A 57,153-nucleotide genomic window follows, 5' to 3' on the forward strand; every position below is an offset into this window, starting at 1 on the left:
CCGCAGCTTCGTGTTAAAATGTTGCCGGACAAAAAGAGGCGGAAACGGAGAGCGGAAGCGGCGTTCGGTCGGGTTGCTCATAATTCCTCCCCCGCCAGGGGGAGGTGGCGCCGCGCAGCGGTGACGGAGGGGGAGGTAAGCGACGCTCCTCGTAATGATCCGTGCCGCCGTCCTCCCCCTCCACCATTCGGCTGACGCCGAACGGTCCCCCTCCCCCTGGCGGGGGAGGAATGGCGTTACGCCGGCAGTTCGATCGCCGCCCGCAGGCCCCCCTCGTCGCGGTTCGACAGCGTGAGCGTGCCGCCCTCCGTCTCGACGATGCGGGCGACGATCGGCAGGCCAAGGCCGAAGCCGACGGTGTCGCGCGGCCGCGCCGAATCGAGCCGGACGAAGGGCTCCAGCACGCGGCGCAGCTGGTCTTCGGGAATCCCTGCGCCGTCATCCTCCACCGCGATGCAGACGCGCCCCGGCGCGCTCGACAGGCGGATCGCGACGTTGCCGGCATAATGGAGTGCGTTTTCGACGAGGTTGCCGAGCGCGCGCTTCAGTGCCGTCGGGCGCACCGTCACCTCGCAATGCGCCGGGCCGTCGTAGATGCCGGGCAGGTCGCGATCCTCGACGTCGTCGATCAACGTCGCACACAGCACCGCGACGTCGACCAGCACCGGCGTTTCGGGATCGCTGTCGCCGCCCAGAAACGCGAGCAGCGACGTCACCATCGCCTCCATCTCGCCGATATCGCGCTCGATCGCCTCGCGTACCGGCGCATCGTCGACGCCCTCGGCGCGCAGCTTCAGGCGGGCGAGCGGCGTGCGCAGGTCGTGGCCGACCGCGGCCAGCGCCTGCGTCCGGTCGGCGATCAGCCGCTGGATGCGCGCGGCCATGCGGTTGAACGCGGCGACGACGTGGCGTACCTCGCGCGGGCCGGTTTCGGGGATAGGATCGTGCTCGGCATCGCCGAACGTATCGGCGGCAAAGGCGAGCTGGCGCATCGGGCGGAGCATGCGGCGGATCAGCAGCCCGCCGATCACCATCAGCGCCAGCGCCGGGATCAGCGCGAGCAGGATGCGTTCGGCGGCGAGGTTTAGGTTCTGGAGCGGCTCCAGCGTGCGGAAATACAGCCAGCTGCCATCGGACAACTTCAGGCCGCCGGTGACGACCGAGCTGCGCCCCGGCGACGTCAGCTTCAGACGCAGATCGGCGGTGGCGAGCGTCGGCTCCCAGTCGACCACCTGGTGCCGCATGCTGTCGAGCGCGGGGGCGATCGGCGGGGGCGGCGGCAGGTCGCGCTGCCAGTGCAGGGCATAGCGTTCGGTGGTGAGGTCGTTCGCCATGTCGCCTCGGCGCGCCGGCGGCTGTTCGGCGACGAGGCGGCGGGCGATGACGAGATGTTCGGCAAGGCGCCGCGCCTCGTCGTCGCGCACCGAAAACTGGCTCGCGCGTTCGTACAGAAGCGTGCTGATCCCGAACTCGATCACCATGGTGAGGAGCAGGATCGCGACGATCTGGCCGATCAGGCCGATCGAGGGCTGAACGAAACGTTTCATCGGGTGATGTGCGGCAAACCGCCCCACTCACGCTTCGTCAACCCGGACTCGTTCCGGGGTCCACTCTGCGGCGAGAGGGACGGCAGGAGGCTCTGGTCACTCCCCTGCGGATCAGTGGACCCCGGAACGAGTCCGGGGTGACGGAGGGAATTGGCAGGCGTCACGCGTCCCTCAACGCCGCGTCACCTCGGTGTTCAGCATATAGCCCACGCCGCGCACGGTGATGATCGGGGCATCCTTGCCCGCGCTCGACAGCTTGCGGCGCAGGCGGCTGATCAGCACGTCGATGCTGCGGTCGGAGCTGTCGCCCAGCCGCGTGCGCGATAGCTCGATCAGGCGTTCGCGGGCGATGACGCGACCGGCATGTTCGGCCAGGCTGACGAGCAGGTCGAACTCCGCGCCGGTCAGGTCGACGACCGCACCGGTGGGCGAGGTCAGCTCGCGGCGCGGCAGCGTTACCTGCCAGCCGTCGAAGGTCAGCACGCCCTCTTCGCGTTCGCCGGGATTGCGCTCCAGCGAGCCGCGACGCAGCACCGCACGGATGCGGGCGATCAGCTCGCGCGTGCCGAACGGCTTGGCGATATAATCATCCGCGCCCAGCTCCAGCCCGACGACGCGGTCGGTCTCGCTGCCCTTGGCGCTGATGAAGATGATCGGGACTTCGCTTTTCTGGCGCAGCGTGCGGCACAGATCGATGCCGCTGGTGCCGGGCAGCATGATGTCGAGCAGGATCAGGTCGACGGGCCCCGCCTCCAGCGCCAGCCACATTTCGGGCGCGGCGGAGGCGGGCCGCACGAGATAGCCGTTTTCCTGCAACGCGCGGGTGGTGAGGGTGCGAAGGGCGGGATCGTCCTCGACCAGGAGGATGGTGGGGGCGGTCATGATCGAAAGTTAGGCACCGGTGCCGGGGCGGTCAACCGCGCCGGACCTATGTTCAAGCTTTGGACACGACCCCGCAACGGGCCCGCAACATTGCGCGAGGTCAGTCCGCCGCGACGTGCCCGCCGCCGCCCTGCGGCCGACGCGTGAACCAGACGATAACGACCATCGCCGCGCACAGCCATGCCGATACGCGGAACAGGTCGGTCGACGCGAGCAGATACGCCTGTCCCACCATCTGGCGGGTGATCGCCGCGGCGGCCTGCGTCGATGTCGCGCCCAGTTTCTGCAACTGCTCGCTGGCCATCTGATACGGCATGCCCTGCCCGATCGCCTCGGCAAGCCGGCTCTGGTGCAGCGCCTCGCGCCGGTCCCACGCGGTGGTGATGATCGATGCGGCGAACGACCCCGCCACGATGCGCGCGAAGTTGGAGATGCCGGTCGCCGACGGGATCCGCTGCGGCGGAATGCCGTCGAGCAGGATCGTCACCATCGCGAGGAAGAAGACGCTCATCGCCACCCCCTGCACCAGCAGCGGCGCCATGAAATCGAAGACGGCGGCCCCGGTCACGAGGTTGGAGCGCATCCAATAGGATGTGGCGAAGGCGAGGAACGCCACCGTCGCGAGCAACCGCGCGTCGATCTTGCCCGACAGGCGCGCGGCCAGCGGTGAGATGATCACCGCGACCACCCCGCTGGGTGCGGCGATCAGGCCCGCCCAGGTCGCCGTGTAGCCGAGCTGCGTCTGCAGCCATAGCGGCAGGATCAGGGTGTTGGCGAAGAACACCGCATAGCCAAGGCAGAAGGCGAGCGTGCCGATCGCGAAGTTGCGGTTCAGGAACAGCGTCAGATCGACCGCCGGATTGGCATCGGTCAGTTCCCAGATGATCCACGCGATAAAGCCCACCGCCGCGATGATCGCGAGCACGCAGATCGTCGGATCGTTGAACCAGTCCGCGTTCTTGCCGAGATCGAGCATGATCTGCAGCGACCCCACCCAGACGACCAGCAGCATCAAACCGACCGTGTCGATCGGCAGCTTCCGCGTCGGCGTCTCGCGGCTTTTCAGGCCGTTCCAGCACGTCAGCGTCACGAAGATGCCGAAGGGGATGTTGATCAGGAAGATCCAGCTCCAATGATAATTGTCGCTGATATAGCCGCCCAGGATCGGGCCCATGACCGGACCGACCAGCGTCGTCATCGACCAGACGCCGAGCGCCGTGGACCGCTTGTCGGACGGGAAGATCGAAATGAGCAGCGCCTGGCTGCCCGGCATCATCGGCCCAGAACACGCGCCCTGCAGGATACGGAACACGATCAGCGAGGGCAGATCCCAGGCAATGCCGCACAGGAACGACGACAGGGTGAACGCCGCCACCGCCGTGCAGAAGGTGCGCACCACGCCGAACCGCCCCATCAGCCAGCCGGTCAGCGGCACCGCGACACCGTTCGCCACCGCGAAGGCGGTGATCACCCAGGTCGAATTGTCGCTCGACACGCCGAGGTTGCCGGCGATCGTCGGCAACGACACGTTCGCGATCGTACTGTCGAGCACCATCATGAACGTGCCGAGCGCCAGCGCGAAGGCGATCAGCGCGAGCTTGCCGCCGGTCAGGGGGGCGGGTTGCGATGCCATTAGACGCGTCCTGTCCGGCCCTCACCCTTCCGGCGCTGCGCGCCTCCCTCCCTCTCCCACCGGGAGAGGGAAGAGCCGCCTAAGGCGGCGAAGGGTGAGGGCAGCTTGCTCACTTAGCGATTCGCAGCGATGATCTGGCGGATGCGCGCCTCGACCGCGGGGTCGCGCGCGTCGGTGGGCTTGTCGCCATAGACCTGCGTCGCGGGTCGGCCGAGCCGTGCGCCGGACTGGTCGGCGGTGTCGACGGTCGTCTTCACCGACAGGCCGATGCGCAGTGGGTTCTGCGCCAGTTCCTTGGGCTCCAGCGCGATGCGCACCGGTACGCGCTGGACGATCTTGATCCAGTTGCCGCTGGCATTCTGCGGCGGCAGCAGCGCGAAGGCGTTGCCCGATCCCGCGCCGACGCCGACGACACGGCCATGGAACACCACGTCGCCGCCATACATGTCGGCGGTGACGGTGGCGGGCTGGCCGATGCGCAGGTCCTTCAGCTGCGTTTCGCGGAAGTTGGCATCGACCCACACCTTGCCGAGCGGCACCACCGCCATCAGCGGCGTGCCCGCGGCGACCTGCTGGCCGATCTGCACGGTGCGCTGCGCGACGACGCCGTCGATCGGCGCGACGATGTGCATGTGGCTGCGGGTAATCGCGGCGCGGCGATAGGCGGCGATGGCGGCGAGCACGGCGGGGTTGGTGCTCGTGTCGGTGCCCTGCACCGCCGAGCGCGCCTGCGCCTGCTGGCTCTGCGCGAGGGCGAGGTTGGCGCGCGCGACCTTCACCGCATCGGCGGCATGCGCCAGTTCCTCGCCCGAGATCGCGCCCTGCGCGGCGGCGCCCTGGCGGCGTGCGTAGTCGGCCTGCGCCGCGCTGAGCTGCGCGCGGGCCTGCACGATCGCCGCGCCGCTTTCGGAGACCTTGGAGAAGTCGGCGCGCGTCGCCCGCACCGCCCGCGCCAGCTCCGCCGCGGCGGAGGCGAGCTGGACGTCCGCGGTCGCCGGATCGAGGTCGAGCAGCGGCTGCCCGGCCTTCACCGTCTGCGTATTGTCGGCGTGGATCGCGGTGATCTGCCCCGGATCGCGCGCGGTGATCGCGACGACGTCACCCGCGACATAGGCGTCGTCGGTCTCTTCCTCGGGCTTTGCGAGCAGGAAGTGGAACACCGCCCACACGATCGCGGCGATCACCACCACTGCGGCGAGGATCAGCAGGCCGGTGCGGCGCGCCTTGGGCTTGCCGCTGGGCGCAGGGTCGGCGGCTTGTGCGCCGTCGTCGGTGTCGGTCTTGGAATCGGGCGCGTCGGTCATCGGGCGGGTTCCTGGGAGGAAAAGCCACCGCCAAGCGCCAGCACCAGCGCAACGCGCTGGCGGGCCGCATCGGCGGCAAGGTTGGTCTGGGCGCGTTCGGCGTCGAGCAGCCGGACGTCGGTGTCGATCAGCGACAGCTGGCTATCGAGGCCGCTCGCGACGCGCACCGCATTGAGGCGATTGGTTTCGGCAAAGCCGCGCACCACCTCGGCGGTGCGGGCGCGTTCCTGCGCCAGCGCGGTGATGCCGGCGATCGCATCCGCCGCTTCGCGCACCGCGCCGACGACGCGCTGGTTATAGTCAGCGGTGGCGAGGTCGACACCTGCGGTCGCGCCGGCGAGATCCGCCTTCAGCCGGCCGTTGTCGAAGATCGGCAAATGGATCGCCGGTCCCGCGCCCGCCGTGCCGGCATCGAGGCTGAAGAGGTTGCCGAGGCCGACCGCCTGGAAGCCGGCGAGCGCGGCGAGGTTGATGTTGGGATAGAAAGCGCGGCGCGCGACCTGGCGGCCGGCGGCGGCGGCCTCGATCCGTGCCTGCGCGGCGGCGATGTCCGGGCGGCGCGCGATCAGGTCGGCAGGGACGCGTGCGGGCAGCGGCAAGGCGGTGTCGAGGCGCAGCGTCGCCGGGCGGATCGCGGCGGCATAGTCCGGGCCGCGGCCGGCGAGTGCGGCTAGCGCATTCACCGCACGGGCGCGGGCGCCGTCCGCCTCCGCCAGCGCGACGCGCGCCTGCGACAGGAGCGTCTGCGCGGCGGTCGCCTGCAGATTGCTCGCCAGCCGGTTGCGGATGCGCACGTCGACCAGCTGAACAGAGCGTTCGCGCGTCGCGATCGTGCGGCGGGCGAGCGTCGCCTGCGCTTCGGCGCGCGCCAGGTCGATATAGGTCTGCACCACCGACCCCGCGATCGCGAGGCGGGCGGCGGCGACGTCGAGTGCGGCGGCACGGGCGGAGGCGCGCGCGCCCTCGATCGCGGCCTTCTGGCGGCCGAACAGGTCGAGGTTCCAGTTGAGGTTCGCCTGTGCACTGCCGAGGAAGCGCACCGATCCGGCATAGGGCGGCGGGATGGTGTAGCGGCCCGACAGGCGCGCAACCTGTGCCGATCCGTCGAACGTCACGTCGGGGCCGCGCTCCGCATCACGCGCCGCCAGCATCGCCTGCGCCTGCGCGACACGGGCGAGCGCGGCGTCGAGATTGGGATTCCCCTTCGTCGCATCGGCGACGAGGCGGTCGAGCTGCGGATCGCCAAACGCGGTCCACCAATCGTCCGCGATGGCGGGCGACGCTTCGGCGGCAAGCCCCAGCGACGCGGGCGCGACCGGTGCGACCGCAGGCGGGCTGTGCGGCACCGCGCACGCGCTCGCCAGCAAAGCGAGCAGCAGGGCGGATTTCGGCTTAAAGAGATAGGGGGTCATGCACTGGCCCTTTCGTCGGCCGCGCGTTGCAGCGTGTCGCGCAGCCGCTGGAGCAGATGGATCGCCTGGTCGATGTCGCCGTCCGGCCAATCGGCCAGCCATTCATTCCACAGGCCAATGACGGTGTTGCGGACGTCCGTGGCGATCGCTTCGCCCGCGGGCGTCAGCGTCAGGCGCACGACGCGGCGATCCTCGTCGTTGCGGGTGCGCACGATCCAGCCGCGCTCTTCCAGCGTATCGACCAGCCGCGTCGTCGCGCCCTTGTCGTGGCCAAGGTCGCGGGCGATTTCGGCACAGGTCGTCGCTTGGGTGAAGCGGAGCGCCGCCAGCGCGCTCCATTGCGTCTTGGTGATGTCGGCGGCGGCGAACACCGGATCCATCGCCTGCGTGCCGAGCTGTTCGGCGCGGCGGATCAGATACCCGATCGAGCGCTCCGGCGCGAAATCCGACTCGGTGTAGAAGGGCATTTGGTTGCCATGGCAACCGTTGCCTAGGCAGTCAATCATGTTTCTGTATGTTGCTGATCCAACGGCCGGAAAGGCGGGCGCGTTCCATCGCTAACCGCTTCTTAGGGACGCGCGGGTAGACGGATGCGCTCCGTTGTCCGGGACACGCCACGCATGGAATTTCCGCTGATCGCCCCCCGGCCGCCCCGGCTCAGCACGCTGACCGACGGGCTGTTGCGCGTCGAGGCGTCGGGCGTGTTCAGCAACAATGGGCCCGAGGTGCAGGCGTTCGAGCGCGAGGCGACGGCGCAGCTGTTCGGTGGGGTGGGCGATTGCCTGGCGGTCGGTAATGCGACGCTGGGGCTGATGCTCGCGATTCGGCAGGCGGTGCCCGCGCGGTGCGGCGGAGCGATGCCGCGGGCCGGCACGCTCGCGCTGATGCCCGCACTGACCTTCGCCGCGACCGCGCAGGCGGCGCTGTGGGCTGGGCTGACGCCGCTGCTCGGCGATATCGAGCCGTCGCGCTGGATAGCCGACCCTGCGCAGGAGGAAGCGCTGCTCGCGCGCCATGGCGATCGGGTAGGCGTGATCGTGCCCTATGCGACCTTCGGCACCGATCTGGACCTCGATCGCTATGCGTGGCTGGCGCGCCGCTGCGATGTCGGCGTCGTTGTGGATGCGGCGGCGTCGCTGGGGACGATCGATGCGGCGGGACGCGGCTTCGGTACGGGTGCGCCCTTCGCCATCGTCTATTCGATGCATGCGACCAAGACCTTCGCGGTGGCGGAGGGGGGGCTGATCCATTGCGGTGACGCGGACCGGATCGCGTCGTTGCGCGCCATGGCCAATTTCGGGTTCGACCCGTCCGGATCGAGCGGCGCCCGCAGCGCGACGCTGCCCGGCATCAACGCGAAGCTGCCCGAAGTGATCGCGCTGATGGCGCGCGCCAAGCTGACCGAGATCGATGCTTTGTGCGAGGCGCGGGCTGCGATCGATGCCGCCTATCGCGCCGCCTTGCCCGGGTTCACGATGCAGGCGCCCGCCGCGCGGCGGCAGGCGACGCAGTTCATGCCGCTGCTGCTGCCGCCCGCACTCGTCGGCCATCGCGCCGCGATCGTCGCCGCGCTGGCGGCGGACGGCGTCGGCGTCGGACAGTATTTCAGCCCGCATATCGGCGAGCAGCCGCTGTTCCGTGACGTGGCGGTGATCGAGCCGACGCCGGTCGCCGACGATGTCGCCGCGCGCATGCTCAGCCTGCCGATCACCGATGCGATGACGCCCGCCGATGCGACCGAGATCGCGCACCGGCTGGTCCGCGCGATCGAACGGGTGGTGGACGCGGAAATGGCGCGGATGCTGGTGCCGCACGGGACGGAGCATGCGGTGACGCAGGGTGCGGGGGATGACGTGAGGACCGTGGTGATCGGCGGCGGACCGGCCGGCACGGCGATGCTGACCGCGGCGAGCAAGCAGAACCGCCTAGTGCCGCTGGTCGAGGCCGGTTTGGCGATCGTCGAGCGGGGGCCGCGCCTCGGCGCCGGGGCGCTGGGCGGTTATGCGATCCGATCGGATACGACCGCCGAAACCTTCCTGTCGGCGGTGAAGGACAATCCCCACCCCGAACTCGCGGCGCTGGCGCAGCATCCCGCGGCGCGGCTGATGGAGCGCTATATCGGCGAGCTCGGCGCGCCGCTGGCGGACACCGCGCCGCTGCTGGAGGCGACGGGCGAGCGGCTGGGCACCATCGTCCGCGCGCATGGCGGCAGCGTGCTGACCGGTCATGCGGCGCAGGAGGTGCGACGGACCGCCGACGGGCGCTGGGCGACGCGCGTCGCCGACGGCCATGGCGCGGTGCGCACGATCCTGTCCGACCGAATCGTCGTGGCGACCGGCGGCTATCAGACCGACGAACAGGTCGCCGCGAAACGCGTCGTCGGCATGCCGCTCGGCGTGATGGCGGGCCGGCGGCTGATGCGTTCCGATATCGTGTTGCGCCAGGGCGGCATCGCGGCGGTGCAGGAACGGTTGCGGGCGTGCAGGGCGCCGCGCATCGCGATCGTCGGTGCCTCGACCAGCGCGATCGCGGCGGCGGTGCTGCTCCTAAAGAGCCAGCCCGGCTTCGCCTTCGGCGCCGGCGCGATCACCATCGTGCATCGCCAGCCGCTCAAGCCCTTTTACGCGACGATCGCCGCGGCGCATGCCGAGGGCTTCCACGATTTCGACGAAAACGACATCTGCCCGGTCAGCGGTTTCGTGCTGCGCCTTGCCGGATTGCGGCTCGAATCGCGCGAATTGGTGCTGCGGATGCTGTCGCTGGGCGGTCGCACGCCCGATCCGCGCGTGACGACGCATCGCATCACCGGCGATCACGATGCCGCCGCGCGCGCGATCATCGAAGGCGCGGATCTGGTGATCGGCGCGCTCGGCTATCGGCCGCGCTGCGTGCCGCTGATCGGCGTCGACGGCACGCCGCTGTCGCTGGCGCATCACGTCGGGCGGCCGATGGTCGACCGGCATTGCCGCCTGCTCGACGCCACGGACCGGCCGGTGCCGGGCGCCTATGGCATCGGCCTGTCGGCAGGCTTCGTGCCCTGGGGGCGTCTGGGCGGCGAAGCGAGCTTCCGCGGGCAGGCGAACGGCCTGTGGCTGTGGCAGAATGACGTCGGCCAGATGATCGTCGACCAATTGTTGGAACCGGAGGCGCGCGCAGTCGCTGCGTAGCCATGCCCATCGTGTCCCTGATCATCCCCGCGTATAACGGGGAACATTTCCTGCCCGACACGCTCCGGTCGCTCGAGCGCCAGACGCTGACCGACTGGGAGGCGATCGTCATCGACGATGGCTCGACCGACGCGACCCGCGCCATGATGCGGGACTGGCCGGACGCGCGTGTGCGGCTGATCGAGAATGCCGAAAATATGGGGCCGGTGCGCGCGCGCAATCGCGGCGTCGCGGCGGCGCGCGGGCGCTATGTCGCGGGCCTCGACCAGGACGATCTGTGTCTCCCCGAGCGGCTGGCACGGCAGGTCGCGTATCTGGAGGCGCATCCCGACGTCGCGCTGGTCGGGACGCAGGCATGCCAGCTGCGGGACGAGCGGGTGTCGCCGATGCACTATGCGCCGAACACGACGCCCGCGCTGATCACCTGGCTCAGCTGGATCGAAAATCCGCTCGTCTGGTCGACCGTGATGCTGCGCGCCGACACCGCCCGCGCGCTCGATCCCTTCACCCGGCCCGACCTGCTCTATGCCGAGGATTTCGACCTATACCACCGCGTCCAGCCACTCGGCCGCATCGCGCGGATCGATTCGCCTCTCGTCCTCTATCGCCAGCATGCGGGCGGCGTGTCGAAGCGCTTTATCGACACGATGCAGACCGCGGCGACGCGCGTGCTGGCGGAACAGCATGCCGCCGTGCTGGGCGCGGACGATGCGGCGACGCTCGCGCGATTGCTGGTGCTGCACAATATGGGCGGCGTGCCGGTGCCCGATCGCACGACGCTGATGCAGCTGGGCGATGGGATCGCGGCGTTGCAGGCGGCGTTCCTGGCAGATGTGCGGCCGAGCCGTGACGATGCGCGGCTGATCCGCTGGGAAACCGCGCGGCGCTGGGCGCGGATCGGACGGGCGGGGCTGCGATCGGGCAGCGTCCATATCGCCGACGTGGTCGCCTCGCGGCCGCCGCATCTGGGGCTGGGCTATGCCGGCCTCGAAACGTTACTGTGGGACGGCGCGATCGGCACGGTGCGGCGCTGGCAGCGCACGCGGCGGGCGGCGTAGGCGGATCGCCCGTCCCCCCTGAGCGTTGGGCCGGCATGTTTACCAGCATCAATCCCGCGACCGGCCAGCCCGGCGACAGCATCCCCGAACTGACCGCCGACGCGCTCGACGCGGCAGTCGCCCGCGCCGACAGCGCCTATCGCGCATGGCGGCTGACCCCGATCGCGGAGCGCGCCGCGCTGCTCGAACGGATTGCCGAACAGTTCGAGGCGAACACGCGCGAGCTTGCCGAGATCGCGACGCGCGAAATGGGCAAGACGCTGAAGTCGGCGATCGCCGAGGTGCAGAAATGCGCCGCCGCCTTCCGCCATTATGCGCAGGAAGGACCGGCGATGCTGGAGCCACGCCGCTTCGACACGCCCGGAGGCCCGGCGACCGCGCATTGGCAGCCATTGGGCCCGGTGCTCGCGGTGATGCCGTGGAACTTCCCCTTCTGGCAGGTGGTGCGTTTCGCCGCGCCGACGATCCTCGCCGGCAATGTCGGGCTGCTGAAGCACGCCTCGCTGACGCAAGGCTGCGGCGCGGCGATCGAGCGGATGATCGTTGCCGCCGGCGCGCCCGCCGGCCTGTTCCAGAACCTCGCCATCCGCTCCGACAAGGTCGATGCGTTGATCGCCGACCCGCGTATCGTCGCGGTGACGCTGACGGGAAGCGAAGGCGCCGGCATCAAGGTCGCCGAATCGGCCGGGCGCAACCTCAAGAAGGTGGTGCTGGAGCTCGGCGGATCGGACCCGTTCATCGTCATGCCCTCCGCCGACCTCGACGCGGCGGTGAAGCAGGCGGTGACCGCGCGCATTCAGAACACCGGTCAGTCGTGCATCTGCGGCAAGCGGATGATCGTCCATGCCGACATCTACGACGCGTTCCTCGATCGCTTTTCGGACGCGATGCGCGCGGTGAAGGCGGGTGATCCGATGGATGCCGACACCGATATGGGCCCGCTGTCGAGCGAGGAGCAGAGGCAGACCACGCTCGACCAGCTTGCCGCTATCCACAAGGCCGGCGGGCGGTTGCTGTTCGGGGGCGAGGCGTTGCCGGGCAAGGGCGCCTATATGTCGGCGGGTATCCTGGTCGATGTGCCGATCGACGATCCGGCCGCGCAGGAGGAATTGTTCGGTCCGATCGCGATGGTGTTCCGCGCCGCCGACATCGATGCGGCGATCGCGCTGGCCAATGACGTGCCGTTCGGCCTGGGGTCGTCGGTATGGACCAACGACCCCGATGAGCGGGCGCGCTTCGAGCGCGATATCGAAGCGGGCATGGTCGCGGTGAATGCGATGCTGTCCTCGACGCCCGAAGCGCCGTTCGGTGGCATCAAGCGGTCAGGCCATGGTCGCGAGCTGGGCCCGTACGGTCTGCACGAGTTCATGAACCTGAAGACGGTGTTCGGCTGAGGCGTGCGGCTGGGGGATCGCCCTCAGCCGCGTCGTGCAGTCCAGGTGTAGAGGAACGAGATCCCCACCAGACCCAGGTCGATCGCGGCCTGGAACCGGCGCGGGCTCTGGTCGCCGATGTCATGCGTGATCAGGCGGATGTCGGGCGTCGGATGGCGCAGCGCGACGAGCGACACGGCAGCCACCGCTGCGATCGTCCATTTGCGCCGGTCGGTCATTCGCGTCCCATCCCCTTCTGCGGGCAGGACATATCATGGCGCGGCCGTCACGGCCATAGTGTAGCGTGCGTTCGAAAAGTCGCGACCGGCCTGCCACGCATGGTCGGGTCGACAGGTCAGGCGGCGTCGCTGCGCAGCCCGTGGCGCACGCGGTCGCGGCCCGCCGCCTTCGCCTCGAACAGCGCGCGGTCGGCGTTGCGGTACATCGTCTTCCAGTCGATTTCGCGATGGAGCGGCCCGACGCAGGTGCCGATGCTGGCGGTGACGCCAAGGTCGAACGGCATGCGATGGCCGCGCAGCCCGTCAAGCACCAGCCGCGCGTCGAGCGGCGCGGCGGCGGGTGTCAGGATCGCGAATTCCTCGCCGCCGATGCGCGCGATCAGCGATTCGGGCGCGGCCACGGACCGCAGGGCGCGGGCGAAGACGCGCAACACCTCGTCGCCGCCGTCATGACCGATGGTTTCGTTGACCGCCTTGAAGTGATCGATGTCGATCAGAACCAATTGGTGTTCGCCCGCCCGCGCCATCGCCGCTTCCAGGAACGCGCGGCGGTTGAGCAGGCCGGTCAGCGGATCGACCGCGGCCAGGCGTAGCGCCGCCACCTCCTGCGCACGCGCCTCGTCGCGTTCGCGGCTGAGCAGCCGGATGCGATAGGCGATGCCGACCGAGGACATCGACGCTTCCAGCGCGAGCGCGATGAAGGTGGAATTGTCGATCCACAGCTGCCACTTGACCAGGCTCATCGACGCCAGGATGCGGACGACCGCACACAGCACCGGCGGCCCCCAGGCGAGCGCGAACAGCAATAGGAAGCGGCTGCGCAGCCGCCAGGCGCGCCATACCACCGGCACGGTCAGCGCGACGACCATGCAATAGCCGATGGTGCACATCAGATCGGTCACCCCGGCGTAACGGGGCACGAACACGGTGAAGCTCGCCGCCGACAGCAGCAGGAAACCGATGACCACGTTGCTGGCCGGCCGCAGCCATCCGTCGAAGACGCGGCGTTCCATGAACGCGCGCACGAACATCACCGCGCTGGCCGCGATCAGCGCGAGCAGCATGTAGCTCAGTCGCTGGCGATCGTTGTTGTCCATGCCGGTCAGCTGGCCGAGCAGGCCCGATGCGCTGAGCGCATAGGCGAGCAGGCACAGCACCATGACGCAATAGGCGGGCTGGAATCCCTGGCGCAGCGCCGCCCAGATCGCGAGATTGTAGATCAGCAGCGCCAGACACATTCCGGCGAAGGCGGCATACAGCGCGACCATCTCGCGATCGCTGTTTTGCGCGGTGTGCCGGTCGACCAGCACCGGTGCGACAAGGATGCCGCGACGGTTCAGCGATCCCTCGACATGCCACAGCAATCGGTCCGGCGCGGCGGAATGGGCGGGCAGGGGGATCTGGATCACCGCACCCAGTTGCAGCAGCCGCCACGTCGTCCGACTGGTGAAGGCGACATGGCGGATCGCGCCATCGGTGTAGCGGACGTAGAGCGTCACGCGATCCTGCCACACGCTGCCCTGCCGCAGCAGCTCGCCCGATGCTCCGGCCGGAAGGGGTTGCGACAGCAGCCAGTAACTGCCGGGGCCGAAGGCACGCTGCGGCGTCGTGCAGTCGAACCGATCGGGCGCGGCGAACAGGGCGGCGGGATTCTGCGATCCGGTGTCGCGCAACACGCAGGCCTTCAGCGGCGTGCGCGCGTGCGCCGCCGCGGGCAGGATGCAGCAGGCGATCGCGAAGCTCAGCACGATCATCGCGATGCGTCGCCACTGAAAACCTGCCGGCATATGGCGTGTCCCTAGCACCGGTTTTACAAAGCTTCGGTAAACGCGGCCATATTTGACCTAGATGAAAAAGCGCAGCGTTATCTGTGACATATAAAGCCGCGTCGGGCCTTTTGGTTGACATTATGCCATGGGGACGGCTGAATCGCGAACCATGGCATCGTCCCCCGACACGGCCCCGGCGCGCACGCCGGGCAAGCAGAGCGAACCCAGGGCCGGCTGCGGTGCGGCGATCGTCGTCGATGGTCGTATTCTGCTGCTGCGCCGGCTGACCGATCCCGAGGCGGGCAGCTGGGGCCTTGCCGGCGGCAAGATCGACCTGTTCGAAACCGCCGAGGCCGCGATGCGCCGCGAAGTGGGCGAGGAATTGGGCATCGTCGTCGGCACGGTGGAACTGCTGTGCTTCGTCGATCAGATCGACGTGGCGGCGGGCACGCATTGGGTCGCGCCCATCTATCGCGTGCTGAGTTTCACCGGCACGCCGCGCAATTGCGAACCGGCCAAGCATGACGGGCCGGTGTGGTATCCGTTGGATGCGCTGCCGCCGAACCTCACCACGCCGACGCGGGCGGCGGTCGCTGCGCTGGCCCGATCAGCTGAGGGTGCCGTTCCAGCGTAGCCCGAGCACGGCGATGCGGGTGCGGGTGACGGCGATACGCAGGTACAGCGGCGGCATCAGCGCCACCTCGGCAAAACCGGGCGGATGGCCCCCCTCGACGATCAGCGACACCATCCTGGCGACCAGTGCGGCGACGAGGCGGAGGTCGCTGTCGCTGCTGAGCGCCGCCAGATCTGTGCGCAGACGCCGACAGGCATCGTACGCACTCTCGGTCCAGACCAAGGGCCGCGTCTCCGCATCGCCCTGCGCGTGCGGCTGGGGATCGGCGATCGGGGCGCAAGGGACGAATGCGTCGGCCTGCCGCGCCATCTGCCAGCCGCCGAGCCAGCCGACGATCTGGTCGCTGTCGACCACCCGCCCCGCCGCCAGATCGGCCAGCGCGGCCGCATCGGCGGGATCGGCCGCATCGAGCGGCAGGCCGGCAAGGGGATCGTGCGGGTCCACGCCGGCTGACTAACACGAAAACGGACCGGATCCGGGTGGATCCGCTCCGTTTCGGAGGCAGTTGCGCTTGGCCGCGGTTACTTGGCGTCGACGGGTTCCGCCTTGCCCTTCTTGCGCGGCTTCTTGGGCGCGGCGGGCTCGATCGCGAAGGACAATGCGCCGTCCTTCATCTTCACCGTCACCTCGCCGCCATGGACCAGCTTGCCGAACAGCAGCTCCTCAGCGAGCGGCTGCTTGATCTTTTCCTGGATCAGGCGGCCCATCGGACGCGCGCCGTACAATTTGTCATAGCCCTTCTCGGTCAGCCAGCTCTTGGCGGCATCGTCCAGGTTGATGTGGACGTTGCGGTCGGCGAGCTGGAGTTCGAGCTGCAGGATGAACTTGTCGACGACGCGGGCGACGACTTCCGGCGGCAGGTAACCGAACGGCACGATCGCATCCAGCCGGTTGCGGAACTCCGGCGAGAACATCTTCTGCACCGCCTGCTCATCCTCACCCTCGCGGGTCAGGTTGCCGAAGCCCACCGTCTCGCGCGCCATGTCGGCGGCGCCCGCATTCGTGGTCATGATCAGGATCACGTTACGGAAATCGACGGTCTTGCCGTGCTGGTCGGTCAGGCGGCCGTTGTCCATCACCTGCAACAGGATGTTGAACAGGTCGGGATGCGCCTTTTCGATCTCGTCGAGCAGCAGCACGCAATGCGGGTTCTGGTCGACCGCATCGGTCAGCAGGCCGCCCTGATCGAAGCCGACGTAGCCCGGGGGCGCACCGATCAGCCGGCTGACCGAATGCCGCTCCATATATTCGGACATGTCGAACCGCTGGAGCGGAATGCCCAGGATCGACGACAGCTGCTTGGCGACTTCGGTCTTGCCGACGCCGGTGGGGCCGGTGAACAGATAGTTGCCGATCGGCTTTTCGGGATCGCGCAGGCCGGCACGGCTCAGCTTGATCGCCGCCGACAGCTTCTCGATCGCCGCATTCTGGCCGAAGACGACGCGCTTCAGGTCGGTCTCGAGGCTTTCCAGCGCGGCGCGGTCGTCGGTGCTGACCGACTTCGGCGGGATGCGCGCCATCGTCGCGATCACCGCCTCGATCTCCTTGGCGGTGATCGTCTTCTTGCGCTTGTTGGCGGGCACCAGCATCTGCATCGCGCCGACTTCGTCGATCACGTCGATCGCCTTGTCGGGCAGCTTGCGGTCGTTGATGTAGCGCGCACTGAGTTCCACCGCCGACTTGATCGCATCGGGCGTGTACTTGACCGAATGATGGTCCTCGAACGCCGAGCGCAACCCGGCGAGGATCTTGATCGTATCCTCGATCGTCGGTTCGTTGACGTCGATCTTCTGGAACCGGCGCAGCAGCGCGCGATCCTTTTCGAAGTGGTTGCGGAATTCCTTGTACGTCGTCGAGCCGATGCAGCGGATCGAGCCGCCCGACAGCGCCGGCTTCAGCAGGTTCGACGCGTCCATCGCACCGCCGCTGGTCGCGCCCGCGCCGATCACCGTATGGATTTCGTCGATGAACAGCACCGCATGCGGCAGTTTTTCAAGTTCGTTGACGACCGCCTTCAGCCGCTCCTCGAAGTCGCCGCGATAGCGCGTGCCGGCGAGCAGCGCGCCCATGTCGAGGCTGTAGATGACGGCTTCCTTCAGCACGTCTGGCACCTCGCCCTCGACGATCTTGCGCGCGAGGCCTTCCGCGATCGCGGTCTTGCCGACGCCGGGATCGCCCACGTACAGTGGATTGTTCTTGCTGCGGCGGCACAGGATCTGGATCGTGCGATCCACCTCCGGCCCGCGACCGATCAGCGGATCGACCTTGCCGATCTTCGCCTTTTCATTGAGGTCGACGGTGAACTGCTTGAGCGCGCTTTCGCTCTTGCCCTTGTCCTGGCCCTTTGCCGGCTTTTCCTCTTCGGCGCCCTTGGGCGTGGAGGCTTCGGTCTGCGCGCCGCCCTTGCCGACGCCGTGGCTGATGAAGCTGACGGCATCCAGGCGGCTCATGTCCTGCTGCTGCAGGAAATAGACGGCATAGCTCTCGCGCTCGCTGAACAGAGCGACGAGCACATTGGCGCCGGTCACTTCGTCACGGCCCGACGACTGGACGTGCAGGATCGCGCGCTGGACGACGCGCTGGAAGCCGCTGGTCGGTGACGGATCGGTCGCGGTATCGACCTTCAGCGCATCGAGTTCGGTGTCGAGATAATGCGCGACGGTGGTCTTCAGGTCGCCGAGGTTGACGTGGCACGCCTCCATCACCTGGGACGCATGTTCGTCGGCGATCAGCGCGAGCAACAGATGCTCGAGCGTCGCATATTCGTGCCGCCGCGAGGACGCGGCCTCGAGCGCCTTGTGCAGCGTGGTCTCGAGCGCGGGGGCGAAGGATGGCATTCAGCTTACTCCAGTCGGACCGGATCGTGATGCCCGGCCCTTTCCACCTATGTCGGTATCGTTGGGCCGTGCATCAAGCGGCGGGCGGCACACCGGGCGGGGCTGGCGGGAACCCGATCCGGTACGCGCGTCGCTCATCGCCGGAATAGCGCGTCGGCGCTTGCGCGATGGTTAACGGAGCGTTCGATATGCCGCCGGGTGCGCGCGATCTCGCCCTCCAGCGCGGCGATGCGCGCCTTCAGCTCGGCGACCGACAACGGGTCGAGATCCTGCCGCAGCAGCAGGCCGAGGGCGTCGTCGGGACGGGAGGGGGCGTCGTCCATATCCATCAACCGCTAACGTTGACCCCCGCCGGTGCGATGTCAATAAGGCACCATAGGGCGCGCGCCGCGTTTGCGGCGGGCAACAGGGACAGGATGGGCGGATGGACGAACGGCAGCACGGGGCAACGATCCCCGCGACGATGCAGGCGATCGATCCAGAGGCGCATGGCGGGCCGGAGGTGCTGCGGCTGGTGGAACGCCCGGTGCCGAAGCCGCAATCGGGCGAGGTGCTGATCCGCGTCGCCGCGGCCGGGGTGAACCGGCCCGACGTGCTCCAGCGCAAGGGCGGCTATCCGCCGCCGCCGGGCGCGCCATCGATCATGGGGCTGGAGGTGTCCGGCACCGTCGTCGCCGTGGGCGAGGGCGTTGAGGATACGATGATCGGCCAGCCGGTCTGCGCGCTGATCGCAGGTGGGGGCTATGCTGAATATGCGGTCGCACCCGCCGGCCAGTGCCTGCCGGTGCCGCACGGGCTCGACATGGTCCATGCCGCGGCAATCCCCGAAACGCTCTTCACCGTGTGGACCAACCTGTTCGAACGCGCCTTTGCGACCGAGGGCGACAGCGTGCTGGTCCACGGCGGCACCAGCGGCATCGGCACGATGGCGATCGCTCTGGGCCAATTGTTCGGCATGACGATCATCGTCACCGCCGGATCGGACGCCAAATGCGCCCGCGCGCTGGACCTCGGCGCGGCGCATGCGATCAACTACAAGACCGAGGATTTCGTCGAGCGCGTGAAGGCGATCACCGACGGCAAGGGCGTCACCGCCGTGATCGACATGGTTGGCGGCGACTATGTGCCACGCAATCTGCAATGCCTCGCCGACGACGGCCGCCACGTCTCGATCGCGGTACAGGGCGGCCCGACCGCGACGATCCCGATCTTCGAGATCATGCGCCGCCGCCTGACGCTGACCGGATCGACGCTGCGCCCGCGCGACACCGCGTTCAAGACGCTGGTCGCCGACGAGATCGCGCGCACCGTCTGGCCGCACGTCGAGGCGGGCCGTCTGCGCCCGGTGATCGACAAGGTCTTCCCGCTGGCCGACGCCGCCGCGGCGCATGCGCGGATGGAAGAGGGCGACCATGTGGGCAAGATCGTGCTGACGGTGTGAGGGGGTGCCCGTCACCCCGGACGTGATCCGGGGTCCCGCTTTTCCCCACGCCGAAAGAAGAAGCGGGATCCCGGCGCAAGGCCGGGATGACGGGGAGAAAACCGCGCAATTCCACCACACGCCTTGCCCTTCGCGTGCGCGTACCGTACATCGAAGGGTGCAGCAGGCCGCTCCGGATGGGGCGGCCCTATTTATTTCCGACGGAGTTTTCCCGTGGCCCAGCCGCTCATGCCCCATGCGACCGCTTCCTGGCTGGTCGACAACACCTCGCTGTCGTTCGACCAGATCGCGGACTTCTGCGGTCTCCACATCCTCGAAGTGCAGGCGATCGCCGACGACACCGCTGCGACCAAGCTGACCGGTCGCGATCCGGTGCGCGCGCACGAGCTGACGCAGGACGAAATCGACAAGGGCCAGGCCGATCCCGCCTATCGCCTAAAGATGATCAAGGGTCCCGAGCAGGTCCGCCGCACCAAGGGCCCGCGCTACACGCCGGTGTCCAAGCGTCAGGACAAGCCGGACGGCATCGCCTGGATCATCCGCAACCATCCGGAAATCACCGATGGCGCGATCAGCAACCTGATCGGCACCACCCGCACGACGATCGCTGCGATCCGCGACCGCAGCCATTGGAACATCGCCAACATCACGCCCAAGGATCCGGTGACGCTCGGCCTGACGACGCAGCGCGAACTCGACGCCGCGGTCGCCAAGGCATCGAAGGGCACGGGCGAAGTCGCCCCGGCCGACACCCGCCTGGAAGGGGATCGCGAAGCACTGATCGCCTCGCTCCGCGCCGAGCGCGACGCGGCGAACCGCGAGGTCGATTCCTACGACAACGATCCGGCAGCGGCCGCGCAGGCGCTGTTCCAGGACCCGTTCAAGCGCTGATCTAGCCCGTCACCCCGGCCGAAGAGCCGGGGTCCCGCTTCTGCGAGCGGCCTGAAAAGAAGCGGGACCCCGGGTCAAGCCCGGGGTGACGATATGTTAGGCGGTTCGCTCTGAACCGCCTCACACCACCGCAGGCGTCACCGCGACGCCCGCCACGCCGGGATCGAAGGCGAACAGATTCCCCGCTTCCGGCTGTTCGGCCAGCGCCGCCGCATCCAGCCCCTTGCGCGCGCTCGTCGCATAGGCGGTGCGCAGATCGGGCCCGCCGAACGCGATCTTGGTGATGTTGGACGCCGGCAGCCGCACCGTCCCCATCAGCTGGCCCGCGGGATCGTAGCGGCGCACGCCCCAGCCGCCCCATAAAGCGACCCACAGGCACCCGTCCGCGTCCGCGACCGATCCGTCGGGCCAGCCCGCACCCTCCTCGATCGTGACGAAGCGCTCTTCCGGTCCCAGCGTGCCGTCGTCGCGGATCGCCGCGCGCCAGATCGTCTTGCCCAGCGTATCGGTGTGGTAGAGCGTCGATCCATGCACCGCCGGCCCGTTGGTGATCGTCACGGCCGGCAGCCCGCTGCATCGGATCGCGCCGCCGTGATGCGCGAACAGCCGGCCGGTATCGGCGCTCTCGCCATCGTCCATCGTCCCGAACCAGTTGCGGCCGTGCGAATCGGTCGCCGCATCGTTCAGCCGGTTGTGCGTCGGATGGCCATCGGGCGCGGCATGCGGGCGGAAGGTGCCGTCGGCGGGATCGAACCGATACAGGCCGCTCTGCAACCCGGCGATCATGCCGCCGTCCGCGGCGGGCAGGACCCAGCCGACCTGTTCGGGCGCGTCCCAGCGATGCGCGGTGCCGGTCGCCGGATCGAAGCGGTGGACGTGGCGCTGCTTGATGTCGACGAACCACAAGGCCGCGTCGCGGCCGATCCAGACCGGGCCCTCGCCCAAAGTCGCCTGAACCGGCAGGACGGATCGAACATCATGGCGCATCGGGAATCATCCTCTCGTCTGTCCCGAGCACCATTCCCGCTCGCGCGGCCGACGTCTAGTCAGACAAATGCGCGCGCCGGCAGCGTTACGCGCGCGACGAGGCCGCCGCCTTCGCGGGCGACCAGCGTCAACGCGCCGCCATGCAGGCTGGCGAGTTCGCGCACGATCGCCAGGCCGAAGCCATGGCCTTCGCCGCGTTCGTCCAGCCGCACGCCCGCCTGGGTGACGCGGCTGCGCTCTTCTTCGGGAATGCCGGGGCCGTCGTCGGCGACGGTCAGCACCAGCCGCCGCGCATCCGTGGGGTCGAGTGACGCGAACGCCTGCACCATGCTGCGGGCATGCTGCGCAGCATTGTCGAGCAGGTTGCCGAGCAGTTCGTCGAAATCCTGTGGCTCGATCGCCGCGACCGGATCGCCGCGGACGTCGGCAGTGATCGCCAGACCACGGTCGCCGTGCAGCCGCCCGATCGCCTGTACCAGATCATCCACCGCGGGGCGCACCGCGGTGCTGGCGCGCGTATCGACCACACCGGCACGGGCGCGGGCGAGGTGATGGCGGATCGTCGCATCGATCCGCTCGACCTGCGCGGCGCCCTCCGCATCGCCGCGCAGCCGCAACGCCAGAGTCGCGACCGGCGTCTTCAGCGCATGGGCGAGGTTGGCGGCGGACTGGCGCGCGGTGGCAAGCGCCTGCGCGCGGTCCGCGGCGAGCGCATTGAGTTCGGCGGCAAGGCCCTGCAGCTCGACGGGCTGGTCCTCATCGACCCGCTCCGCTTCACCCGCCCGGATCGCGGCGAGCTGCGCGCGCAGTCGGGCGAGCGGCTTTAACCCCAGCCGCAGCTGCACCAGCGTCGCCGTTGCCAGCAGCCCGGCGAGGATCGCCAGTGCGGCGAGCAACGGCATCAGCGCCTCGCGTAACGGCCGCGCGATCACCCCGCGCGGTGCGGCTGCGAACAGCGTCACCGGGCCGCTGCGCGTCGTCAGCACCAGCCGTCGCGCATGCAGGCGCGCGCCGCTGGCATCGGTGCCGTCCACGCCCTGCGGCCCCGCATCCGGCAGCGGCGCTGCGCCCGGTGGTGGCGGACCGGGCGGTCCCGGCAGGCGCGGGCCGGGTGGAGCAGCGTCGGGCCGGGGCACGAACCGGTCGGTCGAGCCGATCGCGCCGCCCGGTGCCTCGATCCGCCACAACCAGTCGCGCCCCGCGTCCAGCGCCCCCTGTCGTTGCGCCAGCGCCGCGCGATCGACCCGGCCGTCGCCATCGACGACGCTCGCCATCAGCGCGATTTCGGCATCCAGCCGCCGGTCGATGCCTTCGGTGACGACACGCTCCAGCACGCCCGCGATCGCCCAGCCGGCGATGCCCAGCGCCGCCAGGATCGCCACCGCCGATAGCAGCAGCATCCGCCCCTGCAACGACCGCGGCATCATGATCCGCCGCCGCACGTCAGCCGATACCCGCGCCCGCGGATCGTCTCGATCCGGTCGGCGCCGATCTTGCGACGCAGCCGGCCGACGATCACCTCCAGGCTGTTCGAATCGACATCGGCGTCACCTTCGTAGACGCGCTCGAGCAGGTCGAGCCGCTCGATCACCGCCTCCTTGCGCAGCATCAGTGCCGACAGCACGCGCCATTCGAACGCGGTCAGCTTCAGTGGCAGGCCGTCGAGCTCGAAATGCCCGATCTGCGTATCGAACGACAAGGGCCCGCAGGTCAGCACCGGCTGCGCATGGCCGGCAGCGCGGCGGACCAGCGCGCGCAGCCGCATCATCAGTTCCTCGACGCGGAACGGCTTCACCAGATAATCGTCGGCGCCCGCCTTGAACCCCGCCACCTTGTCCGACCAGCCGTCGCGCGCGGTCAGGATCAGCACCGGCAGCGCGCGCCCCGCCGCCCGCCATTCGCGCAGCACCGTGATGCCGTCCTTGCCGGCAAGCCCCAGATCCAGGACGGCTGCGTCATAGGCCTCGGTCTCACCCAGATGCGCGGCGTCGATGCCGTCGGCGATCAGGTCGACCGCGCAATGTTCGGCCCGCAGCGCGCGCGCGATCGCCGGGCCCAGTTCGTCATCGTCCTCGACCAGCAATATCCGCATGACACCCGTCACCTATGGCCCCTGCCTAAACCGAAACTGAACCGCATGGTTCAGCGGGCGTCGGCTGCGAATCGGTAGAACCCCCTCATCGACCCCCAAGGAGACGACAGATGGGTAGGTTCACGAAGCGTATGAAGGAAAAACTGACGCTGGAGCATCGCCAATGGGCGGCGCTGGGCGCAGTGGTGGTGCTCGCCGCAAGCGCGGGCGGCGCCGGTGCGATGGCGATGACGCGGCCGTCGATCGAAATGGCGCCGACCGTCGCCACGCCGATCGCCAAGCTCGCCTCGAGCAGCGGCATCGTCACGGTGAAGGGCCGCGTCGCCGAGGTGTTCGGCAACCGCATCGTCGTGCAGGACGGCAGCGGCCGCGCGATGATCGATGCCGGACCCGATGGCGCGAGCAACCTCACCACCGGCGCGCCGGTGATGGTGCAGGGCCGCTATGACCAGGGTCAGTTGCGCGCGCAGTTCCTCGTCGGCCCGAATGGTGCGGTCGAGGCGGTCGGCCCGGCGCACCCGCCGCACGGCCCCGGCGCGCCGCCCCCGCCTCCGGGTGCCGGCCCTGCCGGCCCGCCGCCGCCCCCGCCGGGTGCCGGCCCCGCCGGTGCGCCCCCGCCGCCACCGCCCGGCGCTGGTCCTGCCGGAGCCGGTCCGACCGGCGCACCGCCGCCGCCGCCTGCCGGCGCGAACGGTGTCGCCCCGCCGCCGCCCCCGCCGCCGGGTGGAGCGGGCGCTCCGCCGGCCGCCGGCGCCCCCGTGCCGCCGCCCGCAGGCGCCCGTCCGCCGGCCCCCGCGGCAGGCGCCCCCACCGCGCCGCCGCCCGCCGCTCCGGCGCGCTGATCTGACGAGCCGGCTGCCCTTATGGGTGGCCGGCTTTTCCTATGGTCACGCTAAGACGCGAAGACGCGACGATGGCGCGTTCCGGGCTACGCTCGACCCTGCCCATCGGATCGTGACGGAAACGGCCGCGCGTGCGGCAGGCATGCCCCCTTCGCGTCTTAGCGTCTTCGCGTGACCAAACCGCCGCCACGCGAACCCCAGGCGGCTCTACCCCGCGGCGACCGCCGCATCGTCCAGCGCCGCCGCGCGGATCAGCGCCTCGCGGCTTGCCAACCGGCCCGCATATTCCTCGAACGCCGTGCGCTTGGGCAGCGACCCGAATTGCAGCCCCCATATCACCTGCGCCCCGACATAGACGTCCGCCGCGGTGAACCGATCGCCGGCGATGTACGGATGTGCCGCGACCGCGCGCTCCAGCACGTCGACCATGCGATCGTAATTGCCGTATCCCGCCATCCGCTGCTGCTCCGCGGTCGGCGCGACGCCCATCGATCGGTTGGTGATCGCCTGCTCCGCCGGCCCCGCGGCGAAGAACAGCCAGCGGTAGTAATCCGCGCGCTCGTCGTCGGTCGGTGCCAGCCCGGCGTCCGGAAAGGCGTCGGCGCAATAGGCGCAGATCGCCGCGCCTTCGGTCACCACATGGCCGCGATGAACGATCGCGGGCACCTTGGCCATCGGGTTGATCGACAGATACGGTTCGGCCTTCATCGTCGTCGCATAATCGAGCAGCACGACGTCATAAGGCGCGCCGGTTTCCTCGAGCATCCAGCGCGCGATCCGGCCGCGCGACATCGGGTTGGTGTAGAGCGTCAGATCGGCGGGCATCGGGCGTTCCTTCAGAGCTGCTTGCGGAACAGGTCGAGCATCCGGCCCCAGGCGCGTTCGGCCTGCGGCTGGTTGTAGACCTTGCTGTCGATGACGCACCAGCCGTGCATCGCGTCGGCATAGACCTGGATCTCCGCCGGGCGCTTCGCCGCGGCGAAGGCGTCGCGCAGCACGGTCTTGTCGTTGGGGCTGCGGGCATCGTCGTTGCTGGCGATCGCGATCAGATAGCCGCCGGCGAGCTTCGGGATCAGCCGGTGCGGGCTGTCCGCCGCCTCGCTGACGAGGCCGGCGCCATGGAAGGATGCGCCCGCATGCACGCGGTTCGGCACCGCGGCGGCGGTGCGCAGCACCATCGGCCCGCCCATGCAATAGCCCGCGCTACCGATGGGCCGCTTGGTGTCGACCTCCTTCTGCTTGTCGAGGAAGGTGACGAAGGTCGTCCCGTCGCGCGTCACCGCGTCCGCGGTCAGCGCCGCACGCCACGGCATGATCTTGTCGCGCACCGCGGGCTGGTCGAACGATTCGCCGGGCTGGACGATCGGCGACTTGGTCGACCGGTAGAATTGATTGACGACCAGCACCGCATAGCCTTCGCCCGCCAACCGGTCCGCCATCTGCCGGAACGCAGGCCGCAGCCCCATGATGTCCGGCCACATCAGCACGCCCGGATGCTTGCCGCTGGCCGGCGCGGTGAAATAGGCGTCGCATTGCCCGTCGGGCGTCGTGATCGTGACGTCGCGGCCCTTCACGGGTTTGGCGTCGGCCGAGGTCGGCAGCAGCGCCGCCATGCCCACCGCACCGGCAGACGCGCCCAATTGGCGGCGGGTGAGATGGGTGGCGTTATCGGCTTCGGTGATCTCGTCGCACATGCGGCCTCTCCTGATGTTGCCGGGAGGCTAATCGAGTGCGCGGCAAGGCTCTAGCCGGAAAAGCGTTTGGACCCAAGGCTTTCCTCCACCACCCCGTCATTCCCGCGCAGGCGGGAATCCAGACGCGCTACCGTTTCGATTTTATCGCGGACGTCAGAGGTTCTGGATCCCCGCCTCAGCGGGGATGACGGTGGTGGGGCGGCCGACGATCGCCCCCACCCACCCCGTCACCCCGGACTTGTTCCGGGGTCCACCGGGCCGCAAGGGGATGGCAGGATCCTCAAACCAACCCCCTCGCCGCAGAGTGGACCCCGGACCAAGTCCGGGGTGACGGAAGGGGAGCAACCCTTAACGCGGGCTCGCCTCACGCTTGCCGTCTAGCCGCCGCGCGATGCCCCACGGATTGGCGTCGTCCAGCGCCTTCGGCAGCAGCGCCGGTGCCAAATTCTGGAAACACACCGGCCGCAGATAGCGCGCGATGGCGAGCGTACCGACCGAGGTCGTGCGCCCGTCGCTCGTCGCCGGGAAGGGGCCGCCATGCACCATCGCCGGCGCGACCTCGACACCCGTCGGCCAGCCATTGGCGAGGATGCGACCCACGCGGCGCGCGATCACCGGCACGAGCCGCACGGCATCGGCCTCGTCGGCGGCGTCCATCTGCAGCGTCGCGGTCAACTGGCCTTCCAGTCCGGCGATGACGCGCGCGATCTCCGCCATGTCGCGGCAGCGCACGACGACCGACGACGATCCGAATACCTCATGGCTCAGCGCGTGGTCGGCCAGGAACGCCTCGGCCGTCGTGTCGAAGATCGCGCCGACCGCCTGGTTGACGCCATCGCCCACCTTGCCGCGCGCGACGGTCTTCACCGCATCATGGCCGGCAAGCGCATCGACGCCCTGTTCGAAGCTCGCATGGATGCCCGGCGTCAGCATCGTCGCCGGTGCCGCGTCGGTCATCGCCGCCGCGGCAGAGGCGATGAACGCATCGAGATCGGGGCCGTCGATCGCCAGCACCAGACCGGGGTTGGTGCAGAACTGGCCCGCGCCCATCGTCAGCGACGCGACGAATTCCTTGCCCAGCGCCTCGCCCCGTGCGGCGAGCGCGGCGGGGAACAGCACGACCGGATTGATGCTCGACATTTCGGCATAGACCGGGATCGGTTCCTCACGCTCGGCGGCGATGCGGACCAGCGCGAGGCCCCCGCCACGCGATCCGGTGAAGCCCACCGCCTGGATACGCGGATCGCGCACCAGCGCAGCCCCCAGTTCGTTCGTTTCGCCGGGCAGGTAGGAGAAGACTCCCGCGGGCAGGCCACTGTCCTTCACCGCTTGGGCGATCGCCCGCGCGACCAGTTCGCCGGTGCCCGGGTGCGCCGGATGGCCCTTCACCACCACCGGGCAGCCCGCAGCGAGCGCCGAGGCGGTGTCGCCGCCCGCGACCGAGAAGGCGAGCGGGAAATTCGATGCGCCGAACACCGCGACCGGCCCGATCGCGACATTGACGCGACGCAGGTCGGGGCGCGGCAGCGGCGCACGGTCCGGCATCGCCGGATCGATCGTCGCGTCGAGGAAATCACCTTGGCGCACCACGCCCGCGAACAGCTTCAGCTGGCCGACGGTCCGCCCGCGCTCGCCCTCCAGCCGCATGCGCGGCAGGCCGCTTTCCGCCATCGCGCGCACGATCAGGTCGTCGCCGAGTCCCACGATATTGTCGGCGATCCGCTCGAGGAACGCCGCCCGCGTCTCGGGATCGGTCGCGGCAAAGGCGGGGAAGGCGGCATCGGCCAGCGCACACGCCTCCGCTACTGCATCAGCACCCGCCGACGAGAAATCGGGGGTCAGCGTCTCGCCGGTCGCAGGGTTGACCGCGGTGAAACGGGTCTCGGCCTGGCGAGTGTCGCCGCCGATCAGCAGGGCGCCGTCGATCATGGATGTGCCTCGTATCGAAGATAATGTCTGACTAATTGTAGGGTGGCACGACGCGGCGGACAATGACCGATTGTTCGGGAGTCGCTACCCATTCCCCAACACCCGTTCGTGCTGAGCGTGTCGAAGCACGGGGTGCCACATGCGCGCCGTCGCCTGTGGCAACGCGCCCTTCGACAGGCTCAGGGCGAACGGGGGTGGGGTGAATGGGCAGCGTTTACAAAAACGCCCGCCCGCCCGTCACCGGGATCGTCGCACCAGTGATATAGCTCGATTCATCGCTCGCCAGCAGCACATAGGCGGGCGCCAGCTCCGCCGGTTGCGCAGCGCGGCCCAGCGGCGTGTTCTCGCCGAACGTCTTCACCGCTTCCGGCGGCATCGTCGACGGGATCAGCGGCGTCCACACCGGCCCCGGCGCGACCGCATTCACGCGGATCTTCCGCTCCGCCAGCATCTGCCCCAGCCCCGAGGTGAAATTGTAGATCGCACCCTTCGTCGTCGCATAGGCGAGCAATTGCTGGTTCGGGTCCTGCGCGTTGATCGACGTCGTGTTGATGATCGACGCGCCTTCGCCCATGTGCGCGACCGCGGCCTTCGACAGATAGAACATGGAATGGATGTTGGTCGCGAAGGTCAGCTGCCATTCGTCGTCGCTGATATCCTCCAACGCCTCGAAGCTGCGCTGGTGCGCGGCGTTGTTGACCAGCACGTCGATCCGGCCGAACGCCGCCACCGCCTGGGCGATCACGGCGCGGCACTGGTCGGGCTGCGACAGGTCGCCCGCGACCAGCACCGCCTGCCGCCCCTCCGCCTCGACCAGCGCCTTGGTCGCCTCGGCATCGTCATGTTCGTCGAGATAGGCGATCAGCACGTCGGCACCCTCGCGCGCAAAGGCCAGGGCGACCGCGCGCCCGATGCCGCTGTCGCCGCCGGTGACGATCGTCTTCTTGCCGGCAAGGCGCCCGGAGCCTTTGTAGCTCGATTCGCCATGGTCGGGGCGCGGGTTCATCGCCTCGGTACGGCCGGGGATCGCCTGCTGCTGTTCGGGATAGGGCGGGGTGGGGTAATCGGTCATGGGGCAACTCCTTCGCTCCGGCCAACCGATCGCGTGCTTACCCGTTCCGGCACATCAACCTGGATCAATGAAGTCGCCCCGACACCGACACCGACACCGCGGCGGCGCGGCATTGACGCCTCGGCCCGTCTGACCGTAAGGGCCGGGCCGTGAAAGGTCCCCGGAGACGGGGTCAAAAGGGAAGCCGGAATGCGCAACGGGAGGCGCGGATCCGGCGCTGCCCCCGCAACTGTGACCGGCGAGCCGGTCCCCATCGAGCCACTGGGTCCGTGACGGACCTGGGAAGGCGGGGACACAGGCGACGACCCGGAAGCCAGGAGACCTGCCTTTCGCCGTCGATCCTTCGCGCGGACGGGGTGTGCCGGGCGGACGAGGGAACCCCCTCGATGCGAGCGACATCCGCCGTGCGCGAATGGTCGCGCGCGGTCAAAAAGGCCGCCGCGCGCGATCCGTCGCGTGCGGTCATAAGGGGTGTGCCCAATGACTGTTCGCCTATCTGTTTCCGTTGTCCGTCCGTCGCTGTTGACGCTCGGCCTGCTGCTCGCCGCGCCCGCCGCCGCGCAGATCGCGCCGACTGCCGATCCTGCCAACAGCGACGACATCGTCGTCACCGCGACCCGCGTGGCGCAGCCTGCCGCCGAAGTCGGCCAGGCCGTCACCGTCATCACCCGCGACGAGATCGATCGCCGCCAGACCGTGTCGGTCGCCGACCTGCTGTCGACCACCCCCGGCGTCACCGTGACGCGCAACGGCAGCCTCGGCGGTTTCACTGGCGTGCGGCTGCGCGGCGCAGAGGCGGAGCAGACGCTGGTCGTGATCGACGGCGTGCGCGTCAATGATCCGTCCTCGCCCGGCGGCGGCTTCGATTTCGCCAATCTGCTGTCGGCCAGTGTCCAGCGCATCGAAGTGCTGCGCGGCCCCAATTCGGTCCCCTGGGGCAGCCAGGCGATCGGCGGCGTCGTCAACGTCATCACCGAAGAACCGACCGAGCGGCTGAAGGCGCGCGCCAGCGCCGAATATGGCTATGCCGACAGCGTGTTTGCGCAGGGCGGCATCTCGGGTCGCAGCGGCGCGATCTCGGGCGCACTGACCGGCGGCTATCTGCGCAGCGACGGCATCTCGGCTGCGGCCAACGGCACCGAGCGTGACGGCTATCGCCAATATGGCGCGACCGGCCGCCTGGGCGTCGACTTCACCGACGGCATCGGCCTCGACCTGCGCGGCTATTGGGCCGACAGCAAGACGCAGACCGACGGCTATCCTGCGCCCAACTACATCCTTGCCGACGACCCCAGCTTCTCGACCGCGAACGAACTGTATGGCTATGCCGGCCTGCACGCGAACTTCGGCACGTTCCGCAACCGCGTCGCCTTCACCATCGCCGACATCAACCGCGACACCTATGCCAAGCCCGGCGCCACCCCGTCGCCGTTCCGCGGCCGCTCGGAACGCTACGAATATCAGGGCGATTATCAGCCGATCGATCAGGTCCGCATCGTCGCCGGCGTCGAGCATGAAGACAGCCGCTATCGCGATTCGAGCCTGCGCCGCTCGGTCGGCATCACCAGCGTCTATGGCGAGGCGATCGTGAAGCCGTTCGACGCGCTGACCCTGACCGGCGGCGTCCGCAACGACGATCACGAGACGTTCGGCAACCACACCACCTTCGGCGCCGACGCCGCGCTAGCGTTGCGCACCGGCACGACGCTGCGGGCGAGCTATGGCGAGGGCTTCAAGGCGCCGACCCTTTACCAGCTCTACAGCCCGTACGGGAACACGCGCCTCGATCCGGAAACCGCGCGCAACTGGGATGCCGGCATCGAACAGGCGCTGCTCAACGGCCGCGCCCGCGTCTCGGCGACCTATTTCAACCGCGACACGCGCAACCAGATCAGCTTCCGCGGCTGCTCGGGCGCCGAGCAGACGACGACCGGCTCGATCTGCGTCAACCGCCCGTTCGGCGTTTACGACAACATCCAGCGCACCCATGCCGAGGGCGTGGAGTTCGCGATCGGCCTGCGTCCGGTCGACGCGCTGACCGTCTCGGCCAACGTGTCGTACATCGACGCGGAAAACCGCACGCCCGGCACCGCCTTCCGCACCGATCTGCTGCGCCGGCCCAAGGAAACCGCGGCGTTCGTCGTCGACTATCGCCTGCCGTTCGGCCTAGGTATCGGTGGCACCGTGCAGATCGTCGGCGACAGCTTCGACAGTGACAGCTACGGCAGCCGCGTGCGCGTCGACGGCTATGCGCTGGCCAGCGTCCGCGCCGAACTGCCGATCGGGGATCGCCTGTCGATCTACGGCCGCATCGATAACGTCACCGACGCGCGCTACCAGACGGTGGCCGAATACGGCACCTACGGCCGCGCAGCCTATGGCGGCGTGCGCGTGAAGCTGGATTGATGACACGTCCGCCCTCACCCTTCGCCGGTATTGCCGGCTCTTCCCTCTCCCGATGGGAGAGGGAGGGAGGCGCGCAGCGCCGGAAGGGTGAGGGTCGTCGCCTGCTGTCGTCTGTGCTTACCTTCCTTCCGTCATTCCCGCGAAGGCGGGAATCCAGACGCGCTACCGTCTCGCAAGCGCCGCGAGGCCAGCCAGTCTGGATCCCCGCCTGCGCGGGGATGACGGAGTGGGTGGGGCGGGTCGCCGCCCCGATATTCAATGGCCGCACCGCGCCGTGGCGAGGGCTTGCCGATCGGGTGCCTCACATTCTCCGTCACCCCGGACTCGTTCCGGGGTCCACTCTGCGGCTAGGGGGACGGCTCGAGCCTCAGGCCACCCCCTCGCGGCCCGGTGGACCCCGGACCAAGTCCGGGGTGACGGCGGGAGTGTGGCTCACCCTCACCCTCACCGCCTGCGCTCCCCCGCCACACCAAGGCGGCATCGTCTCCACCAACCCCTGCGCCGACGCGATCCTGGCGCAGATCGCGCCCGATCGCCTCGCTGCGGTCAGCTATTATTCGCACGATCCGGCCGCGACCTCGATGCCGCTCGCCCTCGCGCGCCGCTATCCCGCGACCGCCGGCACCGCCGAAGAGGTGATCGCGCGCCACCCCGATCTCGTCGTCACCGACACCTTCGCCCCCGCGGCGACCCGTGCCGCCTATGACCGCGCCGGGCTGAAGGTGCTCACCCTCGATTCCCCCGCCACGATCGCCGCCAGCGAGGCGCAGGTGATGCAGATCGCCACCGCCGCCGGCGTTCCCGCGCGTGGGCAGGCGATGGTCCGCGCGATGCAGAGCGCGATCCCGCCCGCGACCGGCGCAAAGCCCGCCGCATTGCTCTATATCTCGGGCGACCTCGCCAATGGCGGCGGCACCCTGCTCGACGACCTGATGACCCGCGCCGGCCTGCGCAACGCCGCCGCCGATTACGGCCTCGCCTTCACCGGTACGCTGCCGATCGAAACCATCGTCGCACATCCACCCGCGCTGATCCTCAGCGACGGCGACGGCCGCACGGCCGAGTTGCGCCGCCGCATCCTCGCCCGCAGCGGCGCGCATGTCGCGGAGGTGCGCTTTCCCCGACACCTGATGAACTGCGGCGGCCCCACCATCGTCCCCGCGCTGCGCCGCCTGTCCGCGATCCGCGCACAGCTGCTGTCATGAGCCGCGGGCTCCGCCTCACGGGCCTTGCCGCGCTCGTCGCCGCCGGCTTCGCGCTGTCGCTGGTCGCCGGCAAGCAGTGGCTGCCCTGGGGCAGCGACGCCGCCACCGCCATCTTCCTCGAACTGCGCCTGCCACGCGCGCTGCTCGGTCTGCTGCTCGGCGCGATGCTGGGCGTGTCGGGGTCGGTGCTGCAGGGCTTCCTGCGCAACCCGCTCGCCGACCCCGCCGTGATCGGCGTGTCGTCCTCCGCCGCCTTCGGTGCGGTCGCGGCGATCCTTTATGCCGGCGCGTCCAGCCTCGGCATCTTCGCCGCGGCGATGAGCGCCGCGGTGGCGTCGATGCTGCTGCTCGTCGCGCTCACCTGGCGCAACGCGGACCCGGTCGCCTTCATCCTCGCCGGCACGGTCCTGTCGAGCCTTGCGGGCGCGCTCACCGCCTTCCTCATCTCGATCGCACCGAACCCCTATGCGGTGGCAGGCGTGCTCGACTGGCTGATGGGCGCCCTCACCGACCGCGGCCTCGCCGATGTCGCCCGCGCCGCGCCCTTCCTGATCGTCGGCACGATCCTGCTCGCGGCGGCCGGCCCGGCGCTCGACGCGCTGACGCTGGGGGAGGGGGCGGCCCGCTCGCTCGGCATCCGGCTCGGTCGCGTCCAGGCGCTGGTCGTGCTCGGCACCGGCCTCGGCGTCGGCGCGGGTGTCGCGGCGACCGGCGTGATCGGTTTCGTCGGGCTCGTCGTGCCGCACCTGCTGCGCCCCGTCTTCGGCCACCGCCCGTCCGCACTGCTGCTGCCGAGCGGCCTCGGCGGCGCGGCGCTGGTGCTGGTCGCCGACAGCCTGTGCCGCCTGGCGCCGGGTGCGGGCGAGGTACGGCTCGGCGTCGCTATGGCGCTGATCGGTGCGCCCTTCTTCCTCGGCCTGTTGCTGCGGCATCGGGGGCGGGCATGGATCTGATCGCGAATCGCCTCTCGGTCGATCTCGGGTCGCGCCGGGTGTTGTACGATGTCGATGCGACGATCCGGCGGGGCCGCGTCACCGTCATCCTCGGCCCCAATGGCGCGGGCAAGACCACGCTGCTGAAGGCGCTCGCCGGCCTTGTTAGTCCGGCCGCGGGCAGTGTGACGCTGGAGGGCAAGCGGCTCGCCGCGCTCGCCCCCCGCCAGCGCGCGCGCCGCATCGGCTATCTGCCGCAGGAGGCTGCGGTCCATTGGAACGTCCCCGCGCGCGATGTCGTCGCGCTCGGCCGCGTGCCGCATCGTGCGCCCTTCGCCGGCCCGTCGCCCGTGGACCGCGCCGCGATCGACGCCGCGCTCGCCACGACCCACGCCACCGACCTCGCCGATCGCCCCATCGCCGATCTGTCGGGCGGCGAGCGGGCGCGCGTCCTGCTCGCCCGCGTCCTCGCCGGCGAACCCGACTGGCTGCTCGCCGACGAGCCGCTCGCCAGCCTCGATCCCGCGCATCAGATCGACATTCTCGATCGCCTGTGCGGCATCGCCGTCGCCGGCCGCGGCGTCGTGCTCGTCCTCCACGATCTCGCGCAGGCCGCGCGCATCGCCGACGACGTCATCCTGCTGCGCGATGGCGGCATCGTCGCCGCCGGACCGGCCAGCTGCACCCTCACCGCCGCGCGCATCGCCGAGGTGTTCGACGTCACCGTCGCCAGCCTGCCCGGCAGTCGCGTGATGGTGCCGATCGGTCGCATCGTCCGCTGACCGTCGGCCCTGAGGCATCGACGCAAGGGGCGTGCGCGATTATGCGCTGACGCGTGACTGCTCCCCTCCGCCTCCGCCTCGACCCCGCCGCCCTCGCCGACAATTGGCGCACGCTCGACCGGATGAGCGGCCGCGCAGCCTGCGGCGCGGCGCTCAAGGCGAACGGCTATGGCCTGGGTGCGACCGAGGTCGCATCGCACCTCCGCGAGGCAGGATGCCGCGACTTCTTCGTCGCCACCTGGGCGGAGGCCGAACGGCTGGCGCCGCTGCGGCTCCCGCTGTCGGTGCTGCACGGCGTGCGTGACGAGGACATGGCGATCGCGCTGACCGGCATTGCCCGGCCCGTGCTCAACACCGACGCGCAGGTTGCGCGTTGGCGGGCGGCGGGTGGTGGTGCGTGCGACGTGATGGTCGACACCGGCATGAACCGCCTCGGCGTGTCACCGCAAGCGGTGCGGACCGGCCTGCTTGACGGCCTCGCCATCGACACGCTGATGAGCCACCTCGCCTGCGCCGATGAGGACAGCGCGATGAACGCCCGCCAGCTCGCTGCCTTCGCCGCGCTGCGCGGGGTGACGGACGCGCGGCGGATGAGCCTCGCCAATTCCGCCGGCATCGCGCTCGGCGCCGATTATGCCTTCGACCTGACCCGCCCCGGCATAGCGCTCTACGGCGGCATCCCGCGGTCCGACTTTGCCGGCCTGATCCGCCAGGTCGTCCAGCCCGAAGCGCAGATCCTCCAGCGCCGCACCGTCGCCGCCGGCGGCACCGTCGGCTACAATGCCACCTGGACCGCCCCTCGCGAGACCGAGGTTGCCATCCTCAACCTCGGCTACGCCGATGGCTACCTCCGCGCCTTTTCCGACCGCGGCAGCGCACGCGGCGGCACGCTGCCCGTCATCGGCCGCGTCTCGATGGACTTGCTGGCAGTGGACGTGACGGCCGCGCCGCACGTGGCGGAGGGCGACTGGCTGGCGATCGACTTCGCGCTGCCGGATGCGGCGGCGCAGAGCGGCCTGTCGCAGTACGAGCTGCTGACGGGGCTGGGCGCGCGATATGGGCGGGTGTGGGGGTGATATAAAAAGGGCCGCTTCCGAAGAAGCGGCCCAACTTTTTTCCATTTCTAAATGATCAGAAGTTCGCCTTGAACCCCGAATAGAAGAAACGGCCGATGTTATCGTAGGGGTCGCCGCTGGCAACGCCCAGCAGGTCATACGGGGGCTTCTTGTCGGTGATGTTGTCGACGCCGACATAGAAGCGGAAACGCTCGGTTGCGTTGAAGCCCACCTGGATCGAGTGGTAGAACGCTTCCGGGTAGAAAACGACCGGGTAAGCATCCGGATTGCGTGCCGGACGTCCGTCATACGCGTGCTGCGTTTCCCATTCGCCGATCGTCGACTTGCCTTCGTACCGGACGCGATACTGGATATCGAACGTCTTGAAGTCGAGGTTCCCGACGAACTGGCCACGCCATGCGGCATAGCCGAGCTCACCCTTCTGGCGGTCGCGGTAGGTCGGATCGGTGACGTCGGTGTAGGCGTTGTTCTGCGCTACATAGCTGGCGAGCAGGCGTAGCGACAGCGTGCCGGTGTCGCTGATCCGGGTCCGGTACGACATGTCGAGGTCGAACCCGGACGTTTCCAGCTTCGCGTAGTTGAAGCCCTGCGAGAAGAACGCCGGACCCGTGATCGGGAACGACACCGTCGAACCACCGTGAACGACGTTCTGCTGACCTTGGAACGTGCCGTTGGGGTTGCGGAAGACCGCCGCGCAGAACGGATTGTTGATGCCGCTCGGGTTGTCGTAGCACTGGTTCACGATCGTCTGTGCTGCCAGCGAGAAGATCGCGTCCTTGATCGTGATATTGTAGTAATCGAGCGTCAGCGAGAAGCCGCGGAGCGCCTGCGGCTGCAGGATCACGCCAGCGGTGAAGCTGCGGCTCTTTTCGGCGTTCAGATTCGGGTTGCCCCGGTTGAAGCCCGAGATGCCCGAAGCGGCGTTATTCGTGAACGGCTCGGTCGTGCCATTAAACGTCTGAGTGGTCGGAACGCCGGCCGCCGCGCAATTCTTTACGCGATTGGGATTGTTGTTGATGTTCGCCTGGCTGCACGGATCGGCAAGACCATTGGCGAAGGTCTGCGAATTGGAATTGTACAGTTCGATCAGCGACGGCGCACGCACCGACCGGGCGTAGCTGCCGCGGAAGGTGATGTCGCGGATCGGTGCCCAGACCGCGTTGAGGTTGTACGTCCACGGCGTACCGGCATTGCCGATATTGTAGTGCGACACGCGCGCCGCACCGCTCAGCGTCAGTTCGTGGAAGAATGGTCGGTCGGCCAAGAGCGGAATGCTGAGTTCGCCGAACGCTTCCTTGATGTCATAAGCTGGCGGTGCGAACGTCGGGATCGAGTTAAGGAACGTCGCGCCGCTGGCGGTCAGGTCGTCATACTTCGAGAATGCCGTCTCTCGGCGGTATTCACCACCGATCGAGAAGGTCACGTCACCGCCCGGCAGCTTGAACAATTTGCCGTTGACGAAACCGACGAGGTCGAACTCTTCGGCCTTCTGCTTACGCGTCGAGGTGACCGAAAAATAATTCAACGCCGCTTGGCTCACCTGTCCCTGGCCGAACAGGTTGACGGGCACGCAGCTCGGATCGTCGTTTGTGGTGATCGCGTCTGCATTGATTCCGCAGACGATTTGGCCCGCCGCATTGCGCACAGCATTGATCGAATTCGCGTACTTCTGCGTAACGTAGTTGCCGTTCGTCTTGTAGAAGGTGTCAAGACGGCCGTAGTTCGCCGACACTTCGTAATGCCAGCCTTGACCAAAGTCTCCTTCGACGCCGCCAACGATCCGGAACGTCTCACGGCGATGAACCTCACCGCGGCCGCCAAAATCGACGTTGAAGCGCTGAGCGGTGAACGTGGTCGCCCCCGGTGCCAGTGCCGACACTAGCGTCGCGCGGGCCTGATCGGTGAGGTACGGGTTGTTGATGCTGAACGTGTTGTTGGCGAAGGTCGGCTGACCTTCCTGCAACGCATCGATACGGACGTACTTTGCTTCCACGAACGGCTTGAAAGCGTCTGAGAAGTCGTAATGGGCCAGGATATTGGCCGAGTAGCGTTCCAGCTTGGGCTGAAGCATGCCGGTGAGTCGCAGCGTCGAACCCTGTCCGCCGACGCAATTCCCCGAACCGAAAGGACGTAGATCCGTGATACAATTATTCGCAGTCAGTGAACCATCCGGGTTGAACACGAAGGTGCGGCCGTACTGGCTGAGGGTGTTCGTGCTGCCCACGTTGGCGAGTCCCGAACAGGCTACGCCACGCCGTGCCGCGAAGGCGGCAGCGGATTCACCGGTGGCAGCCACGGTCGGGCAGGTAGCTGTGAACAGACCGCCTTCCGAAATCGTGTTGTTGCGCACGTTACGCAGGAAGCTGGTGTCAGGAATGCCATCACCCAAGGAGGATTCCGGCCCGGTGCGGATGGCGCCGCCATTGGGGTTGAGCTGCGGTCCAGTGTTCTGCGTCGCATTGAACTGACTGCGGCCCGAATAGGCGCCGGTGATGTCGTCGCGGTCGGTGTAATAGACCACGTTGGAGCGCGAATATTCGGCAGCCGCAGCAATGTTGCCGCGGCCGTCGGCGAAGTTCTTGCCGACGGTCAGCGCGCCGAAATAGGATCCGCGCGTGCCGTGCGACGAAATGCCGCCTTGCCCGGTAGCGCGAATGCCTTCGAAGTCGCGCTTCATCACAAAGTTCACCACGCCGGCCATCGCGTCCGAACCGTAGACGGCCGAGCTACCGCCGGTCTGAACATCGACGCGCTCGAGCAGGTCGGTCGGGATCGTGTTGGTGTCGACGACGAAGCTGCCCGGCTGCGACGTCACGTGGCGGCGGCCGTTGACCAGCACCAGCGTGCGCTGCGTCCCGAGACCACGCAAATCGAGCAGGTTGAGACCGGCCGTGCCGATGAAACGCGTCGAATTGGCTTGGCTGTACGTCGTGCGCAATGCCGGAAGCTGGTTGAGTGCGTCACCGATCGACAGGTTGCCGGTCGAGGTGAGCAACTCGGACGTGACCGAGGTGACGGGCGCAGGCGAATCGAGATTGGGTCGAGCGAGACGCGAACCGGTTACGACGATCTCGCCGTCCCGAGACGTTTCGGTCTGTTCACTCGTCGGGTCGGTCGCCGCATTGGCTTGCGCATCGGCGCCGGACTGAACGGGGGTATCGGTCTTACCAGCCTGCGCGGCTGCTACGGAAGGATAGGCTGCCAAAGTGCCGGCGAGCGCCGACGCCGCCAGCAAGGTACGGATATTCATGCATGGTCCCCTGTTGAAGAGCACGTGTTCGTGCTTATCCCAGGGGCCCATTGTGAACATCAGATGACGGCGATCGCAACGATCGATCGCCCATCGGCAACAAAAAACTACATTTTCACGTCATGATGTGACTGGCACGCAACATTGGTGCAGCTATGCTGCCGTATGGTGACAATGCTCTCGATCACCGCTCCACACACATCGCGATCCCCATGCCGCCGCCGATGCACAGCGTCGCCAGACCCTTCTTCGCGTCGCGCTTCTGCATTTCGTACAGCAGGGTAGTCAGCACGCGGGCGCCGCTGGCGCCGATCGGGTGGCCGATGGCGATGGCGCCGCCGTTGACGTTGGTCTTGTCGGGGTCGAGGCCCAGTTCCTTGCACACCGACAGCGCCTGCGCCGCAAACGCCTCGTTCGCTTCGATCAGGTCGAGGTCGGCGACGGTCCAGCCCGCCTTTTCCAGCGCCTTCTTTGACGCGGGCACCGGGCCGATGCCCATCACAGACGGATCGACGCCCGCGCTCGCCCAGCTCCTGATCGTCGCGAGCACGGGGGTGCCGCGCTTCTCGGCTTCCTCGCGGCTCATCAGCACCAGCGCGGCGGCGCCGTCGTTGAGGCCGCTGGCGTTGGCGGCGGTGACGGTGCCGTCCTTCTTGAACGCCGGGCGCACGCCGCTGACGCTGTCGAGCGTCGCGCCGGCGCGGATATATTCATCGTCCGCGACGATCGTGTCGCCCTTGCGGCCCTTGATCGTGACCGGCGCGATCTCGTCCTTGAACCGGCCAGACCCACGCGCCGCCTCCGCCTTGTTCTGGCTGGCGACCGAAAAGCTGTCCTGTTCGCCGCGCGTAACCTGATATTGCTCGGCGAGATTTTCCGCCGTGATGCCCATGTGATAGCCGTTGAACACGTCGGTCAGGCCATCGTTCACCATCGTGTCGACCAGGCTGACGTTGCCCATCTTGGTGCCGCCGCGCATCGTCTGTGCGTGCGGGCTAAGCGACATGCTCTCCTGCCCGCCGGCGACGACGATCGACGCATCGCCGGTCTGGATGGCCTGGCACGCGAGCGCCACCGCGCGCAGGCCCGATCCGCAGACCTGGTTGACGCCCCACGCCGGCACTTCCTTGGGGATGCCGGCGGCCATCGACGCCTGGCGCGCCGGGTTCTGCCCTTGCGCCGCGGTGAGCACCTGGCCCAGGATCACCTCCGACACCTCTTCACCCTTGACGCCCGCCTGTTCCAGCGCGGCCTCGATCGCGACGCGGCCCAGCTCGTGTGCCGGGGTGGCGGCGAACGCGCCCAGGAAGCTGCCGACGGGGGTACGCTTGGCGGCGGTGATGACGATCTCGGTCATGATGATCTCCTTGTGCGCCGCCTATCTAGCGGCGGGCAGGGCCGCGATCCAGTCGGCAAGCGGCTGCCATAGCGATGCGCGGGCGCGCCCGCCGACGATCATGCCGACATGGCCCAGCGCCAGCTCGCGGTGATCGGCGAGTCCTGCGGCGGTGGCGGCGGGGACGATCCGGTCGGTGGTGGAGACGAACTCGACCGTCGGACAGGCGAGCGCGTGCGGCGCCACCGTCCGCCCACGGATCGTCCATTGCCCTTGTCCCGGCGCATCGGCGGTGATGAAGCGATCGAACAGGTCGCGCGCACAGGCGAGCGGCAGCGGCTCGCCGGCATTCGCCCAATCCTCCAGCCGGACGAAGGCGCGCGCCGCCTCGCTGTCGGGCGCCATCCGCCCGAACGCCTCATATTTCACGATCGTGCGCGCCGGGTCGAGCCGCCAGAATCCCGCCTGCAGCACCTCCATTGGCAGCACGCCCAGCGCCTCCGCGGTCGGCAGCGCCGCCTGCCACAGGTCGCGCATCCCGCGACGCGCCGCGCCATAGCCATCGAAGCGCCACGGCGCCGCGATCGTCGCGAGGCCCGCCACGCTCGTACCCGCCGCCGCCGCGGTCGCCATCGTGCCGCCCAGGCAATAGCCGACCAGCACCGGCGGCGCATCGAGCTGCTCGATCAGCGGCAGCAGCAGCGATTCGACATGGCCGGTCATGTCCATGTCCCGGTCCGCCGGCGTCGGCGCGCCCCAGTCGACCAGCGCGACGCGAAAGCCCTGTGCCGCCAGCCAGCGCACCAGCGATACTTCGCCCAGATCGAGGATCGCTGGCGGATTGATCAGCGACGGCACGCACACCACCATCCGCCCGCGCCCGCCATAATAACGCAACGCCGCCCGTCCCGCCGTCGCCAGCGCCGGCATCGGCGGCGGGGCAGGGGGGCGGGGCGCCTGCTGATAGGCGGTCAGCCCGGCGAGCGCGGCCGCCATCCGCTCCGGATATGCTGCGGTTTCGCTGCGCAGCATGTCGAGGAACAGGGGTAGCGGCCGCGGACCGTGTTGCGGTGCGGAAAATTGAGGCGTAGCATGCGGTTCGATCACGGGCATAACACCGGAACGGGCAGGGGACGCGTATGAAGAAGCAACAGCCGGGCGACGGCGTCGTCATCATCAAGAAATACGCCAACCGGCGGCTCTATAACACCGAGACCTCGTCCTACATCACGCTCGATCATCTCGCGACGATGACCCGCGAAGGCCGCGACTTCAAGGTCGTCGATGCCAAGACCGACGACGACATCACGCACAACGTGCTGACGCAGATCATCATGGAAGAGGAAAGCCGCGGGCAGACGATGCTACCCGTCAGCTTCCTGCGCCAGCTGATCGCCATGTACGGCGATTCGATGCAGTCGATGGTGCCGGGCTATCTGGAGGCGTCGATGGACAGCTTCCGCCGCAACCAGGAACAGTTCAAATCGGCGGTTGAGGGCGCGTTTGCCCATTCGCCATTCGCCGAAATCGCCAAGCGCAACATGCAGATGTTCGAGGCTGCGACGCAGGCGTTCGGCGTCGCGCCCGCGATGGCGCCCGCCGCTACGGCTGCGCCCGCCGCGCCCGCCAGCAAGGATGACGAGATCGCCGCGCTGAAGGCGGAGCTGACGCGGTTGCAGGACAAGGTCGAAAAGCTCGGCTGACGGCGCGCGGCCGTGCCGGTGATGTTCTGGAGCGCGGGCGCCAGCCTGTGCGTCGCCCTCGTCGCGGCGTTCGCCGATCGGCGGCGGCGCCTGCGCCACGATCCCGATCGCGTCGGCTTCGTCGACTGGCGGACGGTGCAGATGGCGGCGCTGCTCGCGACGATCCTGCTGGTCAGCGTCGGGCTGCATACCCGCTGAGGGGCGCAGCGACCAGCCAGTCTGTCGCGCCATCCCCCCGTTCGCCCTGAGCCTGTCGAAGGGCAGGCGTCCACCGCCGCGCCGCGCGTGTGGCGACCCGTCCTTCGACAGGCTCAGGACGAACGGCCAAAGGGGTGAAGCGCACCTCCGCAAAATCCCGTTGCGTCCTGCCTTCAATGGCTTACGCTTGCGGCCATCGCGGGCCTATCTCCCCGCCGTCTTCCGGGGAACGACATCCGTGCGCCATCTGCTGATCCCGACCGCCGCGGCGGCCGTCCTGTTCGCCGCGCCCGCCCACGCCGACGAGCTGCAATCGCGATTGCTCGCGGGCATGCAGGCGGCGCGCGCCACCGCCTTCGCCTTCCAGCAGACGATCGTCGTCGAGACGACCGGGCAGGCGCGGCGCACGATCGTCGAACGCTACGACCCCCGCCGCCCCGCCGCCGAGCGCTGGACACTGGTCAGCGTCGACGGCAAGGCCCCCACCGCCAAGGACATCGCCAAGGCGCGCGAAGGCAAGAAGAAACCCGGCTCCTACGGCGATCTTGCCGACTGGTTCGGCACGCCGGCGCGCCGGGTCGAGGCGCCTGCGGGCTATGCCGCTTATCACTTCGATCGCTTGCCCGCCGGCGAGCTGAAGATCGGCAACCACGACGCCTCCGCCGACACCGCGGCCGACGTATTGGTCAACACCAAGGGGGCGACCCCCTTCGTCGAGCGGGTGCGGTTCACCTCGACCAAGGGGTTCCGCATGATGCTGGTCGCCTCGGTCAAGCGGATCGACAGCAGCAGCCGCTATGTCGCCGCGCCGGGCATCGGCATCGTCCCCGAATCCTTCGCGATGGCGATGACGGGATCGATGATGGGCAAGTCGGGCGAACTGAAAACCAACGTGACGTTCAGCGGCTACCAGCCGGTGAAGTGAGGCAAAGGGGACTGGTCCTCCGCAGCCGCCAGACCGGAGCGTCGGCGCACACTCGTCGCGTCGTGCTATGGTCAGCGGGTGGCGTTGCCCGGAAAGGACAATCGCCCGAGCAGTGCTGCGACACCCCGCTCGATCCCAAGCCCGATCTGGCCTGCCTTGAACGCCGGAATCATGACCTGGTCCATGACGCGCTGGCACACAGCGTCGGGCAGCTGCCGGGTCAGTCCTGAACCGACTGATATCCTCGCCCGTCTGTCGTGGGGCGATACCAGTACGACGATGCCGTCGTTGATCCCCCTGCGGCCGACACCCCACTGGTTCCCCAACCGGTCGGTAAAGCGTGCCACATCGTCGCCGTTCAAGCTGTTCACCGTCACGACGACCATTTGGTGCGCGGTTTCCCGCTGAAACCGGCTCAGCTGTTGCGTCAACCGCTGCCGCTGCTGCGCAGTCAGCACCCCTGCCTGGTCGACGACATACCCCGTGAACCGCAACGGAGCGGCCGCCACGGCTGCCGGACGATCGACGCTGCTCAACGCTGCATCAGTGCCGCCGATCGCGGTCAGCAGCATGAGGATCGGTGCGAGCGCCCCGCTCAATAGAAGCGCTTCAGCGTCAGCGACCGGACGGTGCCGTCGCACAGGCCCAGTCGCACGATCGTGCCCGGCGTACCGATCGACCATTTGGCGAGCGCGCTCGTCGGATAGTCCGCGCCGATCGGCTGGCCGTCGATCCGGCAGATCAGGTCGCCGACCTGCCACCCCGCCGTCGCCGCCGGGCCGCCGCGCATGACGTGCAGCACCTTCAGCCGGTCGCGCTCCAGCCCGACGAGCAGCCCGCTGGTCGATCGCAGCGGCGGCCGGTTCGCATCGGGGCCGGGCTTCAGCACCATGCGCCCCGCGGCGGGATCGAGCAGCACGCGGTAATTCTGCAGCAGCCCCGATCCGATCCGGCCGGCGACGCCGATCGTCTCCGAAAAGCCGTTCGCGGGCTCGATCCGCGTCTCGACGCTGCGGATCGCCTGTTCGCCGATCGTGATCGTCGGCACGATCGTCAGCGTGCTCACCGTCTCCCCGGCGAGACCGAACGAGACGGTGGTCGTGTTCGGCAGCCGCGTCACGCCCGCGCGCTTCGCCGCGCTCTCCGACAGCGTCAGCGCCGATCCATCGCCGGTATCGACGATCACCGGCGACAGCGTGCGGCGCCCGATCCTGACCTGGCTTTCGTAGACATGGCGCGCGGGCGAGATCGTCAGCGGCGCCAGCGCGCCGACGAACGGCAGCCGGCCGGAGGGGAGCAGGCGAAACCGGTGGTTTGCATAGTCGATGTCGAGCGCCTGCCCGCCGATCGCGTCGCGCCCGATCAGCATGTCGACGGCTTTGGCGCTGCCCGTCGCCAGCGCCGGCAGGTCGGCGACGGTGACGCCGCCGCCGGTACGCGTCAGCCCGCCGATCGTCAGCGTCCGCGTCGGCTGCCACCCGACGGCGACCGCGCCGCTGCCGGCCCCGCCGATCGCGGTCGCCTGCCCGTCGCTCTGCACCCGCGCCGGGTCGGCGGCGGCACGCGCGAGCACCGAATAGCTCACCCCCGTGTCGAGGATCGCGGTCAACGGCGCGCCGTCGAGCGTCAGCGTGAAGCGGATCTGGTTGCCCGGCGTCAGGTCGAACGGCACCCAGCGCGCGTCGGTATCCGCCGAAAGCGTCGCGACGCCCTCGCGTCCCGCAGGCGGGGGTGCCGCGGCGAGCAGCAACAGGGCGAACGGTAGGAGGACGCGCATTGGGCACACCCTAGCGCGCCCGAACCGACCTATAAACCCGCCGGCCTATAAACCCGTGCGGGCCATCGCGCGGTTGATGAGGAAGGGAGATTCGCTTGCCCCCGTACAGCCGCCGCTGCGCGCCAGCACGCACATCCGGATGTTCCAGCTTTGCTCGCAATGGTCGACGCGCCATCCGGCGGGAACGCGCAGCGTGCCCTGGGTCGCGGTGACGATGCGGTTGAACCCCGCCTGATGCGCCAGCGCATTCGCCATGGGGCGGTCGGCGGGATCGGCGGAATCGCCCGTCCAGAACATGCTGATCGGCGTGCCCCGGCGCAGCGCGACCGCACCTGGCAGCACGGCGAAGCTGGCGGGCTTGACCAGCGCGACGCCGCACACGGCCGGATCGGCGCGCAGATAAGCGAAGGTCCGCCAGCCGTCCGCGTTGGGCGCCAGCTGATTGGGCGCGAGCTTGCCCTGCGCCAGGCCGATCGAGGCAAGCGCGAAAGCCGCGAAGACGCCGACCGTCACCGCGCGTGCCTGCCCCTGCGACAGCCGCGCACGGGCCAGTGCGATGATCTCGCCCCAGCCCAGCGCGGCCAGGATCACCAGCACGGTGAAGGCGAGGAAGATGAACCGATATTCCTTGTGCGGGATCAGGCTGTGGATCACCAGCGTCACCGCCGCCGCGGCGAGTAGCCCGGGCGCCTGCCGCCAGCCGTACAGGATGCCGACCACCGCCGGCACCATCCACCACGACCACACTTCCATGAACCACGCGACATAGGCCAGCGCCGGGAAGGTGCCGTAGCGCGCGGAAACGTTGTGGACGATATTCTGTTCGAAATTGCCCAGGATCCAGGCGAACGGCACCAGCCCGCGCGCGCCGTCGACGATCGCGCTGGCTGCGGCGACCGCGAGCGCTCCCGCGAGCAACACCGCCCAGCGCTTGCCGTCGAACAGGTCGCGCCGCCATTCCACCAGCACCAGCACCGCCGCAGCGGGCGCGTAATGCGGCCGGGCGAGCGCGGCGAAGGCGAACAAGGCGCCCGCCGCGGCGATGCGGCGCGGCCCGGTATGCCTTGCGGTCAGCAGCGCGGCGGCGGGCAGGAAGGCCGCGACCGCGATCGGCTCCGCCAGCGTTTCGGCGGCGAAGAAGACGATCTCGAACCAGGTCGCCGCGACGACGCCGGCGAGCACCCCGGTGGTCGCGCTGTGCCGTCGCCCGATGTCCCACGCCGCCCAGATGATGCCGAGCGACGCCGCCGCGGTGGCAAAGCGGGGCAGGATCATCGGCAACAGGCCGTTGGGATCGATCGCCTCGCCGATTCCCAGCGGGATGGCTAGCAAGGCGGGCAGCATCCAGCTGCGGATGCCCGTGCGCCATTCCCAGGTGATGACGCCCTCGCCGGTCAGCAGGCGATGCGCGGGCTCCAGATATTGATAGATCGCGTCGGGGTGATGGAAACCGGGGGTCAGCACTGCCCAGACGCGCAACATTGCGCCGATCAGCATCAGCCAGGCGAGCGGCCGCGCCATGACGACGCGCTTGACCGCGTCGTACAGGCCTGGTCCGCGCAGCGCCGCATCCCGCGTCGCCGCCATGTCACGCGCGTGAATCGCCGCGGTCATCCGCCCGGCCCCCGCCTTACAGACAGGCTTCGAGGAACGCCTGGTCGAAGCCGAACTGCTTCGCCTTGTCGAGCGTATAGGGGCGCAGGCCCATCGAGCGATACTCGCCGATGATCTTGCCGTCCGCGCTTTCGTCCAGATATTCGAACTTGAACAATTCCTGCGTCACGATCACCGGGCCTTCCATGCCGATGACTTCGGTGACGTTGGTGACGCGGCGGCTGCCGTCGCGCAGGCGCTTGACCTGGATGATCATGTCGACGCTGTCGGCGATCTGGCGGCTGATCGCTTCCTTGGGCACCTTGATGTCCGACATCATCACCATGTTCTCCATACGCGCCAGTGCTTCGCGAGGGGAGTTGGAGTGGAGCGTACACATCGACCCATCGTGGCCGGTGTTCATCGCGGCGAGCATGTCGAAACACTCGGACCCGCGGATTTCGCCCAGGATAATGCGATCCGGGCGCATGCGTAGCGCGTTCTTGACGAGGTCGCGGATGCTGATCTCGCCCTGGCCCTCCAGGTTGGCGGGCCGCGTTTCGAGCGGGAGCCAGTGGGGCTGCTGCAGCCGCAATTCGGCGGCATCCTCGATCGTCAGCACGCGCTCGCCCGGGTCGATCATCTTCGACAGCGCGTTGAGCATCGTCGTCTTGCCCGAACCCGTACCGCCCGAAATGACGACGTTGAACCGGCTGGCGCCCGCGATCTTCAGCGCGGTCGCCATCTTGGGGCTCATGCTGCCGAACCCCGCCATCATGTCGAGCGTGATCGGCTTGGCGGAGAATTTACGGATCGAGATCGCGGTGCCGCGCAACGACAGCGGCGGCACGATCACGTTGACGCGGCTGCCATCCTTCAGGCGCGCGTCGGCGAGCGGCGTGGTCTGGTCGACGCGGCGGCCGACCGAATTGACGATGCGCTGCGCGATCTGGAACAGATGTTCCTCGTCGCGGAACTGGATCTGCGCCAGCTCCAGCTTGCCCTTGCGCTCGACATAGGTCTGGTCGGGGCCGTTGACCATGATGTCGGTGACGGCGGCATCGGCGAGCAGCTCCTCGAGCGGCCCCAGCCCGAGCAGCTCGTCGACCAGCACCTTTTCCAGCGCGAACTGTTCGCGGCGGTTCAGCGTCAGCTTCAGCTCGGCGAGCACTTCGCCGATGATCGGGCGGAATTCCTCAGCGAGCTCGTCCTTGCTCAGCGTCGCCGCGGCTTCCGGGTCGACGCGTTCCAGCAGGCGCGGCAGCACCTGTTCCTTGATCTTGTGGATCGAGGCTTCGAAGCCCTCGTTGCGGCTGCTGCCCGCATCGCCGCTGGCATTCTGTCGCTCGGTCAGCCGCGCCATCGCGTCGACGGTGCCGGCGGGCGGCGCGGGGGCGAGCGGGTCCTCGGGCGCCAGCAAAGCCGATTCGATCGGCGGGAACTGGCTGCCCGGCGGCGTGTCTTCCGCCGGCCGTGGCGCCACGCCGCTGCTCTGCATCGGGCGCGCGACGCCGAACGCCGGCCTCGCCGGCTGTCCGCCACCCATTCCGTTCCGACGCCCGAACGCGCTCATACCCAATTCCAATATGGTCCTGGCGAGAGGGGTAGGGGGCAAGGTTTGACATTTTCCTAACCACGATGCGCCGCGGGCCGGCGTGCCGGGAAGACATCGCAAAGGCTGGCGCAGGCTGTGGTCGCGCAGATGCGCTGAGGACGCAGAGGCGACTGTCGCGCGGCCACGCGCGCCTCCTTTTGCGCGTGTTCGGGCCGGGCCGCGCGTGCAGCGGGCGTGACACCTCTGCGGTCTCCGCGCCTCTGCGCGAACACAGCCCTCATCCCGCCCGATCCATCCCGTCCGCCCGTACAAGGCTTGACACGCGCGCCGGCCTCGCCTTCGAGACCGGGGCATGCGCCGCCTGCTCCTCACCCTGCTGCTGCTGCTCTGCTGGACCCAGCCGGCGCGCGCCGACGATATCGGCGCCACAGCGCGCGGCGTGGTGCGCGTCGTCACCATCGCGGTCGTCGATGGGCAGGTGGTGGGCTTCGGCCATGGCAGCGGCGTCGCGGTGGCGCCCAATCGCGTCGTCACCAACGCGCATGTCGTCGACCTCGCCGAACGCTACCCCGACAATGTCGTCGTCGGCGTCGTGCCGTCCGAAGGCGACAAGAGCTACCAGGGCCGCGTCATCGCCTATGACGCGCGCGCCGACCTCGCGCTGATCGAATTCACCGGCGCCAGCCTGCCGCCGGCGACGCTCTACACCGGGCCGATCGGCGAAGGCGATGCGGTGGTCGCTCTGGGCTATCCAGGCAACGTCGACCTCGCGACCGCGAAATCCGCCGCCGACTATATCCGCCCCACGTCGCCGGTGCGGTCGGAGGGTGTGTTCTCCGGTCGGCGCAATCTCACCGGCACCGAAGTGCTGCTTCACACCGCCAGCATCGCGCGCGGCAATTCGGGTGGGCCGCTGCTCGATCGCTGCGGCCGGGTGATCGGCATCAACTCGGCGATCACCCGCGGCGAAGAGGGCGACAGCTCGTTCGGCTTCGCCATCGCCGACACCGAACTCGCCGCCTTCCTGCGCACTGCCAAACAGCCCTTCGCCACCACCGGCGCGCCTTGCACCTCGATCGAGGAGCGGCTGCGGCAGGATAGCGAGGCCGACGCCCGCGCCCGCGCCGACGCGCTCACCAGCGCCCGCGAAGCAGCGACCCGTGCCGCGATGGGCCGCGAGGAAGCGCTGGCCACCGCGCGCGAGGCCGCGCAGGCGCGGCGCGAGAATGTCATGGGCATCGCCGGCCTGTTGCTGGTCTTCGGCGCGATGGGGCTGGGCGGCGCCGGCCTGCTCGACGCGAAGGGCCGCCGCCGCGCCGCGCTCTGGGCCGCGGGGATCGGGGCTGCGACGATGGCGGCGGGCATCGCGACCTTCGTCCTGCGCCCCTCGGCGCGCGCCGATCTGCCGCGCGTCCCCCTTGTCGCGCGCCAGGCGGTGCCCAACGCACCGCTCGGCAAGCTCGTCTGCACGTTGCAGGCCGACGCCAGCCGCGTCACCGTCTCGTCGACCGACGACGTGACGCTCGACTGGGGCAAGAGCGGCTGCGCCGACGGTCGCACCCAATATCTCGCCACCGGCGACGCGTGGCAGCGCCTCACCGTCCCCGACGACGAACAGACCGTGTCGTCGCGCGTCTTCGATCCCGTCACCCGCCGCCTGACGGTCACGCGCTACATGCTCGGCGCGCAGGCGATGCAGGCGCTGCGCAGCCTGAGTGCGAAGACCGTCGGCCAGCGCTGCACCGTCGATCCGGTCGCCACCGAACGCCTGGTCCAGCAGCAATCCGCGCAGCGCGCCGCGCTGCCCCCGCTCCCCAACGAAAAGCTCGTCTACGCCTGCCGCCGCGCGGGCTGAGGGTTGCGGCGTCTGGCGGGCAAAACCGTCGCGCCGCAAACAAATCACCGCTGGCACCTCGCACGGGCCGCGTTACGCTGCCCATATCGGATCGAAGGGGGGCGGGGATGCGATTCGCGATACGGGGCATGATGGCGGCGGCGATCGGAGCGGCCACGCTCGCTGCGCCCGCGCAGGCCGAATGGTATGAAGCGACCGGTCGCCATGTCGTCGTCTACGCCAACGACAGCGCCGATGCCGTGCGCAAGCAGGCCGAGCAGCTGGAACGGTTCGATGCGGCGATCCGCCTGGTGCGTGGCTTGCCCGACACCGACCTCGATACCTCGAACAAGCTGACCGTCTACGTCGTCGCCAACGATTCGGCGGTCCAGCGGCTGTTCGGCGCCGGCGGCAAAAACATTGCGGGCTTTTACGATGGTCGCGCCAGCGGATCGGTCGCCTTCACCCCCGGTCGTAGCGATCGCTCGGAGGGCGGGCTCGATCCGCAGATCGTCCTGTTCCACGAATATGCGCATCACGCGCTGCTCGGGCATTCCGAGCTTGCGGTGCCGCGCTGGTATTCGGAAGGGTTCGCGGAGTTCATGTCGACGACGCGGTTCGACAAGGACGTCTTCTGGATCGGCGCGCCGGCGCAGCATCGGGCCTACACGCTGCTGGAAGGGCAGGGCATGTCGGCGGAAAAGCTGTTCGCCACCGATCGCCGCAAATTGTCGGATTCGGAGACGAGCGAGCTGTATGCGCGCGGCTGGCTGCTCACGCACGTCCTCGCGCTCGACCGGACGCGTGCGGCGCAATTTGCCACCTACCTCACGCTCTTCAACCAGGGCGTGCCGAGCATCGAGGCGGCGACCAAGGCCTTCGGCGACCTCAAGGCGCTGAACAAGGAGATGAACAAGCGCCTCAGCGGTTCGAGCTTCCCCGCGTACAAATTGTCCAACGATCGACTGCCCAAGCCCGAGGTGAGCCTCAGGCCGCTACGGCCGGGCGAAAAGGCGATGATCGCGCTGCGCATGCGGTCCGATCGGGGCGTCAATCGCGAAACGGCGCAGCCGATCCTCGCCGAAGCCACGCCGATCGCGGCGAAATATGCCGACGATCCCGTGGTCCAGGGCTGGTTTGCGGAAATGGCGCTGGATGCGGGGCGCAACGACGTTGCCGAGGCGGCGGCGGATCGGGCGCTCGCACTCGATCCGAAATCGTCGCAGGCTTTGGTCTACAAGGCGCAGGTCCACCTCCGCCGCGCCAGCGCCGCGCACGCCAAGGACCCGGCCGTGTGGAAAGAGGCGCGCTCGTGGCTGCTCAAAGCCAACAAGCTCGACAACAACGACGCTTATGCCCTCATGCTCTATTATTCCAGCTTCGGCATGGCGCACGACGTGCCGACCGCGAACGCCAAGGCCGCGCTGGCACAGGCGCATATGCTGGTGCCGCAAGACGAGGCGTTGACCTTCGCCTACGGCGTCCAGTCGCTGCTCGACGGCAAGACCGACGACGCGCGCCTCGCGCTCCGAACGCTCGCCTATTCCCCGCATGCGCCGGTCGACAATCCCGCCGCCCGCCTGCTCGCCCAGATCGATGCCGGCAAGACCGGCCCCGCCGCGCTCGCCGCAGCCGGTAGCAAGAAGGACGACGTAACGCTGGACTAAAGCGCCGGACCCCGAGCCGACCCCAAGTCCTCCCCCGCCAGGGGGAGGTGGCATGCCGCAGGCATGACGGAGGGGGAGGTCAGGGGAACGCGTCGGGACCGGAGACAGTCCCATCCACCGCCCTCGACGGCGTCACCCGATCAGCCCGAAACCGCACACCGCGCTCGCATGCACCACCCAAACGGCATCACGCGCCGCTACCCCCGCTCGCGCGCCAGCAGCACACGCTTGCGCTCCACGCCCCAGGCATAGCCGCCCATCGCGCCGTCAACGCGCGTCACCCGGTGGCACGGCACCAGCACCGCCAGCGGGTTGCGCCCGCAGGCCGTCCCCGCCGCGCGCGTGGCCCCCGGCCGTCCGGCCGCCGCCGCCAGCTCGGCATAGCTGCGCGTTTCGCCCGCCGGGATGGTGCGTAGCGCCTGCCACACCGCCTCCTGGAACGCCGTGCCCTGCACATCCACCGGCAGGCCCGCGTCGCGTCCCGGCGCCTCGACCAGCGCCACCACCTCCGCCGCCAGCGTCGCCAGCGCGGCATCGCCCGGCACGATCGTCGGCTGCGGGAAATGCGCCGTCAGCGCGCATGCATCCTCGTCGAACGCGATCCGGCACAGGCCCGTGTCGGTCGCCGCGACCAGCAACGGCCCCAGGCTGGTCACCACCACGGTCCATCGGATCGTCAGCCCCGCCGCGCCCTTCGCCCGCGCGCGCGGCGCCATGCCCAGCCGCGCGGCGCCGTCGGCATAGAAGCGGCTCGCCGCGCCATAGCCCGCGGCATGGATCGCCTCGGTCACGCCCGCGCCCGCATCCAGCGACGCCGCCGCCCGCCCGGCGCGCACCGCTCGGCCATAGGCCGCCGGGCTCACCCCCGTCGCCCGCGTGAAAACCCGCTGGAAATGATGCGGCGCATAGCCGACGGCGCCGGCCAGCTCCGCCAAAGTTACCGGCCCCTCCGCCGCCGCGATCGCCGCGCAGGCGTCAGCCACCGCCTGCGTGTCGCGCGCCACACCATCGGGCAGGCAGCGCCGGCACGCGCGATAGCCCGCCGCCCGCGCCGCCGCGCCATCCGCCAGAAAGAGCACGTTCGCCCGCGCCGGACGCCGCGCCGGGCAACTCGGCCGGCAATAGATGCCCGTGCTGGTGACCGCGACGACGAACGCGCCGTCCTGACTCCGGTCCCGCGCGACAAAGGCGGCCCACGCCGCATCCTGATCGATCTCGCTCATGCCCTCGTCATAGCGCGCGGGCGCGCGCCGCTCATCCCGCGGCTTGCGATCAAAACCCGGTGCCGCGCACCGGCGGCCGTGCGCGCATGATCGCGACATCGTCGCGCCCGGCGGCCAGGCTCGCCACGCGCTCCAGCCCCTTGCTCACCGCGCTGCCCGCGTCCGGCGCGAACAGCCGCGCCCGCGTATAGCGGTCCGCCGCTTCGGCATAGCGCCCCGCGGCTTCGGCGCACAAAGCCAGGTTGAACGTCGTCGATCCCTGATCGGGCACCGCCTTGTCGATCGCGGCAAAGGCGTCGCACGCCGCGTGTTCGTCGCTCTTGGTCAGATGGACCGCGGTCTTGAACTGTTTCGCGATGTCGGGCGGCAGGCCGTCACGCTCCTCGCGGACGCGCACCTTATAGTCTTCGGCATGCGGGGCGAGGTCCAGCCGCACCTCCTGCGCGATCGAATCGGCCATGCTGCCGACGGTGAAGCCGACATCGGTCGCGATGCCGCTGTCCTCGCACCAGCTCGAAAAGTCATGCCGCGTCTTGGTGGTGTCGTACGGCTTCTCGCCGCTCCGCGCCTCGCGCATCACCAGGTCCGCGCGGAAATCGACCGTGCGGCTGGTGCAGCGGACGACATAGCGCTGCCGGGCGACGCATTTACCATCCTTGTTCTTCTCGACGCAGCGCTCGCGGCTTTCGGTATAATCGTTACTCGCCACCTCGACGCCGGTATGGCCGGACAGCAGTCCGTCGGGGCGCAGGCCCGCGGGCACCAGCACCGCATGCGGCACGCCGTCCGCGCCCAGCTTGCTCAGCCGCCGCTCGATCGCATCGGCCAGCGTGCCGCCATAGGCGCCGTCGAACGGCCCGATCCCGATCGTCGGCAGCAGGCTCGCCGCGCGCGCATTGGCGCCGAACACGCCGGCCACGTGCAGCACCTCGGCCCGCGCCGTGCCCGTGATCGCCAGTCCCGCCAATACGATCGCCGCCCACCGCATCATCCGCCTCCCGTTTTGCCCTGTTGCCATCGTTACGGGCCCGTTCCTGAACAGAAGCTGCGCGTCTACTTGCGCTTGTTCGCCCCCCATGCTAGCCGCCCGCCACCCATAAGTGGTGCGCGAACTCGCGCGCCCTCTTCCCCATGGGCCAACATTTCGGCACGAGGACTTCGATTCCGTGGAGACATCCAGCGGTAATTTGGGCGGCGGTATCCAGGCGAGCCTGGGCGGACGCTATGCGATCGCGCTGTTCGAACTCGCCCGCGATTCGAAGAGCATCGACACCGTCGAGGCGAGCCTCGTGGCGGTGCGCGACGCGCTGCGCGACAGCGACGACTTCGCCAAGCTCACGACCAGCCCGCTGGTCGCCCGCGGCGCCGCGGTGAAGGCGGTGCTTGCCGCCGCCGACGCGATGGGCCTCGACGCGACGACCAAGAACTTCCTCGGCGTCCTCGCCGAAAATCGCCGCCTCGCCGCGCTGCCGCAGATCATCCGCGCCTTCCGCGCGCTCGCCAGCCGCCATCGCGGCGAAGTGTCGGCCGAGGTCACCAGCGCGCATCCGCTGACCGAGGAACAGGTCGGCGAACTCAAGCAGCAGCTGCGCACCCGCGTCGGCCGCGACGTTTCCGTCGACCTGTCGGTCGACCCCGAACTGCTCGGCGGCCTGGTCGTCCGTATCGGTTCCCAGATGATCGATTCGTCGATCCGCACCCGTCTCAACACTCTCGCGCACGCGATGAAGGGCTAACGCAAATGGATATCCGCGCCGCAGAAATCTCGAAGGTCATCAAGGACCAGATCAGCAACTTCGGTGACCAGGCCCAGGTCAGCGAGACCGGCCAGGTGCTCAGCGTCGGCGACGGCATCGCGCGCATCTACGGCCTCGACAACGTCCAGGCGGGCGAGATGGTCGAATTCGCCAATGGCGTGCAGGGCATGGCGCTGAACCTCGAAGCCGACAATGTCGGCGTCGTGATCTTCGGTTCGGACGCCGAAATCCGCGAAGGCGACACCGTCAAGCGTACCGGCACCATCGTCGACGTGCCGGTCGGCAAGGGCCTGCTCGGCCGCGTGGTCGATGGCCTCGGCAACCCGATCGACGGCAAGGGCCCGATCGTCGCCGACCAGCGCAGCCGCGTCGAGGTGAAGGCGCCGGGCATCATCCCGCGCCAGTCGGTCAGCGAGCCGATGCAGTCGGGCCTGAAGGCGATCGACGCGCTCGTTCCCGTCGGCCGCGGCCAGCGCGAGCTGATCATCGGCGACCGTCAGACCGGCAAGTCCGCCGTCGCGATCGATGCCTTCATCAACCAGAAGGGCGTCAACGCCGGCACCGACGAAAAGAAGAAGCTGTACTGCGTCTATGTCGCGGTTGGCCAGAAGCGGTCGACGGTCGCGCAGCTCGTCAAGACGCTCGAAGAGAATGGCGCGATGGAATATTCCATCGTCGTCGCCGCGACCGCGTCGGAGCCGGCGCCGATGCAGTTCCTCGCGCCCTACACCGGCGCCGCGATGGGCGAATATTTCCGCGACAACGGCATGCACGCGCTGATCGTGTTCGACGATCTGTCGAAGCAGGCGGTCGCCTATCGCCAGATGTCGCTGCTGCTGCGCCGGCCGCCGGGTCGTGAAGCCTATCCGGGTGACGTGTTCTACCTGCACAGCCGCCTGCTCGAGCGCGCCGCCAAGATGTCGGACGCCAACGGTGGCGGCTCGCTCACCGCGCTGCCGATCATCGAAACGCAGGCGGGCGACGTGTCGGCCTACATCCCGACCAACGTGATCTCGATCACCGACGGCCAGATCTTCCTCGAAACCGACCTGTTCTTCGCCGGCATCCGCCCCGCGATCAACGTCGGCCTGTCGGTCAGCCGCGTCGGCTCGGCCGCGCAGACCAAGGCGATGAAGAAGGTGTCGGGTTCGATCAAGCTCGAGCTCGCGCAGTATCGCGAAATGGCTGCCTTCGCGCAGTTCGGCTCGGACCTCGACGCCTCGACGCAGAAGCTGCTCAACCGCGGCGCGCGCCTCACCGAACTGCTCAAGCAGAAGCAGTTCAGCCCGATGCCGTTCGAGGAGCAGACCGCGTCGATCTTCGCTGGCACCAACGGCTATATCGACACCGTGCCGGTCGCGGACGTGACCCGCTACGAAGCCGCGATGCTCGCCGACCTGCGCGCCAATCACGCCGACGTGCTCACCAAGATCCGCGACACCCGCGATCTCGGCGACGAGGCGAAGGCGGGCCTCAAGGCCGCGCTCGACCAGTTCGCGAAGACCTTCGCGTAACGTTCAATGTGCTCCCGCGCAGGCGGGAGCCCAGTACTGGGTCCCCGCCGTCGCGGGGACACATGAAGGACAACAATGGCGTCGTTGAAGGCCCTCAAGATCCGGATCAACTCGGTCAAGTCGACCCAGAAGATCACCAAGGCGATGAAGATGGTCGCCGCCGCCAAGCTGCGCCGCGCGCAGGAAGCGGCGCAGGCCGGTCGTCCCTATGCCGAGCGGCTGGAGGCGGTCGTCGCCAGCCTGTCGCGCCAGCTGGCGGGCGGCGCGGGCGTCTCGCCGCTGCTCTCGGGTACCGGCAAGGACCAGGTTCACCTGCTCGTCGTCGCGACGTCGGAACGCGGCCTCGCCGGCGCGTTCAACAGCAACATCGTCCGCGCCGCCCGCCGCAAGGCGGAGGAGCTGGAGGCGCAGGGCAAGACCGTGCGCTTCTACCTCGCCGGCAAGAAGGGCCGCGTGCTGCGTCGCTTCTACCCGAACGCGATCCTCGCCGACCATGAGCTGGGCCAGCACAAGGTGCTCGGCTTCCAGCAGGCGCGCGAAGTAGCCGACGACCTGCTCGCGCGCTACGCGGCGGGCGAATTCGACGTCGCGCACCTGTTCTACGCCAAGTTCGTCTCGGCGCTCGTGCAGCTGCCCGTAGGCCGCCAAATCATCCCGGTTGCGGTGGACGTTCTAGACAAGGACGTACCCTCCACTTCGTCCACTTCCAGCAACACTTCCGCCCCCGCCGCGGTCGTCGAATACGAGCCCGACGAAGAGTCGATCCTCGCCGACCTGCTGCCGCGCAACGTCGCGATCCAGATCTTCCGCGCGATGCTGGAAAACGCCGCGTCGGAACAGGGCAGCCGCATGAACGCGATGGACAATGCGACGCGCAACGCGGGCGACATGATCAACCGCCTGTCCATCCAGTACAACCGCACGCGCCAGGCCGCGATCACGACCGAACTGGTCGAGATCATCTCCGGCGCCGAAGCGCTCTAACGAATCCGAAGCAGGAAGAACCGCCATGGCAACCGCCGCAGACGACATCCGCCCGACCCAGTCGACGGGCAGCAGCAACACCACCGGCACGATCGCGCAGGTCATCGGCGCCGTCGTCGACGTCCACTTCCCCGAAACGCTGCCGGCGATCCTGTCGGCGCTGGAAACGGACAACAACGGCACTAAGCTGGTGCTCGAGGTCGCGCAGCATCTGGGCGAGAACACCGTCCGCACGATCGCGATGGACGCGACCGAGGGCCTGACCCGCGGCCAGACCGTTCGCGACACCGGTTCGCAGATCAGCGTTCCCGTCGGCCCGGCGACGCTCGGCCGCATCATGAACGTCGTCGGCGAGCCGATCGACGAGCGTGGCCCGGTCGCCACCGACCTGCGCGCGCCGATCCACGCCAAGGCGCCGGAATTCGTCGACCAGTCGACCGACAGCGCGATCCTCGTCACCGGCATCAAGGTCATCGACCTGCTCGCGCCGTACGCGAAGGGCGGCAAGATCGGCCTGTTCGGCGGTGCCGGCGTCGGCAAGACCGTGCTCATCCAGGAACTGATCAACAACATCGCCAAGGGCCACGGCGGCACCTCGGTGTTCGCGGGCGTCGGTGAGCGCACCCGCGAGGG

The 57,153-nt window shown here is 68.9% G+C and carries 48 protein-coding genes and 1 riboswitch (1 of these 49 only partly in view); of the genes, 21 read left to right on the plus strand and 27 right to left on the minus strand.

Annotation, left to right across the window (positions count from 1 at the left end):
• Positions 1-236: 236 nt before the first annotated feature.
• From ACP7A3_RS07020 to ACP7A3_RS07045, 6 genes are all read right to left on the minus strand, one after another.
• A complete protein-coding gene (locus ACP7A3_RS07020; RefSeq protein WP_426256551.1) occupies positions 237-1,547 on the minus strand; it encodes an ATP-binding protein in 1,311 nt (436 codons plus the stop codon).
• Positions 1,548-1,718: 171 nt separating this feature from the next.
• Positions 1,719-2,429, minus strand: a complete 711-nt coding sequence (locus tag ACP7A3_RS07025) for a response regulator (protein ID WP_017977411.1) — start codon at positions 2,427-2,429, stop codon at positions 1,719-1,721.
• A 100-nt stretch (positions 2,430-2,529) separates the two neighbouring features.
• Positions 2,530-4,062, minus strand: coding sequence for a DHA2 family efflux MFS transporter permease subunit (locus ACP7A3_RS07030; protein ID WP_294312638.1), 1,533 nt, complete (start codon positions 4,060-4,062; stop codon positions 2,530-2,532).
• 113 nt (positions 4,063-4,175) lie between these two features.
• The gene (locus ACP7A3_RS07035) at positions 4,176-5,366 is read right to left on the minus strand and encodes an efflux RND transporter periplasmic adaptor subunit (protein WP_426256552.1); all 1,191 of its coding nucleotides are present in this window, start codon (positions 5,364-5,366) and stop codon (positions 4,176-4,178) included.
• Positions 5,363-6,778, minus strand: coding sequence for an efflux transporter outer membrane subunit (locus ACP7A3_RS07040; protein WP_426256553.1), 1,416 nt, complete (start codon positions 6,776-6,778; stop codon positions 5,363-5,365). The genes ACP7A3_RS07035 and ACP7A3_RS07040 overlap by 4 nt, the downstream gene beginning before the upstream one ends.
• Complete coding sequence (locus ACP7A3_RS07045; RefSeq protein WP_063687348.1) at positions 6,775-7,245, minus strand: MarR family winged helix-turn-helix transcriptional regulator; 471 nt, start codon at positions 7,243-7,245, stop codon at positions 6,775-6,777. Before ACP7A3_RS07045 ends, ACP7A3_RS07040 begins: the two co-directional genes overlap by 4 nt.
• Positions 7,246-7,398: 153 nt before the next feature.
• Between ACP7A3_RS07045 and ACP7A3_RS07050 the strand changes: the two genes are divergently transcribed.
• From ACP7A3_RS07050 to ACP7A3_RS07060, 3 genes are read left to right on the plus strand one after another with little or no spacing between them, the layout of a single operon-like run.
• Positions 7,399-9,945, plus strand: coding sequence for a DegT/DnrJ/EryC1/StrS family aminotransferase (locus ACP7A3_RS07050; RefSeq protein WP_426256554.1), 2,547 nt, complete (start codon positions 7,399-7,401; stop codon positions 9,943-9,945).
• Positions 9,946-9,947: 2 nt separating this feature from the next.
• Entirely contained in the window at positions 9,948-11,003 is a 1,056-nt protein-coding gene (locus tag ACP7A3_RS07055; protein ID WP_426256555.1) for a glycosyltransferase family 2 protein, read from the plus strand.
• Positions 11,004-11,038: 35 nt separating this feature from the next.
• Complete coding sequence (locus tag ACP7A3_RS07060) at positions 11,039-12,397, plus strand: NAD-dependent succinate-semialdehyde dehydrogenase (protein ID WP_426256556.1); 1,359 nt, start codon at positions 11,039-11,041, stop codon at positions 12,395-12,397.
• A 23-nt stretch (positions 12,398-12,420) separates the two neighbouring features.
• Here ACP7A3_RS07060 and ACP7A3_RS07065 read toward each other — a convergent pair whose 3' ends face one another.
• Both ACP7A3_RS07065 and ACP7A3_RS07070 read right to left on the minus strand, forming a co-directional pair.
• Complete coding sequence (locus ACP7A3_RS07065) at positions 12,421-12,615, minus strand: hypothetical protein (protein WP_017977419.1); 195 nt, start codon at positions 12,613-12,615, stop codon at positions 12,421-12,423.
• A gap of 116 nt (positions 12,616-12,731) precedes the next feature.
• On the minus strand, positions 12,732-14,402 hold the full coding sequence (locus ACP7A3_RS07070) for a diguanylate cyclase domain-containing protein (RefSeq protein ID WP_426256557.1): 1,671 nt from the start codon (positions 14,400-14,402) through the stop codon (positions 12,732-12,734).
• 151 nt (positions 14,403-14,553) lie between these two features.
• Between ACP7A3_RS07070 and ACP7A3_RS07075 the strand changes: the two genes are divergently transcribed.
• Positions 14,554-15,018, plus strand: coding sequence for an NUDIX domain-containing protein (locus ACP7A3_RS07075; RefSeq protein ID WP_426256558.1), 465 nt, complete (start codon positions 14,554-14,556; stop codon positions 15,016-15,018).
• Here the strand turns inward: ACP7A3_RS07075 and ACP7A3_RS07080 are convergent.
• From ACP7A3_RS07080 to ACP7A3_RS07090, 3 genes are all read right to left on the minus strand, one after another.
• On the minus strand, positions 14,992-15,462 hold the full coding sequence (locus ACP7A3_RS07080) for a hypothetical protein (RefSeq protein WP_426256559.1): 471 nt from the start codon (positions 15,460-15,462) through the stop codon (positions 14,992-14,994). The genes ACP7A3_RS07075 and ACP7A3_RS07080 overlap by 27 nt on opposite strands.
• Positions 15,463-15,539: 77 nt before the next feature.
• Positions 15,540-17,855, minus strand: a complete 2,316-nt coding sequence (gene clpA, locus ACP7A3_RS07085; RefSeq protein ID WP_017977423.1) for an ATP-dependent Clp protease ATP-binding subunit ClpA — start codon at positions 17,853-17,855, stop codon at positions 15,540-15,542.
• A 134-nt stretch (positions 17,856-17,989) separates the two neighbouring features.
• On the minus strand, positions 17,990-18,184 hold the full coding sequence (locus tag ACP7A3_RS07090; protein WP_426256560.1) for a DUF1192 domain-containing protein: 195 nt from the start codon (positions 18,182-18,184) through the stop codon (positions 17,990-17,992).
• 95 nt (positions 18,185-18,279) lie between these two features.
• Here ACP7A3_RS07090 and ACP7A3_RS07095 point away from each other — a divergent pair, with 95 nt between their 5' ends.
• Complete coding sequence (locus ACP7A3_RS07095; protein ID WP_426256561.1) at positions 18,280-19,296, plus strand: NAD(P)H-quinone oxidoreductase; 1,017 nt, start codon at positions 18,280-18,282, stop codon at positions 19,294-19,296.
• Between the two features lie 213 nt (positions 19,297-19,509).
• Positions 19,510-20,187, plus strand: a complete 678-nt coding sequence (locus tag ACP7A3_RS07100; RefSeq protein ID WP_426256562.1) for a DUF1013 domain-containing protein — start codon at positions 19,510-19,512, stop codon at positions 20,185-20,187.
• 120 nt (positions 20,188-20,307) lie between these two features.
• On the opposite strand, the gene ACP7A3_RS07105 is transcribed toward ACP7A3_RS07100, so the two are convergent.
• The 3 genes from ACP7A3_RS07105 to ACP7A3_RS07115 are packed head-to-tail and all read right to left on the minus strand — an operon-like array spanning position 20,308 to position 23,266.
• Positions 20,308-21,174 carry an SMP-30/gluconolactonase/LRE family protein gene (locus ACP7A3_RS07105; protein ID WP_426256563.1) on the minus strand — a complete coding sequence of 289 codons (867 nt, stop codon included), beginning with the start codon at positions 21,172-21,174 and terminating at the stop codon, positions 20,308-20,310.
• A 59-nt stretch (positions 21,175-21,233) separates the two neighbouring features.
• The gene (locus ACP7A3_RS07110; protein WP_426256564.1) at positions 21,234-22,601 is read right to left on the minus strand and encodes a sensor histidine kinase; all 1,368 of its coding nucleotides are present in this window, start codon (positions 22,599-22,601) and stop codon (positions 21,234-21,236) included.
• The gene (locus ACP7A3_RS07115; protein WP_017977429.1) at positions 22,598-23,266 is read right to left on the minus strand and encodes a response regulator; all 669 of its coding nucleotides are present in this window, start codon (positions 23,264-23,266) and stop codon (positions 22,598-22,600) included. The genes ACP7A3_RS07110 and ACP7A3_RS07115 overlap by 4 nt, the downstream gene beginning before the upstream one ends.
• Positions 23,267-23,376: 110 nt before the next feature.
• Here ACP7A3_RS07115 and ACP7A3_RS07120 point away from each other — a divergent pair, with 110 nt between their 5' ends.
• Positions 23,377-24,108, plus strand: a complete 732-nt coding sequence (locus ACP7A3_RS07120; RefSeq protein ID WP_426257141.1) for a hypothetical protein — start codon at positions 23,377-23,379, stop codon at positions 24,106-24,108.
• A 207-nt stretch (positions 24,109-24,315) separates the two neighbouring features.
• Here the strand turns inward: ACP7A3_RS07120 and ACP7A3_RS07125 are convergent, their stop codons facing one another.
• The 4 genes from ACP7A3_RS07125 to ACP7A3_RS07140 form a co-directional block, all read right to left on the minus strand.
• Entirely contained in the window at positions 24,316-24,933 is a 618-nt protein-coding gene (locus ACP7A3_RS07125) for a glutathione S-transferase family protein (protein WP_063687367.1), read from the minus strand.
• An 11-nt stretch (positions 24,934-24,944) separates the two neighbouring features.
• A complete protein-coding gene (locus tag ACP7A3_RS07130; protein WP_147037168.1) occupies positions 24,945-25,802 on the minus strand; it encodes a dienelactone hydrolase family protein in 858 nt (285 codons plus the stop codon).
• Between the two features lie 348 nt (positions 25,803-26,150).
• Positions 26,151-27,731: an aldehyde dehydrogenase (NADP(+)) gene (locus ACP7A3_RS07135; protein WP_063687373.1), complete on the minus strand. Its 1,581-nt coding sequence runs from the start codon at positions 27,729-27,731 to the stop codon at positions 26,151-26,153.
• A 214-nt stretch (positions 27,732-27,945) separates the two neighbouring features.
• Entirely contained in the window at positions 27,946-28,803 is an 858-nt protein-coding gene (locus ACP7A3_RS07140) for a glucose 1-dehydrogenase (protein ID WP_426256291.1), read from the minus strand.
• Positions 28,804-28,940: 137 nt separating this feature from the next.
• Positions 28,941-29,147: riboswitch (cobalamin riboswitch) on the plus strand.
• A gap of 136 nt (positions 29,148-29,283) precedes the next feature.
• Here ACP7A3_RS07140 and ACP7A3_RS07145 point away from each other — a divergent pair.
• The 5 genes from ACP7A3_RS07145 to ACP7A3_RS07165 all read left to right on the plus strand — a co-directional run bounded on the left by ACP7A3_RS07145 (position 29,284) and on the right by ACP7A3_RS07165 (position 35,204).
• Positions 29,284-31,209, plus strand: a complete 1,926-nt coding sequence (locus tag ACP7A3_RS07145; RefSeq protein ID WP_426256290.1) for a TonB-dependent receptor plug domain-containing protein — start codon at positions 29,284-29,286, stop codon at positions 31,207-31,209.
• A gap of 425 nt (positions 31,210-31,634) precedes the next feature.
• Positions 31,635-32,414: an ABC transporter substrate-binding protein gene (locus tag ACP7A3_RS07150; RefSeq protein WP_426256289.1), complete on the plus strand. Its 780-nt coding sequence runs from the start codon at positions 31,635-31,637 to the stop codon at positions 32,412-32,414.
• A complete protein-coding gene (locus ACP7A3_RS07155) occupies positions 32,411-33,367 on the plus strand; it encodes a FecCD family ABC transporter permease (protein WP_426256288.1) in 957 nt (318 codons plus the stop codon). The genes ACP7A3_RS07150 and ACP7A3_RS07155 overlap by 4 nt, the downstream gene beginning before the upstream one ends.
• Entirely contained in the window at positions 33,358-34,128 is a 771-nt protein-coding gene (locus tag ACP7A3_RS07160) for an ABC transporter ATP-binding protein (RefSeq protein WP_426256287.1), read from the plus strand. The genes ACP7A3_RS07155 and ACP7A3_RS07160 overlap by 10 nt, the downstream gene beginning before the upstream one ends.
• 53 nt (positions 34,129-34,181) lie before the next feature.
• Complete coding sequence (locus tag ACP7A3_RS07165; protein ID WP_426256286.1) at positions 34,182-35,204, plus strand: alanine racemase; 1,023 nt, start codon at positions 34,182-34,184, stop codon at positions 35,202-35,204.
• A gap of 55 nt (positions 35,205-35,259) precedes the next feature.
• Here ACP7A3_RS07165 and ACP7A3_RS07170 read toward each other — a convergent pair whose 3' ends face one another.
• The 3 genes from ACP7A3_RS07170 to ACP7A3_RS07180 all read right to left on the minus strand — a co-directional run bounded on the left by ACP7A3_RS07170 (position 35,260) and on the right by ACP7A3_RS07180 (position 40,822).
• The gene (locus ACP7A3_RS07170) at positions 35,260-38,454 is read right to left on the minus strand and encodes a TonB-dependent receptor domain-containing protein (RefSeq protein WP_426256285.1); all 3,195 of its coding nucleotides are present in this window, start codon (positions 38,452-38,454) and stop codon (positions 35,260-35,262) included.
• Between the two features lie 184 nt (positions 38,455-38,638).
• Positions 38,639-39,811: an acetyl-CoA C-acetyltransferase gene (locus ACP7A3_RS07175; RefSeq protein WP_426256284.1), complete on the minus strand. Its 1,173-nt coding sequence runs from the start codon at positions 39,809-39,811 to the stop codon at positions 38,639-38,641.
• Between the two features lie 21 nt (positions 39,812-39,832).
• Positions 39,833-40,822 carry an alpha/beta fold hydrolase gene (locus ACP7A3_RS07180; protein WP_426256301.1) on the minus strand — a complete coding sequence of 330 codons (990 nt, stop codon included), beginning with the start codon at positions 40,820-40,822 and terminating at the stop codon, positions 39,833-39,835.
• A gap of 107 nt (positions 40,823-40,929) precedes the next feature.
• Here ACP7A3_RS07180 and phaR point away from each other — a divergent pair, with 107 nt between their 5' ends.
• The 3 genes from phaR to ACP7A3_RS07195 all read left to right on the plus strand — a co-directional run bounded on the left by phaR (position 40,930) and on the right by ACP7A3_RS07195 (position 42,616).
• A complete protein-coding gene (gene phaR, locus ACP7A3_RS07185; RefSeq protein WP_426256283.1) occupies positions 40,930-41,493 on the plus strand; it encodes a polyhydroxyalkanoate synthesis repressor PhaR in 564 nt (187 codons plus the stop codon).
• 12 nt (positions 41,494-41,505) lie between these two features.
• A complete protein-coding gene (locus ACP7A3_RS07190; protein ID WP_043060532.1) occupies positions 41,506-41,691 on the plus strand; it encodes a hypothetical protein in 186 nt (61 codons plus the stop codon).
• 238 nt (positions 41,692-41,929) lie between these two features.
• Complete coding sequence (locus ACP7A3_RS07195) at positions 41,930-42,616, plus strand: hypothetical protein (RefSeq protein WP_426256282.1); 687 nt, start codon at positions 41,930-41,932, stop codon at positions 42,614-42,616.
• A 71-nt stretch (positions 42,617-42,687) separates the two neighbouring features.
• Here ACP7A3_RS07195 and ACP7A3_RS07200 read toward each other — a convergent pair whose 3' ends face one another.
• From ACP7A3_RS07200 to ACP7A3_RS07215, 4 genes are read right to left on the minus strand one after another with little or no spacing between them, the layout of a single operon-like run.
• Positions 42,688-43,215, minus strand: a complete 528-nt coding sequence (locus ACP7A3_RS07200; RefSeq protein ID WP_426256281.1) for a TPM domain-containing protein — start codon at positions 43,213-43,215, stop codon at positions 42,688-42,690.
• Positions 43,212-44,393: an aspartyl protease family protein gene (locus ACP7A3_RS07205; protein ID WP_426256280.1), complete on the minus strand. Its 1,182-nt coding sequence runs from the start codon at positions 44,391-44,393 to the stop codon at positions 43,212-43,214. The genes ACP7A3_RS07200 and ACP7A3_RS07205 overlap by 4 nt, the downstream gene beginning before the upstream one ends.
• Positions 44,394-44,438: 45 nt before the next feature.
• The gene (locus tag ACP7A3_RS07210; protein WP_426256279.1) at positions 44,439-46,007 is read right to left on the minus strand and encodes a hypothetical protein; all 1,569 of its coding nucleotides are present in this window, start codon (positions 46,005-46,007) and stop codon (positions 44,439-44,441) included.
• 16 nt (positions 46,008-46,023) lie between these two features.
• Positions 46,024-47,559: a CpaF family protein gene (locus tag ACP7A3_RS07215; RefSeq protein WP_029720768.1), complete on the minus strand. Its 1,536-nt coding sequence runs from the start codon at positions 47,557-47,559 to the stop codon at positions 46,024-46,026.
• 334 nt (positions 47,560-47,893) lie between these two features.
• On the opposite strand from ACP7A3_RS07215, the gene ACP7A3_RS07220 reads away from it, so the two are divergent.
• Both ACP7A3_RS07220 and ACP7A3_RS07225 read left to right on the plus strand, forming a co-directional pair.
• Positions 47,894-49,396, plus strand: a complete 1,503-nt coding sequence (locus ACP7A3_RS07220) for a S1C family serine protease (RefSeq protein WP_426256278.1) — start codon at positions 47,894-47,896, stop codon at positions 49,394-49,396.
• Positions 49,397-49,503: 107 nt separating this feature from the next.
• Positions 49,504-51,042 carry a hypothetical protein gene (locus tag ACP7A3_RS07225; protein ID WP_426256277.1) on the plus strand — a complete coding sequence of 513 codons (1,539 nt, stop codon included), beginning with the start codon at positions 49,504-49,506 and terminating at the stop codon, positions 51,040-51,042.
• A gap of 197 nt (positions 51,043-51,239) precedes the next feature.
• Here the strand turns inward: ACP7A3_RS07225 and ACP7A3_RS07230 are convergent, their stop codons facing one another.
• A complete protein-coding gene (locus ACP7A3_RS07230; protein ID WP_426256276.1) occupies positions 51,240-52,265 on the minus strand; it encodes a methylated-DNA--[protein]-cysteine S-methyltransferase in 1,026 nt (341 codons plus the stop codon).
• Positions 52,266-52,314: 49 nt separating this feature from the next.
• The gene (locus ACP7A3_RS07235) at positions 52,315-53,256 is read right to left on the minus strand and encodes a hypothetical protein (protein WP_426256275.1); all 942 of its coding nucleotides are present in this window, start codon (positions 53,254-53,256) and stop codon (positions 52,315-52,317) included.
• A gap of 196 nt (positions 53,257-53,452) precedes the next feature.
• Between ACP7A3_RS07235 and ACP7A3_RS07240 the strand changes: the two genes are divergently transcribed.
• From ACP7A3_RS07240 to atpD, 4 genes are all read left to right on the plus strand, one after another.
• Positions 53,453-54,001, plus strand: a complete 549-nt coding sequence (locus ACP7A3_RS07240; protein ID WP_078462262.1) for a F0F1 ATP synthase subunit delta — start codon at positions 53,453-53,455, stop codon at positions 53,999-54,001.
• Between the two features lie 5 nt (positions 54,002-54,006).
• Positions 54,007-55,536 carry a F0F1 ATP synthase subunit alpha gene (gene atpA, locus ACP7A3_RS07245; RefSeq protein WP_063687414.1) on the plus strand — a complete coding sequence of 510 codons (1,530 nt, stop codon included), beginning with the start codon at positions 54,007-54,009 and terminating at the stop codon, positions 55,534-55,536.
• 75 nt (positions 55,537-55,611) lie between these two features.
• Positions 55,612-56,520: a F0F1 ATP synthase subunit gamma gene (locus ACP7A3_RS07250; RefSeq protein ID WP_017977456.1), complete on the plus strand. Its 909-nt coding sequence runs from the start codon at positions 55,612-55,614 to the stop codon at positions 56,518-56,520.
• Between the two features lie 25 nt (positions 56,521-56,545).
• A protein-coding gene (gene atpD / locus ACP7A3_RS07255) for a F0F1 ATP synthase subunit beta (RefSeq protein WP_063687416.1) crosses the window boundary here: on the plus strand, positions 56,546-57,153 show its 5' portion. 874 nt of this gene lie beyond the right edge of the window; the window shows 608 of its 1,482 coding nt (coding positions 1-608); its start codon is at positions 56,546-56,548; the stop codon falls past the right edge of the window.

The sequence above is a fragment of the Sphingomonas sp. DC5200-1 genome (assembly GCF_049897245.1).
GTDB lineage: Bacteria > Pseudomonadota > Alphaproteobacteria > Sphingomonadales > Sphingomonadaceae > Sphingomonas > Sphingomonas aquatilis.

Excerpts from the sequence above, each read along its gene's own strand:
- ACP7A3_RS07020 (WP_426256551.1), bottom strand. The coding sequence starts at position 1,547 with ATGAAACGTTTCGTTCAGCCCTCGATCGGCCTGATCGGCCAGATCGTC.
- ACP7A3_RS07025 (WP_017977411.1), bottom strand. The coding sequence starts at position 2,429 with ATGACCGCCCCCACCATCCTCCTGGTCGAGGACGATCCCGCCCTTCGC.
- ACP7A3_RS07030 (WP_294312638.1), bottom strand. The coding sequence starts at position 4,062 with ATGGCATCGCAACCCGCCCCCCTGACCGGCGGCAAGCTCGCGCTGATC.
- ACP7A3_RS07035 (WP_426256552.1), bottom strand. The coding sequence starts at position 5,366 with ATGACCGACGCGCCCGATTCCAAGACCGACACCGACGACGGCGCACAA.
- ACP7A3_RS07040 (WP_426256553.1), bottom strand. The coding sequence starts at position 6,778 with ATGACCCCCTATCTCTTTAAGCCGAAATCCGCCCTGCTGCTCGCTTTG.
- ACP7A3_RS07045 (WP_063687348.1), bottom strand. The coding sequence starts at position 7,245 with ATGCCCTTCTACACCGAGTCGGATTTCGCGCCGGAGCGCTCGATCGGG.
- ACP7A3_RS07050 (WP_426256554.1), top strand. The coding sequence starts at position 7,399 with ATGGAATTTCCGCTGATCGCCCCCCGGCCGCCCCGGCTCAGCACGCTG.
- ACP7A3_RS07055 (WP_426256555.1), top strand. The coding sequence starts at position 9,948 with ATGCCCATCGTGTCCCTGATCATCCCCGCGTATAACGGGGAACATTTC.
- ACP7A3_RS07060 (WP_426256556.1), top strand. The coding sequence starts at position 11,039 with ATGTTTACCAGCATCAATCCCGCGACCGGCCAGCCCGGCGACAGCATC.
- ACP7A3_RS07065 (WP_017977419.1), bottom strand. The coding sequence starts at position 12,615 with ATGACCGACCGGCGCAAATGGACGATCGCAGCGGTGGCTGCCGTGTCG.
- ACP7A3_RS07070 (WP_426256557.1), bottom strand. The coding sequence starts at position 14,402 with ATGCCGGCAGGTTTTCAGTGGCGACGCATCGCGATGATCGTGCTGAGC.
- ACP7A3_RS07075 (WP_426256558.1), top strand. The coding sequence starts at position 14,554 with ATGGCATCGTCCCCCGACACGGCCCCGGCGCGCACGCCGGGCAAGCAG.
- clpA (WP_017977423.1), bottom strand. The coding sequence starts at position 17,855 with ATGCCATCCTTCGCCCCCGCGCTCGAGACCACGCTGCACAAGGCGCTC.
- ACP7A3_RS07090 (WP_426256560.1), bottom strand. The coding sequence starts at position 18,184 with ATGGATATGGACGACGCCCCCTCCCGTCCCGACGACGCCCTCGGCCTG.
- ACP7A3_RS07095 (WP_426256561.1), top strand. The coding sequence starts at position 18,280 with ATGGACGAACGGCAGCACGGGGCAACGATCCCCGCGACGATGCAGGCG.
- ACP7A3_RS07105 (WP_426256563.1), bottom strand. The coding sequence starts at position 21,174 with ATGCGCCATGATGTTCGATCCGTCCTGCCGGTTCAGGCGACTTTGGGC.
- ACP7A3_RS07110 (WP_426256564.1), bottom strand. The coding sequence starts at position 22,601 with ATGATGCCGCGGTCGTTGCAGGGGCGGATGCTGCTGCTATCGGCGGTG.
- ACP7A3_RS07115 (WP_017977429.1), bottom strand. The coding sequence starts at position 23,266 with ATGCGGATATTGCTGGTCGAGGACGATGACGAACTGGGCCCGGCGATC.
- ACP7A3_RS07120 (WP_426257141.1), top strand. The coding sequence starts at position 23,377 with ATGGGTAGGTTCACGAAGCGTATGAAGGAAAAACTGACGCTGGAGCAT.
- ACP7A3_RS07125 (WP_063687367.1), bottom strand. The coding sequence starts at position 24,933 with ATGCCCGCCGATCTGACGCTCTACACCAACCCGATGTCGCGCGGCCGG.
- ACP7A3_RS07130 (WP_147037168.1), bottom strand. The coding sequence starts at position 25,802 with ATGTGCGACGAGATCACCGAAGCCGATAACGCCACCCATCTCACCCGC.
- ACP7A3_RS07135 (WP_063687373.1), bottom strand. The coding sequence starts at position 27,731 with ATGATCGACGGCGCCCTGCTGATCGGCGGCGACACTCGCCAGGCCGAG.
- ACP7A3_RS07140 (WP_426256291.1), bottom strand. The coding sequence starts at position 28,803 with ATGACCGATTACCCCACCCCGCCCTATCCCGAACAGCAGCAGGCGATC.
- ACP7A3_RS07145 (WP_426256290.1), top strand. The coding sequence starts at position 29,284 with ATGACTGTTCGCCTATCTGTTTCCGTTGTCCGTCCGTCGCTGTTGACG.
- ACP7A3_RS07155 (WP_426256288.1), top strand. The coding sequence starts at position 32,411 with ATGAGCCGCGGGCTCCGCCTCACGGGCCTTGCCGCGCTCGTCGCCGCC.
- ACP7A3_RS07160 (WP_426256287.1), top strand. The coding sequence starts at position 33,358 with ATGGATCTGATCGCGAATCGCCTCTCGGTCGATCTCGGGTCGCGCCGG.
- ACP7A3_RS07170 (WP_426256285.1), bottom strand. The coding sequence starts at position 38,454 with ATGAATATCCGTACCTTGCTGGCGGCGTCGGCGCTCGCCGGCACTTTG.
- ACP7A3_RS07175 (WP_426256284.1), bottom strand. The coding sequence starts at position 39,811 with ATGACCGAGATCGTCATCACCGCCGCCAAGCGTACCCCCGTCGGCAGC.
- ACP7A3_RS07180 (WP_426256301.1), bottom strand. The coding sequence starts at position 40,822 with ATGCTGCGCAGCGAAACCGCAGCATATCCGGAGCGGATGGCGGCCGCG.
- phaR (WP_426256283.1), top strand. The coding sequence starts at position 40,930 with ATGAAGAAGCAACAGCCGGGCGACGGCGTCGTCATCATCAAGAAATAC.
- ACP7A3_RS07205 (WP_426256280.1), bottom strand. The coding sequence starts at position 44,393 with ATGCGCGTCCTCCTACCGTTCGCCCTGTTGCTGCTCGCCGCGGCACCC.
- ACP7A3_RS07210 (WP_426256279.1), bottom strand. The coding sequence starts at position 46,007 with ATGACCGCGGCGATTCACGCGCGTGACATGGCGGCGACGCGGGATGCG.
- ACP7A3_RS07215 (WP_029720768.1), bottom strand. The coding sequence starts at position 47,559 with ATGAGCGCGTTCGGGCGTCGGAACGGAATGGGTGGCGGACAGCCGGCG.
- ACP7A3_RS07220 (WP_426256278.1), top strand. The coding sequence starts at position 47,894 with ATGCGCCGCCTGCTCCTCACCCTGCTGCTGCTGCTCTGCTGGACCCAG.
- ACP7A3_RS07225 (WP_426256277.1), top strand. The coding sequence starts at position 49,504 with ATGCGATTCGCGATACGGGGCATGATGGCGGCGGCGATCGGAGCGGCC.
- ACP7A3_RS07230 (WP_426256276.1), bottom strand. The coding sequence starts at position 52,265 with ATGAGCGAGATCGATCAGGATGCGGCGTGGGCCGCCTTTGTCGCGCGG.
- ACP7A3_RS07235 (WP_426256275.1), bottom strand. The coding sequence starts at position 53,256 with ATGATGCGGTGGGCGGCGATCGTATTGGCGGGACTGGCGATCACGGGC.
- atpA (WP_063687414.1), top strand. The coding sequence starts at position 54,007 with ATGGATATCCGCGCCGCAGAAATCTCGAAGGTCATCAAGGACCAGATC.
- ACP7A3_RS07250 (WP_017977456.1), top strand. The coding sequence starts at position 55,612 with ATGGCGTCGTTGAAGGCCCTCAAGATCCGGATCAACTCGGTCAAGTCG.